We start from the raw sequence: 57032 nt of genomic DNA on the forward strand, positions 1-57032 counted from the left end.
ACGACGATGGGAGCGACCCAGCCCGCGAGGCCCAGAAGCGGGTTGGGGAAGCCGAACACGCTGCCCTGCCACGAGCCGAGATTCGCGCTGCACTGCACGAGGGGGCTGATGTCGCACGCGGCGCCCGCGTCGGGATCGACGAGGGCGTGGAGTTTCTCGATCGTGAGCGAGAACGCCGCCCACCAGCCGATCGCGCCGGCGATGATGAGCCACACCGCGAGGGCGGTCGGGCGGGTGTGCGTCTGCGGCAAGGCCATGCTCGGATTATCCCAGCGGACGCCTGGACGGATGCCTCGATCGGGCCGTGAAAGAACCCCGCGCGATCCGAGACGAGCAATCGACGGCCGAAAGTGCGATAATGCTCAAGATGCTTCGCGGCCGCGCCGCCATACGCATCACTGAAGACTTCAGGGCAACGAACGCCCTTCGCAGCACGAGCCGAAGAGCCGGCTGCAGACCGAGTGAGTTCGCGGCACCGCAGGTGCGGCGCCGCCGAGATTTCGCCGGGCGATGCGCGGTGTCGCCCCGCAAGGAGTACGCCAGCGATGGCCGATGACACAAACGAACAGCACGAGCCGCAGGTAGACGCGGCCGCCGAACCGACCACTGAATCCCCGGCGGAGTCCACGGACTCGTCGATGGCGTCCACGGATTCGTCGATGGATGCCGCGGCCGAGGGCGTGGCCGTGGTCGAGCACGAGTCCGAGGTCGCCCCCGCACCCGCGGTCGAGCCCGAGTCCGTCGACGGCCCCGACGCTCCCGCAGCGATCGATGCGGAGGTCGCATCCGACGCGTCCGAGCCGGCGACCGATGCTGCGGAGGCGCCGCAGGCGCCCGAGGACGTCGAGGCAGCGCCGGCAGTCGATCCGGAGCCCGTCGTCGAGCCCGAGGCGGACGCCCCCACGACGGAGCCCGAGCCCGAGAAGCCGGTCACGGCGGTCTCGCTCGGCCTGCTGCCCGAGACCTTCGTCTCGGCCGTCTCGACGTCGCTCATGTTCTACGCGCCCGAGTTCGTGCCGCTTCCGCCGCGCCCGGGCCAGGCGCAGCGCGATGACGCGGGCGACGAGCAGCCGACGGGCACGAGCGCGCGCCGCCGTGGTCGTCGTCGTAGCGGTGACAGCGCGTCCGAGGCATCCGAAGCTCCTTCACAGCCGGCCCATCGCCAGCGCGCCGTGGAGTTCATCACCGAGCCGCAGCGCATCAAGGGCTCGACCCGACTCGAGGCCAAGAAGCAGCGCCGCCGTGACGGACGCGAAGCCGGTCGCCGCCGCGCTGTCGTGACCGAGGCCGAGTTCCTCGCCCGCCGTGAAGCCGTCGATCGCGAGATGATCGTGCGGTCCAAGAACGGCCGCATCCAGATCGCCGTCCTCGAAGACAACGTGCTCGTCGAGCACTATGTCGCGCGCAACCAGGACGCATCGCTCATCGGCAACGTCTACCTCGGCCGCGTCCAGAACGTGCTGCCGAGCATGGAAGCCGCCTTCGTCGACATCGGTCGCGGCCGCAACGCCGTGCTGTACTCCGGCGAGGTGGATTGGGATGCCGTCGAGACGGGCAACCAGCCGCGTCGTATCGAACTGGCCCTCAAGAGCGGCGACCGCGTGCTCGTGCAGGTCACGAAGGACCCCGTGGGCCACAAGGGCGCACGCCTGACGAGCCAGATCTCGCTTCCGGGCCGCTACCTCGTCTACGTGCCGGGCGGGGCGATGAACGGCATCTCGCGCAAGCTCCCCGACACCGAGCGCGCGCGTCTGAAGAAGATCCTCAAAGAGGTCCTTCCCGAATCGGCGGGCGTCATCGTGCGCACCGCGGCCGAGGGCGCGACCGAGGAGCAGCTGACGCTCGATGTGCAGCGCCTCACGAGCCAGTGGGAGCACGTGTCGACCCAGGTCGAGTCGATCCAGGCGCCCGCGCTGCTGCACTCCGAGCCCGACCTTCTGGTCAAGATCGTGCGCGACGTCTTCAATGAGGACTTCACCAAGATGCTCATCCAGGGCGACGAGGCGCACAGCACGATCACGTCGTACCTCGCGAGCGTCGCACCCGATCTCCTCGAGCGCGTCGAACGCTATGAGGGCGACGTCGACCCGTTCGACGCGCACCGGGTGACGGAGCAGATCGAGAAGGCGCTCGACCGCAAGGTCTGGCTGCCCTCGGGCGGCTCGCTCGTCATCGACCGCACCGAGGCGATGACCGTCGTCGACGTCAACACCGGCAAGTTCGTGGGCTCGGGCGGCAACCTCGAAGAGACCGTCACCAAGAACAACCTCGAGGCGGCCGAGGAGATCGTGCGCCAGCTGAGGCTGCGCGACATCGGCGGCATCATCGTCGTGGACTTCATCGACATGGTGCTCGAGTCCAACCGCGATCTCGTGCTGCGCCGTCTCGTCGAGTGCTTGAGCCGCGACCGCACGAAGCACCAGGTCGCCGAGGTCACGTCGCTCGGTCTCGTGCAGATGACCCGTAAGAAGCTCGGCCTCGGACTCCTCGAGACCTTCAGCGAGGCGTGCGAGGTCTGCGCAGGGCGTGGCGTCATCGTGCACCACGACCCGGTCGTGAAGCACCGCGTCCCGCTCACGGGCAACGCGCAGGGCGGTCGCCGGCCGCGCGGCGGGGGCAGCTCGGCGCCCGCGGCGGGAGGAAACGGCGGGACGCACACGATCACCGAGGGTGCGAAGTCCGCGCTCGCGCAGATCGCGGCATCCACGATCCACCATCACGACGAGCACCCGCCGGTCGAAGCACCCGCCGAGCCCGTCGTCGAGGCACCTGCGGAGCGGCCAAAGAAGCCGCGCAAGAAGCGCGAGCCTGCTTCTCGCGCACCCAAGACCGAGAAGGACATCCTGCTCGACTCGGTGCTGAGTGCGCTTCCCGAGCCGAAGGCTCCGGGTCAGGGGCGGGGGCGTCGCCGCGTGACGACCGCCGCCCTCACCGGCACGCCGATCGCGCCTCCGACGGGGGAGTAGGCCTCACGGCGGCGCGCGGCGGGCTTTGCCCGTCACGCGCAGTCCCGAGGCGATGAGCCGGCGTACGAGCTCGCGGCCCTCGACGTGCTGTGCGCCGGCAGCGACGAGCCGTGCGTGCGCGTCGTCGGGCACGTCGTAGTGATCGAGATCGAAGCCGCGACGAGGGATGCCGTTGGCAGCCGCGAACGCGTGGAGCTCCGCCAGATCGCTGTCGCTCACCAGGTGCGCCCACAATCGCCCGTGCGCGGGCCAGCGTGCGTCGTCGATCAGGATCGCCATGGCGAGAGCCTAATGACTCGATGCCGCGACACGGCCGTCCCAGCTTTTGCGGGTTGGTCCGGCATCCGGTAAAGTAGTCCTTTGGTGCGTCCCATGCGCACGCCTCAGGGTGTGCGCTCGACAGTCCAGCAACCGGCTGGAGACAGTCCGCACCGCGATTTCCCGTCTTACAGACAATCCGGAGCCATGTGCTCCCAGACGAAACAGGTGTGAAGTGGTTTACGCAGTTGTGCGAGCCGGTGGCCGACAGGAGAAGGTGGAGGTCGGCACGATCGTCGTCCTCGACCGCCAGGCCGCCAAGATCGGCGACCAGATCGAGCTGCCCGCCGTGCTCCTCGTCGACGGCGACGCCGTGACCACCGATGCCGACAAGCTCGCGAAGGTCACCGTCACCGCCGAGGTGCTCGGTGAGGAGCGCGGTCCGAAGATCGTCATCCAGAAGTTCAAGAACAAGACCGGCTACAAGAAGCGCCAGGGCCACCGTCAGGACCTCACGCGCGTCAAGGTCACCGGCATCAAGTAAGCCCAGGAAGAGACTGAGATGGCACACAAAAAGGGCGCAAGCTCCACCCGCAACGGTCGTGACTCCAACGCACAGCGCCTCGGCGTGAAGCGTTTCGGCGGTCAGAAGGTCCTCGCCGGCGAGATCATCGTCCGCCAGCGCGGCACGCACTTCCACCCCGGCGCGAACGTCGGTCGCGGTGGCGACGACACGCTGTTCGCCCTCGAGGCCGGCGCGGTCGAGTTCGGCACGAAGGGCGGCCGCAAGGTCGTCAACATCGTCGCAGTCGCGGAGTAATCCGCGCACAGCGCATGACTTTCGCGGAGGGGGCGGGCTGATGCTCGCCCCCTCCGCCGTATTCCAGGAGGGGACCCCGTGGTCACGTTCGTCGACGAGGTGACGCTGCATCTGCGCGCCGGCAAGGGCGGCAACGGCTGCGTGTCCGTCAAGCGCGAGAAGTTCAAGCCGCTTGCCGGCCCCGACGGCGGCAACGGCGGACACGGCGGCGACATCGTGCTGGTCGCCGACCCTCAGGTGACGACGCTGCTGTCGTACCACCACGGGCCCCACCGCTCGGCGGGCAACGGCGGCTTCGGCATGGGCGACCACCGGTCCGGCGCGCTCGGCGAGACGCTCGTGCTGCCGGTGCCGGTCGGCACCGTGGTCAAAGACCCCGACGGCGACGTTCTCGTCGACATGATCGAGCCCGGCATGCGCTTCGTCGCGGCACCCGGCGGAATCGGCGGGCTCGGCAATGCCACGCTCGCGACGCCGAAGCGCAAGGCGCCCGGCTTCGCACTCCTCGGCACGCCGGGGTGGGAGGGCGATGTCCTCCTCGAGCTCAAGACGGTGGCAGACGTGGCCCTCGTCGGGTTCCCTTCGGCGGGCAAGTCGAGCCTGATCGCGGCGATGTCCGCCGCTCGGCCGAAGATCGCCGACTACCCGTTCACGACGCTGCATCCCAATCTCGGTGTCGTGCAGGCGGGTGACGTGCGCTACACGGTCGCCGACGTCCCGGGCCTCATCGAGGGCGCGAGCGAGGGCAAGGGCCTCGGGCTCGAGTTCCTGCGCCACGTCGAGCGCTGCACGGCGCTCGTGCACGTCCTGGACTGCGCGACGCTCGACCCCGGCCGTGACCCGATCTCGGACCTCGACGTCATCCTCGGCGAGCTCGGCGCCTACCCCGTCCCCGAGGGCCAGGTGCCGCTCCTCGAGCGCCCTCAGCTCATCGCGCTCAACAAGGTCGACGTGCCCGAGGCCAAGGACCTCGCGGATCTCGTGCGCCCCGAGCTCGAAGCGCGCGGCTTCCGCGTCTTCGAGATTTCGACGGTGAGCCACGAGGGACTGCGCCAGCTGAGCTTCGCGCTCGGTGACATCGTCGAGCGTCATCGCGCCGAGCAGCAGGCCGCACCGGCGCCCGAGCGCATCGTGATCCGCCCCAGGGGGTCCGAGAAGGAGTTCACGGTGCGCGTCGAAGGCGGCTCGTACGGCACCTTCTACCGGATCCTCGGCGTCAAGCCCGAGCGCTGGGTGCAGCAGACCGACTTCCAGAACGAAGAGGCCGTCGGCTTCCTCGCCGACCGCCTCGACAAGCTCGGGGTCGACCAGGAGCTCTTCCGCGCGGGTGCGATCCCGGGCGCGACCGTGGTCATCGGCGAGGGCGACGGGATCATCTTCGATTGGGATCCGTCGATCAACTCGGCCGCCGAGCTCATGACGGCGCCGCGTGGCCACGATCCGCGCATGTTCACCGACAATCGACGGACGACGTCCGAGCGACGCGAGCGGTACCACGAGCGGATGGATGCCAAAGCCGAGGCCCGTGCGGAGCTCGAGGCCGAACGACTCGCTCAGACCAGCTGGGACGAGGCCGAGGACGACGCATGACGGCCATCGACCGCAGCGCGATCCACGGGTCGCGACGCGTAGTGGTGAAGGTCGGCTCGTCGTCGATCAGCGGTGATGCCGCCCACCGGATCGACACAATCGTCGAGGCGATCGCGCGGGCGCACGAGCGCGGCACCGAGATCGTGCTGGTCTCGTCGGGTGCCATCGCGACCGCGATCCCGTTCCTCGATCTCGGGGGTCGACCGAACGACCTCGCGACGCAGCAGGCAGCCGCCGCCGTCGGGCAGAACGTGCTCATGTGGCGCTACCAGACGTCGCTCGACCGGTTCCGCATCCTCGCGGGTCAGGTCCTGCTGACAGCGGGCGATCTCGAGAACACGACGCACCGCTCCAACGCGCGGCGCGCGATGGAGCGTCTGCTCGGGCTGCGCATCCTGCCGATCGTCAACGAGAACGACACCGTCGCGACGCACGAGATCCGCTTCGGCGACAACGACCGGCTCGCCGCCCTGGTCGCCCAGCTCATCGGCGCCGACGCGCTCGTCCTGCTGAGCGACATCGACACGCTGTACACCAAGCCGCCGTCGGAACCCGGCGCGGAGCCCATCCGTCACGTCGCGTACGGCGACGACCTGGGGGGCTTCGAGTTCGGGTCCGTCGTGGTCAACAGTGTCGGCACCGGGGGAGCGGCGACGAAAGTCTCGGCCGCACGCCTGGCGACCGCCGCCGGCATCGGCGTCCTGGTGACGAGTGCAGATCTCGTGGACGCGGCGCTGTCGGGCGACGACATCGGCACATGGTTCGCCCCCAACCCCGAGCCCGCCGCGGCTCCCGTCACCGGCCCCGTCCGCACGGTCGGCGAAGCCGTGGCCGCCGATAGGCTGGGTGCGTGACGACGACTGCGACGACCGCGCGCGAGCGCATGCTCCTTGCGAAGGATGCCGCGCGCTCCATCGGTCTGCTGAGCGACGAACGCAAGCGCGCCGCACTGCTCGCGATCGCCGATGCGATCGTCGCCGCGGCGAGCGAGATCGAGGCGGCCAATGCCGATGACCTCGCCCGCGGCCGCGCGACCGGGATGGCGACCGGCCTGCAGGACCGTCTGCGCCTGGACGCCCCGCGCATCGCGGCTCTCGCCGCCGCCGTCCGCGACATCGCCGATCTGCCCGATCCGGTCGGGCGGGTGCTCGACACACGCACTCTGCCCAGCGGCGTCGAGCTCACGAAGGTCGCCGTGCCGTTCGGCGTCGTCGGCTCGATCTACGAGGCACGACCGAACGTCACCGTCGACATCGCGGCCCTCGCGCTGCGCTCCGGCAACGCGGTGGTCCTGCGCGGCGGAACCGCCGCCGAGAGCACCAACAGCGCCCTCGTGCGCGCGATGCGCGGCGCCCTCGCCGAGCAGGGTCTCGACCCCGAGGCGATCCAGACGGTCGACGAGTTCGGCCGCGAGGGTGCGAAGGACCTCATGCAGGCGCGCGGAATCGTCGACGTCCTCGTGCCGCGCGGGAGCGCGCAGCTCATCGAGACCGTCGTGACCGAGTCATCCGTCCCTGTCATCGAGACCGGAGCCGGCGTCGTGCACATCGTCCTCGACGCGACGGCTCCGCTCGACTGGGCTCGCGACATCGTGGTCAACGCCAAGGTGCAGCGACCCAGCGTGTGCAATGCGGTCGAGACGGTGCTGGTGGTTCGGGATGCCGCGCCCCGCGTCGTCGGCCCCGTCGTCGCCGCGCTGCAGGAGAAGGGCGTCGTGATCCACGGCGACCCCGAGATCGCCGCGCTCGCGAGCGACGTCGTCCCGGCGACCGACGAGGACTGGTCGACGGAGTACCTCGGCCTCGAGATCGCGATGCGAGTGGTGGACGACCTCGACGGTGCGCTCGACCACATCCGGCGGTACTCGACGCACCACACCGAGTCCATCGTGACCGAGGATGACGCGAACGCCGAGCGATTCCTCGCCGAGGTGGATTCCGCCGTCGTGATGGCGAACGCGTCGACGCGCTTCACGGACGGAGGCGAGTTCGGCTTCGGCGCCGAGGTCGGCATCTCGACGCAGAAGCTCCACGCGCGTGGGCCGATGGGGCTCAGCGAACTGACCAGCACGAAGTGGCTCGCGCGCGGCGCGGGGCAGGTGCGTGCCTGAGGCCGGAAGGTCTCGCGCGCTAGACTGTCCACTGCCGCTTTCCGCAGCAACCCGAACGGAGCTGGAATGACCCTCGCCACGCTGATCGCCTTCGCGGCCGAAGAGACCGAGCACCACGGCAACGTCGCGCTCGAGACCTTCTGGTACGGCCTCGTGGCGATCATCTGCTTCGGACTGCTCGCGCTGGTCACGCTCTCGTACCGCAACGTCGCCAACCGCCACTCGGCCAAGTCCGAGGCCTACGCGAAGGCGCACGCGAACGACATCCAGCAGGCAGGACACGGCCACTAAGGCCGCTCCTGCATGTCGGTGGAGCGCCGCCCGCGCATCGGGGTGATGGGCGGCACCTTCGACCCCATCCACCACGGGCACCTCGTGGCAGCGAGCGAGGTCGCGCAGTCCTTCGATCTCGACGAGGTCGTCTTCGTCCCCACGGGTGAGCCGTACCAGAAGGCGAAGGTCACGGCGAGCGAACACCGCTATCTGATGACGGTCATCGCGACGGCATCGAATCCCCGTTTCACCGTCAGCCGCGTCGACATCGACCGCGACGGACCCACCTACACGGTCGACACTCTGCGGGATCTGCGCGTCATCCACCCCGACGCCGACCTCTTCTTCATCACCGGCGCAGACGCCATAGCGCAGATTCTCAGTTGGAGGGACCATGATGAGATGTGGGACCTCGCCCACTTCGTCGCCGTCTCGCGTCCCGGCCACGTGCTCAGCACGGACGGACTGCCGACGGACGACGTGAGTCAGCTCGAGATCCCCGCCCTCGCGATCTCGTCGACCGACTGCCGTGATCGCGTACGTCACGGAAACCCCGTGTGGTACCTCGTTCCCGACGGGGTTGTCCAATACATTGCGAAGCATCACCTCTACCGGAGCAAGGAATGACTGAACCCGAGCAGCCGGATACACCTCCGCTCACGCGCAAGCAGCTGCGCGACCTTCGAAACACCGGAGCGACGCCCGTCGTGGGCTCCGAAAGCGCGCCCGAGGCGCCCACCGGTGAAGAGCCCGCCGCCGAGTCGCCCTTCGCGCCGCCGCCCGTCGTCACGGCACCGCCACTTCCGCGAGCCGCGACGCCCGCCGTCATCTCCGAGGCTCCCGTCCCCGATCTGGCCGTGGACCTCGGCGTCAGCCCGCTCACGCGACGACAGGCGCGGCAGCAGGAGCGGATCCGCACCGCCTCGGTGCCCGTGATCACGCCCGACGTCATCGCGGCGCACACCGCGGCATCCGTCCCCGCCGTCGTCCCCGCGCCGGTCGCCTCGCCCGATCCCGTCGACGAGCCGACTGAGGCACCGTCCGGGGGGAACGACGACACGGCCACGAGCGCGCTGCGCGGCCTCTTCGCCGACGACGAGCCCGAGGACGACCCGTATTCCGAGGTCGCTGTCGTCGTCGTGGACGAACCGTCGTTCGAGCCTGTCTCCGAGGAAGAGGACGAAGCGGAACAGGATGCCGCCGGTGCTCTGTTCACGAAGACCGACGAACCCGCGGCCGAGCCGGAGCCGGCCGAACGACCGGTCGTGAACCCCGCGTTCGGCTCGGCACTCTTCGCGGACGGCGCAGCCCAAGTCGATCTGCCACCGTCGTTCGACGACCTGCTGGCGCGAGGCTCGACCGGATCCGTCGGCACGTCGAGCGCGCTCATTCTCTCGCCGCCCACGGGCGAGTCGCCGATCATCGCCCCCGTCACCGCGACGGGAGAGGTGCTCGTCACGGGGACCTTCAACCTGCCCGAGGGGCTCGGATCGCTGGGCCACGCGCCGGGGACGGCGGACGGCCACGAGGCCGACGCCGTGCTCGTCGACGGCGAGCTGCCTGCGCACTCTTCGCCGACGCCGATCGCCGCGAGCGCCGCCATCAGCACGGTGAAGGTCGACGGTGACGTCATCAGGCCGCCCGCCCCCGAAAAGGGCAGCCGTCTGCAGATGTGGCTCGCGATCACCGCGGGAGTCCTCGGACTCGCGCTCGTCGGCGTGCTCGTGCTCGCACTCACGAACGGAACACTCTGATGGTGGCGAGCGCGCAGTCGCACGAGATGGTCGCGATCGCCGCGGCCGCTGCGGACGCGAAGGGCGGCGAGGATCTCGTCGCACTCGACGTGTCGGAGCCGCTTCCGCTCGTCGACGTGTTCTTGCTGGTCACGGGTCGCAGCGAGCGCAACGTCGCCGCGATCGCCGACGAGATCGAGGATCGACTGCTCGAGGCGGGTCACAAGCGCGTCAGGCGCGAAGGGCGCGCGGAGGCCCGCTGGGTGCTGCTCGACTTCGGCGATCTCGTCGTCCATGTCTTCCACGAGGAGGAGCGGACGTACTACGGCCTGGAGCGCCTGTGGAAGGACTGCCCCGTGGTTCCGATCGAGCTCCCGGAGCACACCGCGGCCGAGTGACCTGTGTTCAGGGCACCGCGCACGTTGTAGTAGGCTTGTCGGGTTGCCTCGAGCGATCGAGGGAGCGTCTGGGCCTGTGGCGCAGCTGGTAGCGCACCTGCATGGCATGCAGGGGGTCAGGGGTTCGAGTCCCCTCAGGTCCACCATTTCGAGAGCCGCGAGAGATCGCGGCTCTCGTCGTTTGCGGGCACACCTTGACGCTTCGACGGCGCCGGGTGAGGCTGGAGGCCCCGACATCAGGAGTCAGCCATGACCGAGGTCACCCCGTTCCTGTGGTTCGACAGCGACGCCGAAGAGGCGATCCGGTTCTATACGGCGCTCATCCCGGACTCGGGCGTCCTTTCGGTGTCGCACTATCCCGACGGCGTGCCGAACATGAGCGGCAAAGTCATGCACGCGACGTTCCGGCTCGCCGGGCGGGAGTACTTCGCGATGGATGCCGGACCCCAGTTCCCGTTCACCGAGGCGATCTCGCTGTACGTCTCGTGCGTCGACCAACAAGAGGTCGACCGCTATTGGGCGGCGCTCACCGATGGCGGGGAGGAGCAGCCGTGCGGCTGGCTCAAGGACCGGTGGGGGCTGTCGTGGCAGATCATCCCCGATCGGCTCATCGAGCTGATCCGCGACCCCGATCCGGAGCGCTCCCATCGCGCCGTGCAGGCCATGCTGCAGATGCGCAAGATCGACATCGCAGCCGTCGAGGCCGCTGCGGAGGGCGCGTGAAATCCGCTCGCGCGCTGGCCGCGGCATCCATCCTCCTGCTGGCGATGACGGGATGCAGCGCACAGCCTCCCGACGACCGCGTACCGCCTTCGGCGGCGCCGACGAGTGCGGTGCCTGATCCGTCGCCGACCGAGACCGAGGAACCGGTGCGCACGGGCACGTGGACCGTCGCGGGAGAACCGACGACGATCGCGCGGGCCCTCGCCGCGCCGTGGTCGGTCGTTCCGCTCGAGGGCGGGGGAGCCCTCATCTCGGAGCGCGACAGCGGCGTCATCCGCGAACTCTCTCCCGATGGCACGCTGCGCCAGGCGGGGGTCGTTCCGGGGGTGGTCGCCGGCAACGAGTCAGGCCTTCACGGGTTGGCACTGCGAGATGGATGGCTGTACGCCTATCACGGGGCAGCCGACGACAACCGTGTCGTGCGGATGCCGCTCACCGGCACGGCGGGGTCGCTGGCGCTCGGCGAGCCCGAGGTCGTCTTCACGGGCATCCCGCGCAACACGACGCATGACGGCGGCCGCATCGCCTTCGGCCCGGACGGCTTCCTCTACATCGCGACCGGCGACGCGCAGAACCGGGATGCCGCGCAGGATCCGGCATCCCTCAGCGGAAAGATCCTCCGTGTGACGGCGGACGGTGACCCCGCTCGCGGGAACCCCTTCGATTCGGCCGTCTACTCGCTCGGTCACCGCAACGTGCAGGGTCTCGCCTGGACGGCGGACGGCGCGCTGTGGGCGAGCGAGTTCGGCGGGGACCAGTGGGATGAGCTCAACCGCATCGAACCCGGCGGAAACTACGGCTGGCCGATCGTCGAGGGAGGGGCGGGTGACGCGCGCTTCGTCGATCCCGTCGCGCAGTGGGCCACGCGGGACGCGAGCCCGAGCGGCATCGCCGCCGTCGGCGACACGGTCTTCATGGCAGCGCTCCGTGGTGAGCGGCTGTGGGCAGTCGACACCACGACCGGTGCGACGGCCGTCGCCTTCGATGGGCAGGGACGATTGCGGGATGCCGTGGCCGCGCCCGATGGGAGCCTGTGGGTGCTGACGAACAACACCGACGGTCGCGGCGCCGCCCGCGACGGCGACGACGTGCTCCTGCGTCTGCCCCTCGCGCCCGGATGAGGACAGGACCGCTACGGTGAGATCGTGAGCTCTCAGCCCCGCTGCCCGCACTGTCGCGCGTTCGTCTATCTCGACGCGCTGGTCTGCTCGAACTGCACAGCAGAGCTCGGCTTCCACATCCTGACGCGTCAGTTCCACGGCATCCGCAACGGCCGCGTCGTCATCGACGGCCAGACCTGGTACACGTGCTCGAACCGGGAGTGGGACTGCAACTGGCTCGTGTGGGAGGACGCGCCGGCCGGCCGCTGCTTCTCGTGTCGGCTGACCCGCACGCGGCCCGCGTCGAACGACACCGTGGCGCTGGAGAAGCTGGTGAAGGTCGAGGAGGCGAAGCGCCGTCTGCTCCTGCAGCTCGCAGACCTCGGTCTGCCGATCGTCGGCTGGGACGTCAAGAAGGGCGGGCTCGGCTTCGACCTCATCTCGAGCCTGTCCGAGGGCAAGCCCGTCATGATCGGGCACGCGAACGGCATCATCACGATCGACCTCGCCGAAAGCCTCGACGATCGGCGTGAGGCGCTGCGGGTCAAGCTCGGCGAGCCGTATCGCACGATCCTCGGGCATCTGCGGCACGAAGTCGGCCACTACTTCCAGAACGTCCTGCTCACCGACGACGATCTGTGGGCACGCTGCCGCGAGATCTTCGGCGACGAGCGCGCGAGCTACAAGGACGCGATCGCGCGCCACTACAAGTTCGGCGCCCCCGACGGCTGGCACGAGAGCTTCATCTCGGAGTACGCGACGATGCACCCGTGGGAGGACTTCGCCGAGACGTTCGCGCATTACCTGCACCTCACCGGAACCTTGCAGACGGCTGCGGCGATCGGCATCCATCTCGACGCGGCGGTCACGAGCATGCGCGACACGGACGTCGTGCCGCTCGTCTCGTACGAAGACGAGCCGATCCAGCGGCTGCTGACCGATTGGGCGTGGATGTCGCAGGCCTTCAACCGCATCAACCGGGCGATGGGCTTCGGCGATCTGTATCCGTTCGACCTCGTCGAGCCCGTCCGGCGAAAGCTCGCCTTCATGCACGACATCGTCACGAAGGCGCCCCTGACCGTCGAGGAGCAGTACGCCCTCGCGCTGACGGTTCAGGAGGAGCCGACGTGATCGGCCGTGGCCAGCGCGTCATCGGCGCGGCGACGCACTACGTCGAGAACCAGCCGCCCTGGCGTCGTGATGTCGACGAGTTCGCGCTGAACACTCCTCTCGTCGGGGCGGTCGAGGCGCTCGGAGCGCCCTGGGCGCGAGACGAACTGCACGAGGTCGGCGCCCTGGTCGGGTCAGACGGCTTCCAGCGCGACGCGGTGCTCGCGAACACGCACGCGCCGGTGGCGTGGCCGCACGATCGGTGGGGCTTCCGCCTCGACGAGGTCGAGTACGACCCGTCGTACCACCGCATCCTCGGCGCGGCGGTCGCGCACGGTGCGCACACGTCGGCCTGGGCCGACCCGCGGCCGGGTGCGGGGGTCGCACGAGCGGCGACGTTCATGCTCTTCGCGCAGGTCGAGCCCGGTCACGCGTGCCCTGTCTCGATGACGCATGCGGCGGTGGCGTCGCTCCAGGAGGCGCCGTGGGTGGCCGACGAGTGGATGCCGCGGCTGCTGTCCCGCGAGTACGAGCCCCGGCTCCTGCCCAATGAAGAGAAGCGCAGCGCGCTCATCGGCATGGCGATGACCGAGAAGCAGGGCGGCTCCGACGTACGGGCAGGCACGACCGTTGGTGTGCACATGGGCGGGCACACGTACCAGATCACGGGCCATAAGTGGTTCTGCTCCGCGCCGATGTCGGACGGATTCCTCGTCCTCGCGCACACGCGCCGCGGCGGCGACGAGGAGGGCCTGACGTGCCTCTTCGTGCCGCGGCTGCTCCCGCGCGGCATGCGGAACGTCTTCCGCATCCAGAAACTGAAGGACAAGCTCGGCAATCGGTCGAACGCGTCGGCCGAGATCGAACTCGACGGCACGGTCGGCTTCCTCGTGGGCGAGCCCGGCCGAGGAGTGCCGGCGATCATCGAGATGGTGCAGCGCACGCGGCTGGACTGCGTGCTCGGCTCTGCCGCCGGGATGCGGCAATCCGTCGCGGAAGCCGTGTGGCACGCCCGCGGGCGCGCCGCGTTCGGCGCGAAGCTCGTCGATCAACCGGCCATGACCTCGGTGCTCGCGGATCTCGCGCTCGAGTCCGAGGCGGCGATGCTGACGGGCCTGCGCCTCGCGCAGCTCTTCGAGGATCAGGCGTCGGATCGCGATGTCGCGCTGCGCCGCCTCGCCACTCCGGTGTCGAAGTACTGGGTCACCAAGCGCGGCCCGCAACACGCCTACGAGGCGCTCGAGTGCCTCGGCGGCAACGGCTACACCGAGAGCTTCCCGCTTGCCCGGCGCTACCGCGAGCAGCCCGTCATGGCGATCTGGGAGGGCTCGGGCAACGTCATCGCCCTCGACGTTCTGCGGGCGCTGACGAAGGACGCAGACTCCGCCGACGCGTTCGCCGATGAACTCGCGACGACGTCCGGCGCTTCGGATGTGCTGGATCGCCATATCGAGCGCACGTTCGAACTGCTCGGATCGATGGCCGCGGCATCCGACCCGCAGTCTCAGGCCCGTCGGGTCAGTGAAGCTCTCGCGCTCGCGTTCCAGGCATCTCTCATGCTCCGTCACGCTCCATCGCTCGACGCCGAGACCTTCATCGCCGCGCGCCTCGGAGACGACCGCGGCGCGCAATACGGCGTGCTTCCGGTGGGGGCGGATGCGGCATCCATCGTCTCCCGCCATTGAGCCCAACGGATGACGTGCGTGCCATGCGCGGGTGACTCGGAGGGCGTGAGTGCGTGGGCGACTTCCGCGCGAGCCCGGCCGATGCTCAGTCGGGGAAGGCGCGTGACGTGACGGTGAGCACGGAGCTCGCGCCTCGGTCGAAGTCGAAGCGGAGAGCGCTGTCGCCGACGAGGTAGAGGTCGTATTCGTGCTCGGCGCGGTGCGGAGCGCCGAAACGGCCACAGAGCGCGTCTCGCCCGCTCGGCAGCGGCAGCCCGTCGATCAGCCGGGCGGTGTGCGGATAGGCGGCATCGCCGTCGCTCTCGACGAGTCGGATGACCGCGCGGGCCAGGATCTCCTCACGGAACTCGAGCCTGACGCCGGTGCGCGGCGAGGCCTCGACCTGCCACTCGACTCCGGCGCGCACGACATCGAACGACTCCGACGCATCGCCCGCGAGCCCGATCACGGCGAAGTGCTCGGGCGAGAACAGCGGGCGACCGACGGCGGTGACGAAGACGTCCAGCTCTCCGGGCACGCTCGGCGCGCCGTCGGCGCTCCGAGCCGGGACGTCGGCGGTCGGCACGACGACTTCGCGCATCACGACGAGCATCGACAGGCGTGCACCGTCGAAGTCGAACTGGACGAACCCCCCGTCCGCGGCGTAGCGCAGGAACGTGGGGGTGCGAGCCTGCGGAGCGCCCAGTGCCGCGACGATCTCGTCCGCCGAGAAACCGCGGTCGATCCCCTCGACCAGGGTCGGCCAGCGGCCGTAGGTGCGCTGATCGTCGCGGTCGGCCGCGTAGACGAACACGGTTGTCACGATGCCGTCCTCGAGGAGGAATTCGACGCCTCGTTCGACGGCCACGAGATACTTCTGCTCGGCGTCGGCGTCGTCGAACACGTCCACCTCGTACTCGCCCGCGACGACGGCGAGAGCCTGCTCGAGAAGCGGGTCCCCCTCGCGTGCGCCGAGTGCTTTCAAGAACGCCTCGACATCGCCCTGGATCATCCGGTCCCCGCTCCGTTCACGTCTCGCACCGCCTCCATCACCCTAGCGATCCGTGCCCGCACGGCGTCCGCGACTCGATGCGCGCACGGGCTCGTAAGCTGGTCAGGTGCGCGCGCTACGACGTCTGGGCGCCTGTGCGGTCGCGGGTGGCCTCTTCTGGGGGCTCGTGACGACCGCGCCGGCCGTCGCCGAAGAGAGCGCCGACCCCGACGCGGCCGGCGCCGTCGTCGTGACGGTGGCCGCCGACGACGCGTTCGCCGCCGAGGCCGCGGCGCGCGTCGCGACGATGTCGACGCGGGAGCGCGCGGCCACCGTCGTCATGGGCCACATCCCGACGACGGATCCCGCCGCCCTCGCCGGCTACATGCAGTCCACCGGCATCGGCGGGTTCATCCTCATGGGCGCCAATGTGCCGGGTTCCGAGGGCGAGCTGCGTGCACTGACGGCGGCCCTGACGGCCGACCCCGCGCTGCCCCCGCTCATCGCGATCGACCAGGAGGGCGGCGACGTCTCGCGCCTCCCGTGGGATTCCTTCCCGTCCGCCGTGACGCTCAAGAACGAGCCTCCGGCCGCCGCGCAGGACGCCTTCGCGGGGCGCGCGGCACTCCTGCAGCGTGCCGGGATCGGCGTGAACTTCGGGGTCGTCGCCGATACGACATCCGACCCCTCGATGTTCATCTATCGTCGTGCGCTCGGCACGACGCCCGACGCTGCGGCTGAACGCGTCGCCGCCGCGGTCACGGGCGAAGGCTCGGAGGCCGCCTCGACGCTCAAGCACTTCCCGGGGCACGGCTCGGCGCCGGGCGATTCGCACGCCGGCATTCCGGTCTCGGGGCTCACCCTCGATGCGTGGTCGTCGACGGATGCCGCGCCCTTCGCCGCCGGCATCGACGCCGGCGCACCACTGCTGATGTTCGGGCACCTGTCGTTCCCCGCCGTCGACGCCGCACCGGCGACGCTCTCGGCCGAGTGGCATCGGATCGCCCGCGAAGAGCTCGGGTTCACGGGGGTCAGCATCACGGACGACCTCGGCATGCTCCAGGCGTCCGGGAACCCCGCCTATGCGGATTCGACCGCGAACGCCGTCGCCGCGATCGCCGCGGGAAGCGACATGGTGCTCGCGATCGTCTACTCGAGCGCCGAGACGGCACCGCGGATGGTCGACGGCATCGCGGCCGCGGTGGATGCCGGCACCATCGCGCCCGCGCGACTGGAAGAAGCCGCGACGAGGGTCATCGCCCTGCGGCTGCAGCTCGGCGCCGACGGGCGGGGCCTGATGCCGTGTGCGGACTGCGCACCCGTCGGCTGAATCACCCCGCGGGCTCGATGAGCTCGGGGGAGTTGTTGCGCACGTTGCCGACCGCCTTCGAGACGACGTGATCGTCGAGGGTCTCGGCGACCAGAGGAGCCGCGTCGATCGCGGCATCCAGCACGTCCCGCACGTTCTCGGTCGTCGGGTCGAGCCACGCGTCGGCGTGATCGGCGTCGACGAACAACGGCATGCGGTCGTGGATCGAGCCGAGCCGCCCGATCGAGTCGCGGGTGAGGATCGTGAAGCTCAGCAGCCACCTGTCGTCGGCGTCCTCGGCCTTGGAGGGATCCTTCCACCACTCGTACAGCCCCGCGAAGAAGAGCGGCGAATCGTCGGCGGAGTGGATGTAGTGCGGGATCTTGCCGTCATCCGTCGTCTTCCACTCGTAGTAGCCGGATGCCGGTACCACCGCGCGACGCTTCTGCAGAGCACCGCGGAACATCGGTTTGTCCTCGAGCTCTTCGGAGCGGGCGTTGAACGCCCGGACGCCGATCTTGGGGTCTTTCGCCCAAGAGGGGACGAGGCCCCAGCGAGCGGGCTCGAGGCGACGCGTCGGCGGTTCTGTCTTGGCGGAATCGAGCACGATCGCGACCCGGCTCGTGGGCGCGATGTTGTACGACGGCTCGGGCAGATCATCGCCCTCGACATCGACCCGGAGGGCGCCGACGAGTTCGGATCCGGCACTGGCCACGACGAAGCGTCCGCACATGCGGCCAGCCTACGCGCGGCCCCCGACGTCCGCGGCGATGACGCCGACCTCCTCGAGGCGCTCGAGGAGTGCAGCGCCGTCGTCGCCCGCGACCCAGGGGATCTCGGCGGCGGAGTGGTCGTTGACGGCCGTTCGGCCACCCGCGAGCACGGCCTCGGCGGGGGAGAGACGGCGGATCGCGACCCCGACGACCTTGTCGGGGTGGTCGCTCGTGAAGGTCGTGTACAGATCGTCGTCGTGCTGGCCGTCATCGCCGATGAGGAGCCACTTCACGTCCGGGAACTCCCGCGCGAGGCGCTCGAGGTTCGTGGACTTGTGCTCCGGGCCGCTGCGGAACCAGCGGTCGTGTGTCGGGCCCCAGTCGGTGAGCAGCATCGCTCCCGGGGGGAAGAGGTGGCGGCGGAGGAAGCGGATGAGCGTGGGAGCGACGTTCCAGGCGCCCGTCGAGAGGTAAACAAGCGGTGATCCGGGGTTGTCCCGGATGAGTCGCTCGGTCAGCACCGCCATGCCGGGCACGGGCTGACGCGCGTGCTCGTCCACGACGAAGGAGTTCCAGGCCGCGATGAGCGGGCGGGGGAGGGCTGTCACCATGACGGTGTCGTCGACGTCAGAGACGACGCCGAACCGGATGTCGGGCCCGACGACGAAGACGCGGGACTCGATCGGGTCGCTCTGCTCTACCGCCATCGTGAAGGTCTGCCAACCCGGCGCGAGCGTCGCCGGGATCACGGCGTCGATGACGCCGCCGCGGTCCGAGACGACCTCGTGCGTGACGTCGCCGATCGTGATCCGCACCTGCGCATACCCGACGGGCACCGACGCGAAGCTGCGCCATCCGCGCACCGAGGCGTACTCGCCCGTGCCCCGCGGCTTGACCGGCGGCACGATCATCACGCGACCGAGCACGCGCACCCAGTCCGTTCCGGCGTAGCCGGGGAACGGGGTGACGGTGGGCTTCAGACCGCGGGCACGGGCGCGCCGCTCGCGCCACGTGTGGAAGCGGTACTCGAGTCGCGCGAGCCACAGCACTTTCGTGCGTGCGGGCGCAGCGGTGTTCTCGGGCATCGTTCAAGTCTTACACGTCGGACGACGTCGTACCGGGTGCGTCATGCTCCGCGGCGTCGAGGTGTTTGCGCTCCGACCGCTCGATGAGCTTCTTGGCCACGAAGACGCCGACGAGGAACAGGACGATGATGCCGACGAAGATGTAGGCCGCGTAGTGCAGCTGGTCGGCGAGTTCGCGGTAGGTGCCCGCGGCGAGCGCGGAGACGCTGATGTACAGGGCGGCCCACAGGATGCAGGCGGGGGTCGTCCACGCGAGGAAGCGCCGGTAGGAGTAGTGGCTCATTCCGACCGTGAGAGGCACGAGCGAGTGCAGGACGGGCAGGAAGCGCGACAGGAAGATGGCGGGGCCCCCGCGGCGCTGCAGATACCGCTCGGCGCGGTCCCAGTTCGGGCGCCCGAGCTTGCGGCCGAGCCGTGAATCGCGGATGCGTGGCCCGAGCACCCGGCCGAGCCAGAACCCGATGCTCTCGCCGATGAGGGCGCCGATCACGACCGCGACCCCGAGGAGGATGCCCTCGAGCGGGGACGCGACGGCCGTGCCGGCGACGATGACGACGGTGTCGCCGGGGACGATCAGACCGACCAGGACGCTGGTCTCGAGCATCATCGCGAGCCCCGCGACGAGCGTGCGCACGACCGGGTCGACGCTCTGGACGGTGTCCAGGAGCCACGACAGGATCTCGTTCACGTTCCGAGCCTAGAGGGGCTTCCTCCGCTCTAGCCTGGAACCATGCCAGAGCCTCTCGTCTGCGTCGTCCTCGACGCGTGGCGGGATCCGGCATCCGTCCACGACCTCTTCGCGGCACGCGGCGGCGAGACCTTCTGGCTCGACGCCGGGCCCGCAGCGGCCGACGGGTGGAGCTGGGTCGGCGAGGGGAGCATCGAACGCGACCCGGCCCGCGTGCGAGCGGTTCCCTGTGCCGCGGCACCGACTCATCTCGAGGGCGGGCGGTTCCGCGGTGGTTGGGTCGGGTGGCTTGGATACGAGGATGCCGCGGCCCGCGCCGGTGCGCCGGCCGCTGTTCCCGAGCCGGCGATTGCGCAGACCGTCTGGCTGCGCGTCGAGCGCTTCGTGGCCTTCGATCATGCGGCCGAGGTCGCGTGGGCGTTCGCGCCGGCGCACGAGATCGAGGACTTCGCCGTCGCCGCGACCGGAACGGCGACCGCGCTCAGGGCGGAGCCTGCGCAGCCGCTCGGTGAGGCCCTCGCCCGGCATGACCCGCGTGAGTACGCGACGCTCATCGAGCGCTGCCGGGACGCGATCCGCGAGGGCGACGCGTACCAGCTCTGTCTCACGACCCGGTTCGACGTGCGCGCGCCGGTCGACGCCGTCGGCGCGTATCGACGCCTGCGCGCGACGACCCCCGCGCACCACGGGGGGATCGTCCGCGCCCGAGGACTCGCGCTCGCGAGCGCGAGTCCGGAGCGCTTCCTCGAGGTCGACGGCACCGTCGTCCGCACGCGACCGATCAAGGGCACGCGCCCGCGCGGACGGGATGCGGCGGAGGACGCGGTGCTCGCGGGGGAGCTCCTCGAGAGCGAGAAGGAGCGCGCAGAGAACGTCATGATCGTCGATCTCATGCGCAACGATCTGTCGCGCGTGAGCGTGCCGGGGTCGGTGGGGGTCGACGCCCTCCTGCAGGTCGAGTCGTACCCCGCCGTACACCAGCTCGTCTCGACGGTCTCGGGAACCCTCGTGCCCGGCACGACGGTCGGGGACCTGCTCGACGCGACGTTCCCCGCGGGCAGCATGACGGGTGCCCCCAAACTGTCGGCCATGACGATCCTGCACGGGCTCGAGCGCGGCCCCCGCGGGGTGTTCGCGGGATGCTTCGGCTGGGTCGGCGACGACGGGGCACTGGATCTCGCGATGGTCATCCGATCCGTCGTCGTGCATCCCAGCGGCGCGTATGTCGGTGCGGGCGGCGGGATCACCTGGCGATCGGATGCCGCGGCCGAAGTCGCCGAGGTCGGCGTCAAGGCGCGCGGACCGCTCGCGGCGTTGGGAGCGACCCTGCCCGACGGCTGGTGAGACGGCGATTCCGGTAACCTGGAAGACGGTGCCTTCGTGCATCCATCGGCTTCCCACGATTGGTTCTCCCCGTGAGTCAGACTTCTTCGCCCGACACCGCTGTGCCCGCTGACGGCTACGACGCGTACGCCATCCAGCAGAAGTGGCAGGCGCGCTGGGCCGAGGAAGACCCGTTCCGCGCGGGCGGCGCCGACGATACGCGTCCGCGCAAGTACGTGCTCGGAATGTTCCCGTACCCCTCCGGCGACCTGCACATGGGGCACGCCGAGAACTACGCCTACGTCGACATCGTGGCGCGCTTCTGGCGGCACCGCGGTTACAACGTCCTCAACCCGATCGGTTGGGACTCGTTCGGCCTGCCGGCCGAGAACGCCGCGATCCAGCGCGGTGCCGACCCGCGCGAGTGGACCTACGCCAACATCGAGAAGCACAAGAAGAGCTTCCGCGAGTACGGCTCGTCGTACGACTGGTCGCGCATCCTGCACACGAGCGACCCCGAGTACTACCGCTGGAACCAGTGGCTGTTCCAGCGCCTGCTCGAGCGCGGGCTGGCCTATCGCAAGGCGAGCCCCGTCAACTGGTGCCCGAACGACCAGACCGTGCTCGCGAACGAGCAGGTCGTCGACGGCCACTGCGAGCGCTGCGGCGCCGAGGTGACGAAGAAGAACCTGACGCAGTGGTACTTCAAGATCACGGCGTACGCCGACCGCCTGCTCGACGACCTGAACCAGCTCGAGGGCTTCTGGCCGCAGAAGGTCATCCGGATGCAGCGCAACTGGATCGGCCGCTCGGTCGGAGCCGACATCGACTTCGAGATCGAAGGGCGTGACGAGAAGGTCACGGTCTTCTCGACGCGTCCCGACACCCTGCACGGCGCGACCTTCTTCGTCGTCGCACCCGACAGCGACCTCGCGGCGGAGCTCGTCTCGGGCGCCGACGCCGAGGTGCGCATGCGGTTCCAGGCCTACCTCGAGCAGGTGCGCAAGGAATCCGACATCGAGCGTCAGAGCACCGACCGCCCCAAGACGGGCGTCTTCCTCGGGCGCTACGCGATCAACCCGGTCAACGGCGATCGCCTGCCGATCTGGGCGGCCGACTACGTGCTGGCGGACTACGGCCACGGCGCGGTCATGGCCGTTCCCGCGCACGACCAGCGCGACCTCGACTTCGCGCGCGCCTTCGATCTGCCCGTCAAGGTGGTCGTCGACACGACCGCCCCGATCACGGGTGCGATCCCCGTCATCGAGCTCGACGAGCAGGGCGTGCCCATCGATCCGGGCGCGGACGAGGCATCCCTCGTCGATCTCGACCCGGCGAAGACGGGCGTCGCCCTCACGGGCGAGGGCCGCATGATCAACTCCGGCCCGCTCGACGGACTCTCCAAGCGCAACGCGATCGCCCGCATGATCGAGCAGCTCGAAGCCGCCGGCACGGGCCGGGCGGCGAAGTCGTTCCGCCTGCGCGATTGGCTCATCTCGCGTCAGCGGTTCTGGGGCACGCCGATCCCGGTCGTCCACACCGAGGACGGCCGCATCGTGCCCGTGCCAGATGATCAGCTGCCGCTCGAGCTCCCCAACGCTGTGGGACTCGACCTGAAGCCCAAGGGCACGTCGCCGCTCGGCGGCGCGACGGAGTGGATGCAGACGATCGACCCCGAGACGGGTGAGCCGGCTCTGCGGGACCCCGACACGATGGACACGTTCGTCGACAGCTCGTGGTACTTCCTTCGCTTCCTCAACCCGGGCGACAAGACCGAGGCGTTCTCGACACGTGAGGCCGACCGCTGGGCGCCCGTCGACTCGTACATCGGCGGCGTCGAGCACGCGATCCTGCACCTGCTGTACGCGCGCTTCATCACGAAGGTCCTCTTCGACATGGGCCTGATCGAGTTCACCGAGCCGTTCTCGAGCCTCATCAATCAGGGCATGGTGCTGCTGGGCGGCTCCAAGATGTCCAAGAGCAAGGGCAACCTCGTCGAGTTCGAGGCGAGCATGAAGGATCCGGGGGCGGATGCCGCGCGCGTCGCGATCACGTTCGCCGGACCCGTCGAGGACGACATCAACTGGGAGGACGTCTCGACGACGGGTGCCCAGAAGTTCCTCGCGCGCGCCTGGCGCGTCGCGAGCGACGTGACGAGCGACCCGGATGTCATCTGGGCCGAGGGCGACATCGCCCTGCGTCGCGTGACGCACCGCCTGCTGGCCGATGCCTCGGGCCTCATCGAGCAGAACAAGTTCAATGTCGTCGTCGCGCGGCTCATGGAGCTCGTCAACGCGACGCGCAAGGTCATCGACACGGGCGCGGGCCCCGCGGATCCCGCCGTCCGCGAAGCCGCCGAAGTCACCGCTATGGTGCTCGACCTCTTCGCGCCGCACACTGCTGAGGAGATGTGGGAGGTGCTGGGCTACGACGGCTTCGTCGGGCTCGTGCCGTGGCGTCAGGCCGACTCGATGCTTCTCGTCGAGGAGACCGTCACGGCAGTCGTGCAGATCGACGGCAAGGTGCGCGCGACCCTCGACGTGCCGGCCCGCATCGATTCCGCCGAGCTCGAGCGCCTCGCACGTGAGGACGCCCGCATCGTGCGCTCGCTCGGCGACCGCGAGATCGTGCGTGCGATCGTCCGTGCTCCGAAGGTCGTGAGCTTCAGCACCCGCTGAGGCTCCTCCCCAGCGGCGCACAGCGGCGCGTCATCCACGGGGTCGCCGGTACGCAGCATCGCGCATCTCCCGCGCTCATAGCGTGGGCGGGTGACATCGGACGACCCTGCGGAGCGGCCTGCGCCGCCGCGGCGGCGCCTCGGTCTGGGCGCCGCTGTCGTGGCGGTGCTCGTCGTCCTGGCCGTCACGGTCGGGATCGGAGTGCTGCGCGGCGCGACGACCCCCGTCGAGGCTGTGACGGTCGACATCGGGTCCGCGGGGCCTTCGAACCCCGGGCTCCAGGTGCACGTGGCCGGCGCGGTGGCGGCACCCGGGCTGTACGTGCTCCGCGCCGACGCGCGAGTCGTCGACGCCGTCGCCGCGGCGGGCGGGTTCCTGGACGGAGCGGCGCGGGATGCCGTCAATCTCGCGCGACCGCTGAGCGACGGCGAGCAGCTGCTCGTGCCCGCCGCCGGCGAGTCGCCGTCCGCAGGGCCGCCCGCGGTCGCCGACGGACGCGTGAACCTCAACACCGCCGATGCCGCGGTGCTCGACACGCTGCCTCGCATCGGTCCCGCCCTCGCGCAGCGCATCATCGACTGGCGCGACGAGAACGGCCGCTTCACGAGCGTCGAGGATCTCCTCGCCGTCCCCGGCATCGGCGACAAGATGCTCGACTTTCTGCGTGAGCTCGTGACGATCTGATGTTCCGGCGCGGCCTGCACCTCGTGCCCGTCGTCGCGGCGGGATGGGCGACGGCGTACGCCGCGATCCAGATTCCGGATGCTGCGCCCGGCCTCGCCGTCGGCGGCTGGGCCATCGCACTGTGCGCGCTGGCGGCGACGGCGGTGGTGCGTCGTCGCCGCGCGCCCGTTCTGCGAGCGATCGTCGTCCTGACGCTCGCGGCCGCGGCCAGCGGGGCCGCGGCATCCCACGTCGCCTACGCGCAGCCGGCGCGCGTGCAGGCGACGTCCCTCGGCCTCGACGGTGGGCGCGCGATAGACGCGAAGGCGACCGTCGTCGGCAAGATCGAGCGGCGCGCGGACGGTTCCGTCGGGTTCGATGCGGTCGCGTCGCAGATCACGACCGGATCGCACACGACACCCGTCCGGGTCGAGGTCTCGGTCGTCGTCGACCCGGCAGGTGTCGAGGGGTCTCCGGGCGCGCTCGATGTCGGGTCGACGGTCGTGGTCCGCGGGACCGCTGAACCGGGGTGGCCGGGCGACCGCGCCGTGCTCATGCTGCGGGCATCGCGCGGCGTCACGGTCGTCTCGCCGCCCGACGGCGCGCTGGCGATCACGGCGGGTCTGCGACAGGGGCTCGTGGCCGCCGTCGCGGGTCTTCCCGGACCGGGTGCGGGTCTCGTGCCGGGGCTCGCGGTGGGCGACACCTCGGCCGTCGAGCCCGCGCTGGATGCCGCGATGAAGCGCTCGTCGCTGTCTCACCTCACGGCGGTCTCGGGCGCCAACTGCGCGCTGGTCGTCGGACTCGCGTTCGCGGGTGCCGCTGCCCTCGGGGCCGGTCGGCGTCTGCGTGTCGTCGTCGGGCTCGCCGCGCTCGCGGGGTTCGTGCTGCTCGTGACCCCGGAGCCGAGCGTCGTGCGGGCGGGCGCGATGGCCGCGATCGCTATGATCGGGCTCCTGCTCGGCCGCACCGGTATCGGCGTCGCGGTGCTCTCGCTCGCGATCGTGGTTCTCCTGATCACCGACCCGTGGCTCGCAGGATCGCTCGGCTTCGCGCTCTCGGCCGCGGCGACGGCATCCCTCCTCCTCTTCGCGCGTCCGCTCGCAACGGGGCTCGAGCGGTGGCTTCCGCGTTCGCTGGCGCTGGGGCTGTCGATACCGCTCGCCGCCCAGCTCGCGTGCGGGCCGCTGCTCGTGCTCATCGAGCCGTCCGTCCCGCTGTACGGCGTCGTCGCGAACCTGCTCGCGGCGCCCGCGGCTCCGGTCGCGACCGTCGTGGGGCTCGCGGCGTGCCTCGCGTCGCCGATCCCGCTGCTGCAGGCGGGCCTGGCCGGGATCGCCTGGATCCCGGCATCCTGGATCGCCGTGACGGCGACCACCGTGACGCACCTGCCCGGCGACCTCGTGCCCTGGACCCCGGGCTGGCCGGGATTCGCGCTGCTCGCCGTCGTCGGTCTCGCGATCGGTCTGGTGGTCGCCGTCCCACGACGACGGGCGAGGACGCGGGTCGTCGCGGGACTCGTCGTGGCCCTCACGATCGGTGTCGTCGGTGGCGGGGCCGCGCTGGCCGGCGTCGCGGGGCGCCTGACGATCCCCGGCGACTGGAGCGTCATCGCGTGCGACGTCGGGCAGGGGGATGCCGTGCTCCTGCGCTCTGCGGGCGCCGTCGCGCTCGTCGACACGGGGCCCGAGGCAGGGCCGCTGCGCGCGTGCCTCGACCGCGTCGGAGTGGACCGCATCCAGCTGCTCGTCCTGACGCACTTCGACCTCGACCACGTCGGCGGGCTCGACGCCGTCCGGGGCCGGGTCGACGTCGTGCTGCACGGACCCACCGCGTCGCCGAGCGATGCGCAGCTGCTCGCCGCGCTCTCGGCAGGCGGCGCACGCATGGTTTCGGCAGAGGAGGGGATGCAGGGCGCGCTCGGCGCGGCGCAGTGGCGCGTGCTGTGGCCGCGCGCGCAGAGCCGGGCGTTCCCGAGCGGCAACGACGCGAGCGTCGTCCTCGACGTCCGAGGCGGCGGCGTCCCGACGACACTGCTCCTCGGCGATCTCTCGGCGTCGCCGCAAGCGGTGCTGACGGCATCCCTCGTCCCGCCGTACGCACTCGTCAAGGTGGCTCACCACGGGAGCGCGGATCAGGATGCCGGGTTGTACGCGGCCGCGTCCCCGGCGATCGCGCTCGTCACGGTCGGCGCGGACAACGACTACGGGCATCCGCGCGGCGAGATCCTCGACGTGCTCACGGCGGTCGGCGCCCGGATCGCACGAACGGACGTCGACGGTCTCGTCGCGATCTCGACCGCACCCGAGGGGATGACGCTCTGGAGGGAGCATGGCCGGCCCGTCGGTGCCGCTCGGTAGGCTGAGAGCATGGCATCGGCAGCGCGACGACCCGCTCGAGGATCGTCCGGGGGTTCGGCCCGCACGGTCATCCCGCAGCTGTCATGGCGTGATCCGCAGCCCGCGCCCGTGGTTCTCGTCTCGGGTCCGGAAGAGGTCTGCGCGGAGCGCGCGATCGCCGGCCTGCGCGACTACCTGCGGGCCGAGGACGCGAGTCTCGAGGTGTCCGACATCCGCGCGGATGACTACGCCGCCGGCACGCTCCTGGCCGTCACCTCGCCGTCGCTCTTCGGCGAGCCGCGGCTCGTGCGCGTCTCGGGCGTCGAGAAGTGCTCCGATGCGTTCCTGACCGAGGCGCTGGCATATCTCGAGAATCCGCAGGACGGCGCGACGGTCGTGCTTCGGCACACCGGCGCGACCGTGCGCGGCAAGAAGCTGCTCGACGCGGTCCGGGCCGGCACGGGCGGCGGGGTCGAGGTGCCGTGCGCGGCGATCAAGCGCGACTCCGACAAGTTCGACTTCGCCGCGGGGGAGTTCCGCGCAGCGCAGAAGCGCATCGCCCCGACCGCCTTGCGCGCGCTCGTCTCGGCGTTCTCCGACGACGTGACCGAGCTCGCGGCCGCGTGCCAGCAGCTCATCGCCGACGTGCCGGGCGATGTGACCGATCAGGTCGTCGAACGGTACTACGGCGGGCGGGTCGAGACGTCGGCCTTCACCGTCGCCGACACCGCGATCGCGGGTCGCTACGGCGATGCGCTCATCGCGCTGCGGCATGCGCTCGCATCGGGCACCGACCCGGTCCCGCTCGTGGCGGCGATCGCGATGAAGCTGCGCACGATGGCGCGGGTCGCGGGCAGCCGCGAGTCCCGCACCGCCCTCGCTGCGCGCCTCGGACTCAAGGATTGGCAGGTCGACATCGCGCGCCGCGATCTCTCGGGCTGGAACGAGACATCGCTGGGCATGGCGATCCAGGCGGCGGCGCAGGCCGACGTCGACGTCAAGGGCGGCTCCCGCGACGCGGTCTTCGCGCTCGAGCGTCTCATCACCGTCATCGCGACGCGCGCGCCCTACGGCGCCTGACCCGCGGACGGGCACGGCGCCCTGTCTCGTTGAGGACCCACGCGTCCGATCCTCGCGACAGACGAAAGACGTCCGACCTCGCACCCTGACGAAAATCGGTCAACCGCGCCAAGTTCGGACTCGGCGCGCGGAATTCTCCGAAGTTCGCGCGGTTGACCGAAGTTCGTCAGCCGCTCCACGACGAAAGCGGAAGCCCGCCCCCTCGGAAGGGACGGGCTTCAGCGGAAAGCGATGCGGCTCAGAGAGCGGCGACCTGCTTCGCGATGGCCGACTTGCGGTTCGCAGCCTGGTTCTCGTGGATGACGCCCTTGCTCACGGCCTTGTCGAGCTTCTTCGTCGCGGTCGCGAGCGCCTTCTCGGCAGCGGCCTTGTCGCCGGCGGCGACGGCCTCGCGGGTGCGGCGGATCTCGGTCTTGAGCTGGCTCTTGACGGCCTTGTTGCGCTCGTGCGCCTTCTCGTTGGTCTTGTTGCGCTTGATCTGCGACTTGATGTTGGCCACGGTGAATGGTCCTTCGTAATGAGTTGGATGTGGGATGTGTCGCGTTACGGGTAGAGGGGCCGCTCGCGACGTCGTGTGGAGGTGGGACCCCACACGCAAGCCAAACACCGAGTCTATCAGCTACCTGCAGTCGCCCGAGAATCGAGCGTCGCGATCGCGAGGTCGAGCAGCGCGTTGAACACGCGCGGACGCATCGCCGTCACGAGGTGCGACGTGCGCGGCACGACGATCAGCTCGGCGTGCTGCGCGACCTTCACGAACAGCCGCTCGTTGACCCGCAACTGGTCGTATTGGCCGTTGACGAACCACAGCGGCTCGTCGATCCGGCGCAGCGCCGCGAGCAGATCGAGCACCGAGAGGCTCTTGAGCGCGGCATCCTGCGTATCGAAGGCGTAGCCGCCCGCGCCGAAGTCGGACCGCGTCTCGGGAGGGAGCGTCGCGTCCAGCACGCGATTCGTGAGCCACATCCCGCGGTCGGGCAGGGCGTCGAACCGGCGCGCGAGCGCGCGGTAGGTCGCGAGCCCGAGTCCTCGCGGAATGGCGGTGCAGGATGCCGCGATGAAACCCGCGACGGGCGGCGGATCAGGCGCGCCGACGTAGTCGATGCAGACGAGGCCGCCCATCGAATGACCGGCGAGCAGCACGGGTCCTCGGGCCGCGGCATCCCGCACCGCCGCGTCTATCGTCGCCAACGCGCCGTCGAGGGTGAACTCCTCCTGCATCCGCGAACCGTGGCCGGGCAGATCGACCGCGGTCACGCCGTGGCCGCGCGCCTCGAGATGCGCGACCTGTGCGCGCCACATCGTCGCGGATGTGCGGATGCCGTGCACGAGCACGACCTGCACGACCATGCCCTCCAACCTACCGACGCCGAGGAAGCGTTGCCTGCGGCCTGGCCAAGTAGACTCGAGAGGATATGTCACCGCGCGCCCTGAAGCCTCTCGAGCCGTCGGCCACCCCGCCCGAGCTGATCCGCAACTTCTGCATCATCGCCCACATCGACCACGGCAAGTCGACGTTGGCCGACCGCATGCTCCAGATCACGGGCGTCGTGAGCGACCGCGACATGCGCGCGCAGTACCTCGACCGCATGGACATCGAGCGCGAGCGCGGCATCACGATCAAGTCGCAGGCCGTGCGCATGCCGTGGGCGACGGATGCCGGCACCTTCGCGCTCAACATGATCGACACCCCCGGGCACGTCGACTTCACCTACGAGGTATCGCGCTCGCTGGCAGCCTGCGAGGGGGCGATCCTGCTGGTGGACGCCGCGCAGGGCATCGAGGCGCAGACTCTCGCGAACCTCTATCTAGCGCTCGAGAACGACCTGCACATCATCCCGGTTCTCAACAAGATCGACCTGCCCGCGGCCGACCCCGAGCGCTTCGCCAAGGAGCTCGCGAACCTCATCGGCGGCGATCCCGACGACGTGCTCCGCGTGAGCGGCAAGACGGGCGCCGGGGTCGAGGAGCTGCTGGAGCGGATCGTCGAGCAGATCCCCGCTCCGAAGGGCGACGCGGACGCTCCGGCCCGCGCCATGATCTTCGACTCGGTGTACGACGCGTACCGCGGCGTCGTGACGTACGTCCGAATGGTCGACGGCAAGCTCGAGCCGCGCGAGCGCATCCAGATGATGTCCACCAAGGCGACCCACGAGCTGCTCGAGATCGGTGTCTCGAGCCCCGAGCCCGTTCCCACGAAGGGACTCGGGGTGGGCGAGGTGGGCTATCTCATCACCGGTGTGAAGGACGTGCGCCAGTCCAAGGTCGGCGACACCATCACGAACGCGCGCAAGCCGGCATCCGACGCTCTCGCGGGCTACACCGATCCCAAGCCGATGGTCTTCTCGGGCGTCTATCCGATCGACGGCAGCGATTTCAGCGTGCTGCGCGAGGCGCTCGACAAGCTGAAGCTGTCGGATGCCTCGCTGCAGTACGAGCCCGAGACCTCCGTCGCCCTCGGGTTCGGCTTCCGCTGCGGGTTCCTGGGCCTGTTGCACCTCGAGATCATCACGGAGCGACTGGCCCGTGAGTTCGATCTCGACCTCATCACGACGGCGCCCTCGGTCATCTACGAGGTGCTGACCGACACGGGGCAGCAGATCACCGTCACCAACCCGAGCGAGTACCCCGACGGCCGCGTCGCGAGTGTGACCGAGCCCATGGTGAAGGCGGCGATCCTGCTGCCGAAGGACTACGTCGGCACGGTCATGGAACTCTGCCAGGGCCGCCGCGGACAGCTTCTGGGCATGGAGTACTTCAGCGAAGAGCGCGTGGAGCTGCGCTACAACATGCCGCTCGGTGAGATCGTCTTCGACTTCTTCGACCAGTTGAAGTCGCGCACGCAGGGCTACGCGAGCCTCGACTACGAGCCCAGCGGGCACCAGGAGGCCGACCTCGTGAAGGTCGACATCCTCCTGCAGGGCGACAAGGTGGATGCCTTCAGCTCGATCGTCCACCGCGACAAGGCGTACGCGTACGGGCAGATGATGACCGAGCGTCTGCGCAAGCTCATCCCTCGCCAGCAGTTCGAGGTGCCCATCCAGGCCGCGATCGGTGCGCGGATCATCGCGCGCGAGTCGATCCGCGCGATGCGCAAGGACGTCCTCGCCAAGTGCTACGGCGGTGACATCACGCGTAAGCGCAAGCTGCTCGAGAAGCAGAAGGAGGGCAAGAAGCGCATGAAGATGGTCGGTCGCGTCGAAGTCCCTCAAGAAGCGTTCATCGCGGCGCTCTCGGGCGACGTCGAGACCAAGAAGTAGGCTGGACGCCATGCGGCGTGGAACCTTCCGGGACGGCACGGTCGACTACGCCGCCGTCGGCGCGACGCAGGCGCCCGATCTGATGCAGTACCCGCCGGAGCGCAGCGCGCCGGCCGAGGAGTCGTGGCGAATCGGCAGTGGCGAGGCCCGTTTCGCGGGGGCGGGCGAGGCGCTGCTGTCGTGGGCCGCGCAGCGGGGTGCGGGTCTCACGCTGAAGGACGTGCGTCCGGCATCCGGCCCCATGTACTCGGGCGTGAGCTTCGACGCCGAAGGCAACCCCACAGCCCCCAGTCGCACCGAGGCCGACCAGCGATTCGACGCGGACGGCACGCCGTTCGTCGCGGGCGGCACGACGATCCGTGTCGAAGGACGCGTCAGCGGACTGAACGCGGGCGGTGAGCTGCGCGTGATCTTCGCCATCGAAGAACCGCGCCGCATCGGCTTCGCGCTCGGAACGATGGGCGGCTCGGTCGTCAGCGGCGAGGAGTCCTTCGTGCTCGACTGGCACGAGAACGACGAAGTGTGGTTCACCGTGCGCGCCTTCGACGCGCCGGTCGCGATGATGTACCGGATGCTGCCGGCACTCGTGCGGCGTCGCCGCCGCGAACTGTTCACGCGGTACCTGCGCGCGATCTCGCCGCTGTACACGACACCGGCGTAGCGGATGGGTTCCGCACTGCCGATCGGCGAGGCCGTCCCGGCCGACGGCTCGCTGCCCGCGGGCACCGAGATCGACCCCGGGACCGATTTCGGCGTCTACCTGCACGTGCCGTTCTGCCGTGTGCGGTGCGGCTACTGCGACTTCAACACGTACACGTCGTCCGAGCTCCGCGGCGCGCGCCAGGACGAGTACGCCGACACTCTGCTGCGCGAAGTCGCCCTGGCCGGAGGCGTGCTGGGCGGCCTCGCGCCACTGCGGCCCGCCAGCACGGTGTTCTTCGGCGGCGGGACGCCGACGCTCCTCCCTCCCGGTGATCTCGCGCGCATGCTCGACGGCGTGCGCGACACGTTCGGGCTCGTGCCGGGCGCGGAGATCACGGTCGAGGCCAACCCCGACACGGTGACGGATGCGGTTGCGGCGGAGCTCGCGGCATCCGGAGTCACGCGCCTGTCCATCGGCATGCAGTCGGCCGTCCCGCATGTGCTCGCCGCACTCGACCGCACGCACGCCCCCGAGAACGTCGCCACCGCCGTGGCGGCGGCCCGCACGGCCGGGCTCGACGTCAGCGTCGACCTCATCTACGGCGCGCCGGGGGAGTCGCTGGATGACTGGCGCGCGTCGCTCGAACAGGCGATCGCGCTGGACTCCGACCACGTGAGCGCCTACGCCCTCATCATCGAGGACGGCACGAAGCTCGCGCGGCAGATCCGCCGGGGTGATGTGCCCGCGCCCGACGACGACCTGCAGGCGGACATGTACGAGCTCGCCGACGACCTGCTCGGCGCGGCGGGTCTCGACTGGTACGAGGTCTCGAACTGGTCGCGCGGCGAGGAGCACCGCTCGCGCCACAATCTCGCGTATTGGACCGGCACCGACTGGTGGGGTTTCGGGCCGGGCGCGCACAGCCACATCGCGGGCACGCGATTCTGGAACGTCAAACACCCTGCGGCGTATGCGCAGCGACTTGCGGCGGGTGAGACACCGGCGGCGGCGCGTGAGATTCCGGATGCCGCGGCCCGCGCGCTCGAGAGCGTGCTGCTGCGTACGCGCATCCGCGAGGGGCTTCCCGTCGCCGAACTGCTCGGCGAGGGGCGGCACGCCGTTGCGGCGCTCATCGCCGACGGGCTCGTCGAAGGCGGTGCGGCCGTGCGCGGGCGCATCGTCCTGACGCGCCGGGGGCGGCTGCTGGCGGATGCCGTCGTGCGCGCGCTCACGGAGTGAATCCGGATCCCGGGGGTCGGCATCGGATAGAATTGGCACTCCGGTCCGACGAGTGCCAGAGGCGGGTGACATGGTCAGCGAACGAGGTCTGCAGGTGCTGCGGGCGATCGTGCAGGACTACGTCGACACGCGCGAGCCCGTCGGCAGCAAGACGATCGTCGAACGACACGCGTTCGGCGTCTCGGCCGCGACGATCCGCAACGACATGGCGCTGCTCGAAGACGAGGAGCTCATCGCGGCTCCGCACACGTCGTCGGGCCGCGTCCCGACCGACAAGGGCTACCGCGTCTTCGTCGACCATCTCGCCGAGCTCCGCCCGCTGAGCGTCGCGCAGCGTTCGGCGATCTCCTCGTTCCTCGACGGCCCCGGCGACCTCGACGACACGCTCGTGCGCACCGTCCGCGCGCTGACCCAGCTCACGGGTCAGGTCGCGATCGTGCAGTACCCCTCGTTCGCCCGGGCGAACGTCACGCACGTCGAGCTCGTGCAGCTCGGCGGCGGACGCATGCTCGTCATCGTCGTGACCGACACCGGCCGGGTCTCGCAGCGCATGACGTGGGTGGGCGCCGAGTTCGACGACGCCGACCTCGCGCGCATGCGTGCGGCACTCGCGGCTCTCCTCGTCGGGCGCTCGGTGCGCGACGGCCTGCAGCGGATCGCCGACCACCTCGCGACCGTCGAAGCGACGGCGTCGACGGATGCCGCGACCGCCGCGATCGTGCGGGTGATCGCCGAGGAGCTCGAGGAATTCCGTCAGGATCGGCTCGTCATGGCGGGCACGGCGAACCTCGCGCGCAGCGAGGCCGACTTCCGTGGCAGCATCTACCCGCTCCTCGAGGCGATCGAGGAGCAGGTGACGCTGCTGCGGCTCATGAGTGAGATGGCGAGCGACGAGCAAGGCCTCGCCGCGAGCATCGGGCGCGAGAACGAGCAGTTCGGGCTGGCCGAGGCATCCATCGTCGCCAGCGAGTACGACGCGACGGGCGCTCGCGCACGCGTGGGCGTGATGGGGCCCATGCGGATGGACTACGCGACGAACCTCGGGGCCGTGCGCGCCGTCGCACGGTACCTCACACGACTGCTCGACGAAGACGACGCGGGCCGCGTACGAGGCGTGCAGGACGACGCGAGCCCGGCGCAGGATGAGGCGGGTCGCTCGCGCGGCACGCAGGATGAGGCTGCGCGCTGACGCGGCCGACGAGACGGAGCGGGGCGCCTCGGCGCCCCGGAGGGATGACGGTCATCGCGAAGGCGATGACGGCAGAGGAAGATCCCCGTGCAGGGTACGGGCGGAAAGGCGATTGTGGCTGACCACTACGAGGTCCTCGGGGTCTCGCGCGACGCGAGCGTCGACGAGATCAAGAAGGCGTACCGGCGGCTGGCGCGGGAGCTCCACCCCGACGTGAACCCGGGCGAAGAGGCATCGGAGCGCTTCAAAGAGGTCACGCACGCGTACGACGTGCTGAGCGACCCGAAACAGCGCGAGCGCTACGACCTCGGCGATTCGCCCTTCGGTGGCGGGGGAGCAGCCGGCGGCTTCGGCGGGTTCGGCGACATCTTCGAGACGTTCTTCGGGGCGGCCGGCGGCGGCCGCGGAGGCAGGCCGCGATCGCGGCGCGAGCGCGGGCAGGACGCCCTCGTGCGCGTCACCCTCGATCTCGGCGACGTGGTCTTCGGAGTGCACCGCGACCTCGAGGTCGACACGGCTGTCCTGTGCGAGACCTGTCAGGGCTCCTGCTGCCAGCCCGGGACCTCTCCCGTCACCTGCGAGATCTGCCACGGCTCGGGTCAGATCCAGCGCCAGGTGCGGAGCCTGCTCGGCAACGTCATGACGAACGTCCCGTGCAACGTGTGCCAGGGCTACGGCACGACGATCCCCTATCCGTGTGCGACGTGCCAGGGCCAGGGGCGCGTCCGTGCGCGCCGCACCGTCTCGCTCGACATGCCCGCGGGCGTCGAGACGGGCCTGCGGCTCCAGATGCCCGGTTCGGGGGAGGTGGGTCCCGGCGGCGGCGCCAACGGCGACCTCTACATCGAGGTGAACGTCAATCCGCATCCGATCTTCAGCCGCGACGGCGACGACCTGCTCGCGACGATCGACGTGTCGATGCCCGACGCGATCCTGGGCACGACGACGACGATCGAGTCCCTCGACGGCCCCGTCGAGCTCGAACTGCGCCCGGGTGTGCAGGCCGGCGACATCCTCACGATCAAGGGTCGCGGCATCACGCCGCTGCGCGGTTCGCAGCGCGGAGACCTCAAGGTCGGCGTGCACGTCGTGACGCCCACGCGCCTCGACGGCAAGGAGCGCGCGATGATCGAGGAGTTCGCGAAGCGCACGAAGGCCCCCGAGCCCAAGCTCGCGGAGTTCCACCAGGGGCTCTTCTCGAAGCTGCGCGACAGATTCCGCAACGGTTGACGCGTGGCGCTGCACTTCCTCCTCGATGAGCCGGTCGCAGCCGGTGTGGGCGACGACGTCATCCTGACCGGCGCCGAGGCCCACCACGCCGCGACCGTGCGCCGCGTCCGCGTCGGCGAGGAGGTCACGATCGGCGACGGTCGTGGGGCTTGGCTCACCGGAGAGTGCGTCGCGGTCGCACCGCGCGAGGTGGTCGTGCGGGTGACCTCTCGGGAGGACACCCCCGCACCGTCGCCGCGGCTCGTCCTCGTGCAGGCGCTGGCGAAGGGCGACCGCGACGAGCTCGCGGTGCAGGCGGCGACCGAACTCGGCGTCGACGAGATCGTGCCCTGGCAGGCGGCGCGGAGCGTCTCGCGCTGGGATGCCGCGAAGGCGGCGAAGGGCCGGGCGCGCTGGGAGTCGATCGTGCGCGAGGCCGCGAAGCAGGCGCACCGCGCCTGGGTGCCCCAGGTCTCAGGCCTGGCGACCACGAAGGACCTCGTCGCGCGGGCCGCGGCATCCACTGTCCTCGTTCTCGAGCCCACCGCGCCGCTTCCGCTTTCAAGGGTCGCGCTCGAGGGTGATGTCGTGCTCGTCGTGGGGCCCGAAGGGGGCATCGCGCCGGAGGAGCTCGCCGCACTCGATGCCGCCGCAGCCACGCTCGTGCGCCTCGGCGACACCGTCCTGCGCACCTCGACGGCCGGCCCCGCCGCGCTCTCGGTGGTCTCGGTCGCGCTCGGCCGCTGGTGAAGACCCGTCCCCGCGGGAACACCGCTGGATAGACTGGATGCATGAGCGAGAAGTCGATCTTCACCCGGATCTACGAGGGCGAGATCCCCAGCGAGATCATCGCCGAGACCGACAACGCCTTCGCCATCCGTGACATCGCCCCCAAGGCGCCCGTGCATCTGCTCGTGATCCCCAAGACGGGCGAGTACCGCAACGTCGTCGAGCTCGCGGCGGGCGATCCCGCGCTCCTCGCCGAGATGATCGGCTTGGCGAACTCACTGGCCGCCGAGCACGCCGACGGCGATTTCCGCCTCGTGTTCAACACGGGCGAAGGAGCGGGCCAGACCGTCTTCCACGTGCACGCGCACGTCCTCGCCGGAACATTGACAGAAGAGAGCCTCGGTGCCTGACGATACGAACGACGGCGTCACCGTCGACCGCGTGTACGCGGACGGTGTGGCCATGGTGCAGCTCCTCGGTCCGCAGGATCGCCTGCTGCGGGTCGTCGAGAAGGAGCACCCGGGCGTAGACGTGCACGTGCGCGGCAACGAGATCACCCTGACGGGTGAGGCGGATGCCGTGGCCGCGGCGCGTTCGCTCGTCGACGAGCTTCTGGTGATGGCGCGCGCGGGGCAGGGTCTGGATCCTGCGGACGTCTCGTCGTCGAACCGCATCCTGCGCTCGGAGGGCGGCCCGCGGCCGTCCGAAGTGCTGGGCGAGGCGATCCTGCAGTCGCGGGGCAAGATCATCCGCCCGAAGACCCTGGGTCAGAAGGCGTACGTCGACGCGATCGAAGAGAACACGATCGTGTTCGGCATCGGTCCCGCCGGAACGGGCAAGACCTACCTCGCGATGGCGAAGGCCGTGCAAGCGCTGCAGCGCAAAGAGGTCGATCGCATCATCCTGACGCGTCCCGCGGTCGAGGCGGGGGAGCGGCTCGGATTCCTGCCGGGCACGCTGACCGACAAGATCGACCCCTACCTGCGGCCGCTGTACGACGCGCTCAACGAGATGATGGACCCCGAGATCGTGCCGAAGCTCATGGCATCGGGCACGATCGAGGTCGCCCCGCTCGCGTACATGCGCGGCCGGACGCTCAACAACTCGTTCATCGTGCTCGACGAGGCGCAGAACACGACGCCCGAGCAGATGAAGATGTTCCTCACGCGTCTGGGTTTCGGTACGCAAATGGTCGTCACGGGCGACATCACGCAGGTCGATCTTCCGCAGGGCACGTCGGGCCTGCGGCTGGTCACGCGCGTGCTGAAGGACATCGACGACATCCACTTCGCCTACCTCACGAGCGCCGACGTCGTACGCCACACGCTCGTGGGCCGGATCGTCGATGCGTACACCGAGTACGACGAGCACAGGCTCGCAGCCCGTCGCGAGCGGGACGAGGCATCCGAGTTCGCCAATCGTGCCGAGCGTCGCGCCGGCATGCGCCGGCCCGGACCCCGCGACAATCTCCCCAAGCGAGGACGCTCATGACCATCGAGATCGGCAACGAATCCGGGTTCCCCATCGACGAGACCGTGCTCCTGCGGCTCATGGAGCACAACCTCGGGCAGCTGCACGTGAGCCCCGACGCCGACGTCGCGATCCTGCTCGTCGACGAGGGCGCCATGGAGACGCTGCATCTGCAGTGGATGGACGAGCCCGGCCCGACGGACGTGCTGAGCTTCCCGATGGACGAGCTGCGGCCCGGCACCGAGGACCAGCCCACCCCCGCCGGGCTCCTCGGCGACATCGTGCTGTGCCCACAGGTCGCAGAGGCCCAGGCCGTCACGGCCAAGCACTCGACGATGGACGAGCTCATCATGCTGACGACGCACGGGCTCCTGCACCTGCTGGGCTTCGACCACGCCGAGCCCGAGGACGAACGCGAGATGTTCGGCCTGCAGAAGGAGCTCATCCTGAGCTTCCAGACGGCTGAACGCCGTCGCCGCGCATGACCGCAGCGCTGCTCCTTCTCGCGGCGGTCCTCCTCGTCGCCTTCGGCGGTCTCATGGCCGCGGTGGATGCCGCGCTCGGCGTCACGTCACGGGCCGACCTCGCCGAGCTCGGGGCGTCAGGGCGCAACGCGAACTCGCTGCAGAGGATCGCGGCCGATCCCGAGGCGCACGCGACGGCGGTCGTGTTCATCCGCGTGCTGGCCGAGACATCCGCCGCCGTTCTCGTCACCGTCGCCTTCGTCGACCTCTTCAACAGCATCTGGTGGGCGATGCTCGCCGCCGCCGTCCTCATGACGGGTATCTCGTTCGTCGTCGTCGGGGCGAGTCCGCGCACGTGGGGGCGTCAGCACTCGACCCGACTGCTGCGCGGTTTCGCGCCCGTCGTCCGCGGTGTGCGGCTGATCCTCGGCCCGCTCGCGCACGGACTCGTGGCTTTCGGCATGCGGGTCACGCCCGGCGTGAGTCGCAACTCCTCGTTCGCATCCGAGGAGCAGTTGCTCAGCATCATCGACGAGGCCGCCGAGAACGAGCTGATCGAAGAGGACGATCGCGAGCTCATCCACTCGGTGTTCGAGTTCACCGACACGTTCGTGCGCGCCGTCATGGTGCCCCGCAACGACATGGTGACGGTGGATGCCACGGCCTCCACGCGTGAGGCGATGACGATCTTCCTCGAGAAGGGCGTCTCGCGCATCCCGATCGTCGATGACGACGCCGACGACGTCGTCGGGGTGCTCTACCTCAAGGACCTCGTGCAGTTCGGCTTCCGCGACGAGGCGGGATGGCGGGATGCCCCGATCAGCCGCATCGCGCGCGCCGCGGTCTTCGTGCCCGAGTCGATGAAGGCCGAGACCCTCCTGCAGCAGATGAAGCGGGACGCCGTGCACGTCTGCCTCGTCATCGACGAGTACGGCGGAGTCTCGGGGCTCGTGACCCTCGAGGACCTCATCGAGGAGCTCGTGGGAGAGATCGCCGACGAGTACGACCCGCGCGGCGACGAAGTGACCGAGCTGGAACCGGGTCGCTATCGCGTGAGCGCGCGTCTCGGGCTCGACGAGGTCGGAGACCTCTTCGGCATCGAGCTCGAGGACGAGGACGTCGATTCGATCGGGGGCCTCTTGGGCAAGGCGCTCGGACGCGTTCCGCAGCCGGGCTCGACGGCCGAGCTCGACGGCCTCGTCATGACGGGTGGCGCCTCGCGCGGCCGGGGTCGTGGCATCTCGACCGTCTTCGTCGAGCGCAGCGAGTCGCTCGAGGCCGCCGACGAGGCGTTCGGCGGACGCCACCCGCGCACGGGTGAGATCCGCCTGCCCAAGACCGGCGAGGTCAAGGTCGTCAAGGACGGCCGGGCATCGTCGAAGAGCGGCACGAAGAAGGGCGCGAAAGCATGACTCCCTCGGTTCCTGAGCATGTCGAAGGACGCTCCGGGTTCGTCACGTTCGTGGGCCGGCCGAACGTCGGCAAGTCGACGCTCACCAACGCGCTCGTGGGCGAGAAGGTCGCGATCACGAGCGACAAGCCGCAGACGACCAGGCGCGCGATCCGCGGCATCCTGAACCGCCCCGCAGGGCAGCTCGTGATCGTCGACACCCCCGGCATCCACAAGCCCCGCACGCTCCTCGGCGAGCGGCTCAACAGCCTCGTCGAGCAGGTGCTGGGCGATGTCGACGTCATCGGGTTCTGTGTTCCCGCGACCGAGAAGGTCGGTCCGGGCGACCGACGGATCGCCGAATCGCTCGACGGGTATCCGCGCGCCAAGAAGGTCGCGATCGTGACGAAGACGGATGCCGCGTCGCGCGACCAGATCACCGAGCGACTCATGGAGGTCGATGCGCTCCGCGAGGACTGGGCCGCCGTCATCCCGCTGTCGGCGCTCACCCGCCAGCAGCTCGACGTGCTCACGGACGAGCTGCTCGCCCTCATGCCGGTGGGGCCGCAGCTGTATCCCGATGACGTCGTGACCGACGAGTCCGTCGAGGATCGCGTCGCCGAGATCATCCGCGAAGCCGCTCTCGAGGGTGTGCGCGACGAGCTGCCGCACTCGATCGCGGTCACGATCGAGGACATGGCGCCGCGCGAGGACTCCGACCTCACCGACATCTACGCCAACATCATCGTCGAGCGCGACAGCCAGAAGGCGATCATCATCGGGCACAAGGGCTCGCGCCTGGCGGATGTCGGCAAGCGGGCGCGCGCGCAGATCGAGCCGCTCGTCGGCACGCGGGTGTTCCTCTCGCTCCGCGTGCGCGTCGCGAAGGAGTGGCAGCGCGACCCCAAGCAGCTCGGCCGCCTGGGCTTCTAGGCTTTCGCGGTCGAGAGGGCTGCACTCCACGCGAGCCACACGAGTTCGTCGTGCGCGAGGTCGTTGTGCGCGCCGGCGGCGCCCTGCAGTTCGTCGATGATCTTGCGCGCGTCGACGTTGTAGAGCGTGCCGGGGAGGAAGTCGATGTCGTTCGACCGTGAGTCCGGAGCGAGGGCCTCGAGCTCGATCGCGCCCGGAACCCCCTGGGCGCCGAACGTGCCGATCCCGCCGAACTTCGGGTAGTCGTCGAGCAGGTACTGGCTCGCGAGCTTGACCGCGAGAGGGTAGAACTTGCCGACGGCGTAGTCCCACTTCGAGCGGGTGACGACGATCGGGCCCGATACGAAGGCGGGTGTCGCGACGTCCGCGAAGTAGCCTCGCCCTCCGCCGAAGCGGTGCGGCGCGACCGGGGCGAACGCCCATAGCGACACCGCGCCCTGCACGAGGAAGAGCGATGACACCGGACGCGGCGGGGGTGTCGGGGTCTTCCCGGGGCCGCGCACGGCTGCCGCGACGACGATCGTTCCGAAGCTGTGGCCGATGAGGTGCACGCGCGCGGGGCTCGCCGTCATGATCGCGCGCACGAGCTGCGCGCCGCCGCGTTCGCCGAACTCGCGCGCCTGGTTCTTGCCGTGCCAGAACGTCAGCTGTCGCAGCGGGGTGAGCACGGCTTCCCGCAGCTTGCGGAACCACCCTTCGCCCAGGAGCCCGCCGCTGCCCTCGTCCGTGGTCGAGGCGGCGAAGACCGCGTCGGGGTTCCATCCGCCGCCGAGGAGCGCCTCATCGCCGTCGCCCGCCGCGCCGACGCGCTCCGCGATGACGCGGTAGGCGTCGGCGACCTCGGACGGCAGTTCGTCGCCCTCCTCGGCGTCCTGGTCCGCATCGACGCGGGCCGCGTACGAAAGGATCGTGGTCAGCGCCGCGCGCGACTCGGTTGAGTCGTCGGCGAGCTGCGTCGCGTACTCGTCGACGGCTTCGTCGACGGTGATCGCGTCGGACGCGGCATCCGTCCCTCCGCTCAGCAGACCCGACGGTCCGCTCTTCAGCTCGCGATCGCTCCAGGCCTTGCTCGGCCAGTGCACGCCGATGATGAAGGGACGGATGCCGTCGCCCGCGCCATCGGGGTCGGCGGCGCCGATCCAGCGGTCGTACTGGCTGATCGCGTCGTCGTAGTCGCCCTGCCAGCCGTGGCTGATGATGAAGACGTCCGTCACGTCGGCGCCGGGCGCGGTGAGATCGGCGAGAGCGGTTTCGGTCGCCGACGTGCCGTCGGCATCGCGAACCTCGTCGCCCTTCTTGTCGTACGTGATGAGGTGGTATTGCTGGTTCCTGCCGGGGATGCGGCGCAGCGACATGGCGACTCTCCTTCGAGGTTCAGGCCAGAGCGGGGGCGACGACCGTGTCGACGTCGCAGTGGACGCCGTACAGCAGGCCGTAGGGATTGCGGTGCTGCTCGAGGAACCGGCGACGCAGTTCGAGCACGACCGTGCCCAGAGTCTTGCCGGCGAAGAGCTCGTCGAAGAACGCCTTCGCCCACTCGCTCGCGAACAGACCGGGTGTCTTGCACTCCGTGCCGATGACGCCGCGGGCGCCCTTCGCGAGGAAGTAGGGCACGAAGCCGGCGTAGAAGTTCGCCGACAGCTCTCCGGACTCGCACGCGTTGAGGAAGACGAGCGGATGACTCGGCAGGCGGTCCTGCGGCGAGGCGAAGACCCGCAGCTGCCCGAGCGTGATCGACTGCTCGCCGCTCAGGATGAGGTGCGAATCGAGCGGGTCCTTCTTCGCGACGGCGTGGCAGTACAGGTACAGCACTTTGTCGGTCGAGGTCGGAGCGAGGGCGGCGCTCTTGAGCTCGTCGACCGTCGTGCCCTCGGTGAGCGCGACGCCCCTGCCCTCCCAGTAGGTGCGCTGGGCGGCAACGGGATGCGACGGCATCTGCGCATCGATGCCGTCGTTGTAGAGGGCGCGCACGGCGAGATCGGGTGCCGACTCGATCGTGGGCGCGGGCGGCGCCTGATCGAACCACTCGAGGGGGATCTGCTCGACGACGTGCCGCATGCCGATGAAGTTGTCCCACGAAAGGGGAGCGGCGTCGAACCGCTCCGCGAGGTACATGAGCGGCCACGGCACGGGGAACCCCTTCGACACGACCTGGAGGGTCGCGACATCCGCGCTGAGCTCGTCGCGCAGCCACGCCGCGACGAGCGCGAGCTCGGGCGAAGGCGTCGACCCCACGAAGATCGCTTCGTAGAGCAGGAACCCTTCGAACGCGAGTTCCTTGAGCAGCGCATCGCGCTCGGCCTCGGCGAGGTCGAGGTTGAAGGCGTTCTCCTCTTTCGAGACCGAGGCGAGCAGCACCGCCCGTACGCCCTCGATGCGCGCTTCGAGCTCGTCGGGTGTGATCCAGATCATGATGGGCTCGTTCGTGACCTGCGGGGCGAAGAGCAGGTAGCCGCCGGCGACGGGCTTGAACTGCAGTGTCGCGTCGCGTCTCTCGAGTACCTCCGCGGCCCCCGCGGGCCGGCCGAACTGCTCGACGGCGGGCTCGGCGACGGCTCCGACGTCGAAGGTCATGTCGAGCCGCTGCAGGAAGTTCCCCGTGACGTTCACCACGACGCTGAGCAGCGATGACCCTTCGTGCAGCGGTGTGATCTCGAAGATCGCGCGGTTGAGAGAGGTGCCGTCGCGAGCGAGGCGCAGGATCTGGGGCACGGGCGGAACGGAGAAGTCCGCGCTCAGCAGCTGCACCTCGAGGTCGATCGTCTGCTGCGACGCCGCGATGGGCACGCCGACGCCGATCGATGCGACCGCCGCCTGGCTCGCGGTGTCGTCGAAGAACACGGTGAGCTGGCGCTTCTCACCGGTGGTCAGACGCGTGCGGTCGCCGTCGAGTTCTGCGTTCAGGACGGTGGCGATCGTGTCGCCGGGAGGTAGTGGGCTCGCAGCATCCGGAAGCGGAACGCCCGGAGTGGGCGGTGCGATGACTGGTGGCGGTGGCGGTGGACCTGCTTCGCCTCCGACCGCGGGGGGCAATTGGGGCTCCCACGGCCTGACCGGCTCATCACCGCCCAGCAGGCCGTCGCCCGGCCCGGCTGACTCGGTGATGTCCTGCGTGGGCAGGTCGATGTGTCGGGTGGGTCGGTCGCCGAGCACGCGGATGACCTCGGCCATCGCGGCATCCATCTCGGCGTCTTCGCCGTCGCCGTAGCCCATCTCTCCCGCGTCGACCGAGGCCTGATAGGCCGCCGCGAGGTCGGCGCGTTCGCGCAGCACGGCGTCGACGACGAGGGCCTGGGCTGTCAGAGTCGTCGCGGCTGCCCAGCGCGGATCTGCGACCACCACGTCATAGAGGGCGAGGATCGATCCCGGAAAGTATTCCTGGATGCTCGCCCGCGCGTTCGGCTGCCGAAAGGTCCCCGCCAGCACGACGACTTCGAATGCCCGCTCTTCCGTGCTCATCGCACCCCTTCGACGACAACTCCGCTCACCGTACCGAGAGGGCGGATGCGTCCGCCAGATACAGGTGTTCCGTTGCGAGCTCTGACGCCCGGAGTGCGGGCGGCCGGCATCCGGCCCCCAGCGGCCGAGGCATCCTCCTCAGGTGCCCCGCGCCGACCGCCCGCGGTCTCAGGAACTCACCGCGTCAGTAGCCGACGGCGGCGAGCGCGTGGTTCGTCTGCTCGGGCGTGAACTGGCTGCCGTACTGGCTCGTCAGCTGGTCGTAGAGACCCTGGCGCGAGAACGACGAGTAGTCGAGGTACGACTGCGCAGCTTCGACCGCTTCCGCGTTCCAGTCGGCCCCGACCGTGTCGGCCGCCCATGTCGAGACCTCGACCGGGAAGCCGGAACCGTACTCGCTCGACATCTGGTCGATGAGTCCCTGGCGCGAGAAGGAGCTGTAGTCGAGGTACGACTGCGCCTGCTCGAGCGCGTTCTGCTGCTCGAGCGTGTACACCGGCTTCGGCGCCTCGCTCGTGACGCTGAGCTCGAGTCCGTCGAGGGGGTGTTCGCCAGCCGACGGCTGCTGCGCCGTGATGACCCAGTCGTCGCCGGCCTCGGAGTCCGCGAGCACGAGCCCGAGGGCATCGAGCTCGGCGCGCGCGTCGGCGATCGTCAACCCGACGAGGTCGGGCACCTCCACCGTCTCGACGACATCTTCGACCTCGTCCACGGGCGCCGAGACGGTCGTGTCCTCGGCGGAGTCGGCGATGTCGGTCGAGCCGCGGCCGCCGCCCAGCGCACCGATGAGGATGCTGAGGACCACGAGCGCCCCGACGGCGATGAGCGCCCACTGCCACCACGTGAGCCGGCGCTTGCGTGCCGTTCCGGCGGCTTCGGCCGGAGCATCCGGACCGGGCGATGCGGTCGCAGGGAGCGGCGCACCGACCCACGCGGTGCCGTCCCAGTACCGCTGGACGGAGGCGTTGACGGGATCGGGGTACCAGCCCGCGGGCGGCAGCGGAAGCGCGCCCGCAGGAGCAATGCCCTCGGTGTTGCTGTCGATGTTGCTGTTGTCGATGGACATGACGAACCTTCTGGTCGTTCGAGGCATCCCGCCCCCAGGCGAGTGCCACCGGCCGACGGCCAGTCGAACAGGACATCATGGGCCTCCGACATTGGACGTCGGGCAGACTCGATCAGGTCTTCAGAACGGCGTTGAGGAGTCGTGTCTTCGAGGTCGTCACGGGCCTCCACCGCAGTGACGAGTCGTGCCAGAGTGGCGCGCGCACTTCGGGGACGCCGCGGTTCATACGGAGCATCCACCCGCTGCTATCGAGGAAGCGGTGGTGGTGCCAGCAGAGCAGCACGCCGTTGTCGGTGTGGGTCGGTCCGCCGCGGGCGTGCTCGGTGACGTGGTGCACTTCGCACCAGCCGGCGGGGACTCCGCAGCCGGGGATGACGCAGCCGCCGTCGCGGGCGGCGATCGCGCGCCGCTGGCGGCGGTTGAACACCCGCTCCTCGGTGCCGAGCGCGACGATGCGTCCCGCGTTATCGAACACGATCCGCTGCACCGCACCGCTGCAGGCGACGTGCTGCGCCGAGGCGATCGCGACGGGCTCGGTGGTGCCTTCGACGTGCGCGGAGCCCTTGCCGCTCGCGAGGTCTTCTTCGCGCACAGTCACGACGAGGGTGGGTGCTGCGCCGCCGATGGTCGGGAGCAGTTCGCTGGATGCCGCGACCCCGAGTGCCATGGCCAGCACGTCATGCTGCTTCTGGCCCTGCGTGCGCGGGTCGACCGGGACCTCGGCATCGAGCGATTCGGAGTCGAGGAACTGCACGCCCTCGACGCGCGGGCTGAGCGTCGCGTCGCAGATGCGCTGGAACTGCGCGGCGACCTCAGGCATGAGCATGCCGCGCACCGGCACGCCGTGATCGGTCGCCGCACCCAGTTGGAACGCGCGCTTGTGGATCGCCGCGCGCTCGCGCGGCTCGGCGCCGTCGGGGTCGAGCGCCGCCGCCCACACCTGGGACTGCACGCGCAGCAGATCGGCACACGCCGGGGGAGCGGCATCCACCCCCTCACCGCGCGCCCCTGCCGCGAGCTCGGCGTCCGCGATGAGCACGGCGTCGCGAGAAGCCCGTGCTCCCATCGCCATGAGGGGAGCTGCGATCGCGAGTGCGCCGTCGAGACCGACGACGCCGTCGCCGAGTGCGTCACGCAGCGCCGGGAGTCGTGCCTCGAGCAGCTCGCCGCCGGTGAAGGACACACCACGACGCACGGCTTTGGCGGCTTTCTCGAAGCGGGCGGCGGTGACGGGCGAGACGAGGGTCGCGCGCTGTACGAGCTCGCTCACGTTGCGGCAGCCGAAGCGGTGCGTCATCCGCCCCTCGGTGACCGGCTCGTCAGTGCGTTCGACGACTTCGCCGACGGCCTCGATCACGACCGCGTCGAGCAGGCGTTGCACGTGCGCGGCCGAGGCCAGCACCGCGACCACCTCGTGCTCGTCGAGCACCCGCATCTCGTGACGATGGATGCTGCTCGCAGCCACCTCGGCGGCGAGCTCTTTGAGCGTCGCGAGGCGGGCCAGCAGTTCGTTCATACGTTCTATTGTGGCGAGGCCCTCCGACATTCCTCTCGAGGTCTAAACCCCAGGTTGAGGTGTGAAACGGCGGTCGGCGAGAACGTGCAGGTGATCGACCTCGTGTCGCGGCTCACGCACGTCAACCGTGCCGCGAGCCCCGTCTCGGCGTGACTCAGCGGTCGACGGGGCGCAGCGCCGACCGTACGACGACGACGTCCGGGCCGTAGACGGCGTCCGCCGTGTCGGCGAGAACCCCGTCATCCCACACGACGTCGATCCACAGCCAGCCGTCCTGCACGGACGAGCCGAGGAGTTCTTCGCCGAGCAGGTCGGGCAGGTCGTCCTGGATCGCAGCGAGTTCGTCTTCGGAGCCCTGACCGGGCTTGCCGTCCGTCGGGTCGGGACTCATCATCGGGTCGTAGAGCGCGAGCATGATCGGTGGCTGTGTGATCGTGAAGGTCTCTCCGTCGTACGTGCCCTGCACGGCATACGCCCCCCACGTGACGCCGCTCGCGGTCTCGGAGCCTTCGAGCCCGTCCCACGACCAGCCCTCGAGCGGGATACCCGAGCACTGCGGCGGGTACGACTCCGCGATCGCGCCGAGGCACAGTTCGACGGTGCCGCCGGCATCCATCACCGTCCCCTGCGCGACGACCTCGCCGTCGGGCGGGCTCGGCCACGCGTCGCCGAGTCCCACGGTGTCGGCGGGCGGCGTGGCGTCGCCGCCGGCGCCGGTCGCGCAGGCGGTGAGCAGGAGGACGGATGCCGTCAGCAACACGGCGGCGGTGCGGTGTCTGATCTTCATGCCCTGCGAGTGTCGTGGGTGAGCGGATCGTCTCACCGGGCTCTTTGCGCCCTCGAGGCTGCGACCGCCTGCTACGATCACGGTATGCGCGTCGGCACGCTCCTTCTTCTTAGTCGCCGCGGCGAGTCCTCGATCTAGGGCCTTCCTCGCCGCGGAGCTTCGTCGTCGGCCCGCCTCATTCCGCGAGAGCCTTCGCCCGCGATTACACGAAGAAGCGACAAGATCATGGACAACACCCAGAAGCCTTCGGGCATGCCGACCCACAAGTACCGGCCCTACCACGAGCAGTTCGGCGTCCGTCTGCCCGATCGCACGTGGCCCGACGCCGTCATCACGAAGGCCCCGCGCTGGTGCGCGGTGGACCTGCGCGACGGCAACCAGGCGCTCATCGACCCGATGAGCCCCGAGCGCAAGCGCATCATGTTCGACCTGCTCCTGAAGATGGGCTACAAGGAGATCGAGGTCGGGTTCCCGTCGGCGAGCCAGACCGACTTCGACTTCGTGCGGCACCTCATCGAAGAAGGCGCCATCCCCGACGATGTCACGATCCAGGTGCTGACGCAGGCGCGCGAGCACCTCATCGAGCGCACCTACGAATCGATCGCGGGTGCCAAGCAGGCGATCGTGCACCTCTACAACTCCACGAGCACGCTGCAGCGCGACGTCGTGTTCCGCACCGACCAGCAGGGCATCATCGACATCGCCCTCGAGGGCGCGCGCCTGTGCCGCGAGTTCGAGAAGCGCATCCCCGAGACGAAGGTCTTCTACGAGTACTCGCCCGAGAGCTACACGGGCACCGAGCTCGAGTTCGCCGTCGACATCTGCAACCAGGTGATCGAGATCTTCGAGCCGACGCCCGAGCGCAAGGTCATCATCAACCTGCCCGCGACGGTCGAGATGGCGACGCCGAACGTCTACGCCGATTCGATCGAGTGGATGTCGCGCCACCTCGCACACCGCGAGAACGTCATCCTGTCCCTGCACCCGCACAACGACCGCGGCACCGCGATCGCGGCGGCAGAGCTCGGCTACATGGCCGGCGCCGACCGCATCGAGGGCTGCCTCTTCGGCAACGGCGAGCGCACCGGCAATGTCGACATCGTCGCCCTGGGCATCAACCTGCTGACGCAGGGGATCGACCCCCAGATCGACTTCAGCGACATCGACGACGTCAAGCGCACGGCCGAGTACTGCAACCAGCTGCCTGTGCACGAGCGCAGCCCGTGGGCCGGCGATCTGGTGTTCACCGCGTTCAGCGGATCGCACCAGGACGCCATCAAGAAGGGCTTCGAGGCGATGGATGCCCGGGCCACGGCATCCGGAGTCACCGTCGACGAGATCGAATGGGCGGTCCCGTACCTGCCGATCGATCCCAAGGACCTCGGGCGCTCGTACGAAGCCGTCATCCGGGTCAACTCGCAGTCCGGAAAGGGTGGCGTCGCGTACCTGCTCAAGACCGACCACGCGCTCGACCTGCCGCGCCGCCTGCAGATTGAGTTCTCGGGCGTCGTGCAGACCAAGACCGACGCCGAGGGCGGCGAGGTCACGAGCGACCAGATCTGGTCGATCTTCACCGACGAGTATCTGCCGTCTGTCGTCGTCGACGACAAGTGGGGGCGCTTCGAGCTGCTGGGCACCCGCACGGCGAGCGACATGACCGGCGATGTCGAGCTGCACGTGCGGTTGCGCGACGGAGAGACGGCGCAGGATGCCACGGGCCACGGCAACGGGCCGATCGCGGCATTCCTCGAGGTCGTGCGTGCCCACGGGTTCGACATCTCGCTTTACGACTACGTCGAGCACACGCTCAGCGCGGGCGGCGACGCCCAGGCCGCGGCGTACGTCGAGCTGCAGGTCGACGGCGAGCGCCTGTGGGGCGTCGGAATCGACGGCGACATCTCGACGGCATCCCTCAAGGCGATCGTGTCGGGTGTGAACCGCGCGATCCGCACGCGCGAGCGCTCCGCCACCCTCGCTTCGGTCTAGGCGCCACCGGCCTCCTCAGCCGTCACCTCGCGACGACTGAGGAGTGCCGCCGCGAGGAAGCAGAGCGCGCCGAGGAACGTGCCGAGATTCGCCCACAGCTGGCTCACGAGGTCCGAAGTCGACGGGATGACGAAGGCGCCGACCGCTGAGATCCCGAAGAACACCGAGCCGGCCATGTTGAGCCAGGTGCACCGCCACGTCCGCGCCTGCGGGTCCCACAGACCGTCCCGCTGAGTCGTGGCCACGACGGCGAGGGCGCTCGCGACGAGGAAGGCGAGCGAGCCCCAGGCATCCGGTCGCCACCCGTCGCCGACGCGCGCGTCCGTGTTCACCACGGTGATCAGTGCAGCCACGGTGCTCGCGTTGAACAGGAGCGTGCCGGCGAACTGGACGGCGGCGGACCACCAGTCGGCGCGGTCGGCGCGATTGGTCCGCTGTCGAGGGGGCCGCCGCCCGCTGAGGGCCAGTTGGATGAGCGCCGCCAGGGTGAAGAACACGGCTCCGATGACGAAGGTGAGGTTCGTGATGGTCGGACCGACCGCGTCGGCGTAGAACGGGACCGCGCCCAGCGCGAACAGGAACGAGCCGATCGCGAAGCCGCCGGCCTCTCGTCGCAGGCGCGTCGGCCGGTCGCGGGTCATGGCGCCACCTTATGGCGGTCCCGGATCTCGCGACATCACCTGCCCGGGGTGACGTCGCGCGGCCCTGGTCCTCGCTAGCGTGTGGGGCATGACGAACAGCAGCGATACCTCCACGCCCGCCGACGTCCCTGCCGCATCCACCGGCGTCAGCGATCGCAATCAGCTCAATCCGCTCTTCGCCCGCTCGGGCGAGGCGACGGACTTCCCCCTCAACCGCCTGCCCGGCTCCGAATCGTTGCCCGAGACGGCGTATCAGATCGTCCACGACGAGGCGATGCTGGACGGCAATTCGCGACTCAATCTCGCGACCTTCGTGGGCACGTGGATGGATCCGCACGCCGATCGGCTCTATTCCGAGAGCGCCGACAAGAACATGATCGACAAGGACGAGTACCCGCAGACGGCCGCGATCGAGACCCGATGCTGGAAGATGATCGCGTCGCTGTGGAACGCGCCCGACGCCGAGCGCGCGATCGGGACGTCCACGATCGGCTCGTCCGAAGCGTGCATGCTCGGCGGCCTGGCCCTCAAGCGCCGCTGGCAGCAGGCCCGTCGTGCGGCGGGGAAGCCGACCGACAAGCCGAACCTCGTCCTCTCGAGCGCCGTCCAGGTGTGTTGGGAGAAATTCTGCAACTACTGGGATGTCGAGCCGCGGTTCGTGCCCATCACCGACGAGCACCGTTGCCTCGACGGCTCCGACCTCGACAAGTACGTCGACGAGAACACGATCGGCGTGGTCGCGATCATGGGCGTCACCTACACGGGCGTCTACGAGCCCGTCGCGAAGATCGCCGCCGCGCTCGACCGCATCCAGGAGTCGACGGGACTCGACATCCCGATCCACGTCGACGGGGCCTCGGGCGGCATGATCGCACCGTTCCTCCAGCCCGACCTGTCGTGGGACTTCCGGGTTCCGCGGGTCGCATCCATCAGCACCTCCGCCCACAAGTACGGGCTGGTGTACCCGGGCCTCGGCTGGGTCGTGTGGCGCACGGTCGACGATCTGCCGAGCGATCTCGTCTTCGACGTCACGTACCTCGGCGGGCACATGCCGAGCTTCGCGCTCAACTTCTCGCGGCCCGGCGCGCAGGTGCTGCTGCAGTACTACCTCTTCCTGCGGCTCGGCTTCGACGGTTACTACCGCGTGCAGAAGGCGTCACAGGATGTCGCGGTGTACCTCGCGGGCGAGATCGCCAAGATGCCGGCGTTCGATCTGTGGAACGACGGAACCGACATCCCCGTGTTCGCGTGGCAGTTGACGAAGGGACACACCGACAAGTGGAACCTCTACCACCTGTCGGAGCGCCTCAGACTGAAGGGATGGCTGATCCCGGCCTATCCGATGCCAGACGATCTGACCGACATCGTCGTGCAGCGCATCGTCGTGCGCAACGGACTCAGCCGCAGTCTCGCCGAGTCACTCGTCCAGGACATCGCGGACGCCGTCGCGTACCTCGATGCGCTCGAAGCACCCATGCCGACCGAGGGGCTCACGTCAGGCTTCACCCACTGACCCGTCAGGGCTTGATGATCGGGATCGCAGACGTCTCGACCGCGACCTTGCGGCGGTAGAGCGCCCGCTGCTCGGGCAGCGAGATGTCGAACATCACCGCGAGCAGGCGGATGACCGCCGTCACGACGATGCACGCGATGGATGCCGCGACCAGCGGCGCACCGAGGGCGTGCGCGCCCGCGAGGACGAGGCATCCGACCCCCGCAGCGACCGCGTAGAGCGACCCGACGTGCATGATCGCGACGGGCAGGCCCATGATCATGTCGCGCAGGATGCCGCCGCCGACCGCAGAGCACACGCCGACGAAGATCGCGGGCACCATCGGCAGACCGAGAGTGAGCGCCTTGCCCGTGCCGAAGGCGCCGAACAGCCCGATGACGACGGCGTCGAGCCCGACGATGACGGCGTTCATGCGCCGGAACACGCCCGCCAGCAGCATGCCGACCAGGGCCGCGAGCGTCGCCGTCAGCAGGTACCAGTTGCTCTGCAGCGTCACCGGGGTGACGTTGAGAAGCAGATCGCGGATGAGACCGCCGCCCATCCCCATGACGATGCCGATGATCGCGACGCCGAGGAGGTCGAGGCGACGCTCGCCCCGGAAGCCCGAGGCGAACAGCGCACCCTGCACGCCACCGAGCCCGACGGCCGTGAGATCGGCCCAGAGGGGGATGACGAGGGTCGCTTCGGGCACGGCATCCATTCTCCGACGGATGTCAGGGGATGTGCGTGCGCACCGCCGCGAGAAAGCCGTCGAGGTCGTCCGTCCCGCGTGCAGAATTGCGGGGGGATGCTGCGACACGCCGCTCAGCCGGACCCGGCCCACGGCGTGTCGCCGACGACGCCCGCTGATCTGCACGCGAGACAGCAGGGCGCGCCGGGCCGCGGCATCCGTCCGTCCGTCGCACCCGGCCGCGATAATGGAATCGTGCCCACCTTCCGCGACGAGGTCGTGATCCTGCGCACCCACAAGCTGGGTGAGGCGGACCGCATCCTCACGATGCTGAGCCGCCGCAACGGCAAGCTCCGCGCCGTCGCGAAAGGGGTCCGGCGCACGTCGTCGCGTTTCGGGTCGCGGCTCGAGCCGTTCATGGTGGCCGATGTCCTGCTCTACCAGGGCCGAACGCTCGACATCGTGCAGCAGGCCGAGTCGCTCGGCTCGTACGGTGCCGACATCGCGATCCACTACGACCGCTACACCTCGGCACACGCCATGGTCGAGGCGGCTGACCGCCTCAACGAGGCCGAGGCCACGCCGCAGCAGTACCTGCTCCTGGTCGGCGGACTCCGCGCGCTCGCGCAGGGCGAGCACTCCTCGCGCAGCGTGCTCGACAGCTATCTCCTGCGCGCGATGGCGCTGAGCGGCTGGGCGCCCGGTCTCGCCGAATGCGCGCGCTGCGGCAAGCCCGGTCCGCACGACAGCTTCGTCGCGCAGCTCGGCGGCATGATCTGCGCCGATTGCGCCCCGACCGGTGCCCCGCGGGTCGCCCCGCCGACGGTCTCGCTCCTGCAGTCGCTGATGGCGGGGGAGTGGGATGACGTGGATGCCGCGGCTCCGGCCTCCAGCGCCGCCGCTTCCGGACTCATCGCGGCCTACGCCCAGTGGCACCTCGAGCGCGGCATCCGCTCGCTCGCCCATGTCTCCACAGGGGATCCCCGATGACGCCCAAGCCGTTCACGCACAAAGACGCCGTCGCGTACAAGCCCATCGACTGGACGGGGCTGTACCCGCCCGCCTTCCCCAAGGGCTCGGTGCCGAGCCACGTCGCGATCGTCATGGACGGCAACGGCCGCTGGGCCAACCGTCGCGGCGAGACCCGCATCGAGGGCCACAAGGCCGGCGAGGCGGCGCTGCTGGATGTCGTCGCGGGAGCGATCCAGGCGGGAGTCAAGCACCTCTCGGTCTACGCGTTCTCGACCGAGAACTGGAGCAGATCGCCCGACGAGGTGCGCTTCCTGATGGGATTCAATCGCGATGTGCTGCACCGTCGCCGTGACCAGCTCAACGAGTGGGGCGTGCGCGTGCGGTGGGCGGGTCGCAAGCCGCGGCTCTGGGGCTCGGTCATCAAGGAGCTGCAGTACGCCGAGCAGCTGACACGCGGCAACGACGTGCTCACCCTCACGATGTGCGTGAACTACGGCGGCCGGGTCGAGCTGGTCGACGCCATGCGATCGATCGGCGACGACATCGCCGCGGGGCGCCTGCGTTCGTCGGCGATCACCGAGAAGCTGATCGCGCGCAGGCTCTACCAGCCCGACATGCCGGATGTGGATCTGTTCATCCGCTCGAGCGGCGAGCAGCGCACCTCGAACTTCCTCCTGTGGGAGTCCGCGTATGCCGAGTTCGTCTTCCTCGATCAGCTGTGGCCCGACTTCAGCCGCACCGACCTCTGGCAGGCGATCGGGCTCTACCTCGACCGCGACCGGCGCTTCGGCGGAGCCGTCGATGCGCCCGCGATCTGATTCGTCGGAATACATCCCGGCGCTCCCGCGGTTGTGCCTGACATGACGGATGCCATCAAGATCGACGTGTGGAGTGACATCGCTTGCCCCTGGTGCTACATCGGCAAGCGCAACCTCGAGAACGGACTGGCCGCGGCATCCGCCGACGCCGACGCTCCTCTCGTCGAGGTGACGTATCACTCGTTCGAACTCTCGCCCGACACACCGGTCGACTTCGAGGGATCGAGCGCCGACTTCCTGGCGAAGCACAAGGGCATCCCTCTCGCTCAGGTGAACGAGATGCAGGACCGCGTCACGGGTATCGCCGCGGCCGCAGGCCTCGAGTACCACCTCGACGACGTCCACCAGACGAACACCGTCAAGGCCCACGAGCTCCTGCACTTCGCGAAGGAGCAGGGCCGTCAGCTCGAGCTCGCCGAGCGACTCATGTCGGCCTACTTCACCGAAGGCCGTCACCTCGGCCGGATCGATGAGCTCGTGGCGCTGGCTGTGGATGCCGGACTCGACGCCGACGCGGCGCGCGAAGCCCTCGAGTCCAGCCGCTTCCTCGCCGCGGTCCGCGAAGACCAGGCCCAGGCATCCGCTTATGGCATCAACGGCGTGCCGTTCTTCGTGATCAACGGCAAGTACGGCGTCTCGGGCGCCCAGCCCGCTGAGGCGTTCACGCAGATCGTGCGCCAGGTGTGGGACGAGCAGCGCGAGCCGGCTGCCGAACCCGCCTGAGTCAGCCCGGGAGGTTCGCCTCGATGACCGACACGATCGACGGGTCGTCGGGCTTCGTCTTCGGCGAGAAGCGGCGCACGGTGCCATCGGGCAGCACGACGAACTTCTCGAAGTTCCACGTGACCCGGCCGGTCTCGTCCGCGGAGTCCTTGAGCTCCTTGTAGAGGGGAGCGGCGTTGCGTCCGTTGACCTTCACCTTGTCGAAGACGGGGAACGAGACGCCCCACGTCGTCGCGCAGTAGTCGAGGATCTCTTCGGTGGAACCGGGCTCCTGGAGGAACTGGTTGCTCGGGAATCCGACGACGCTGAATCCGCGCTCGGCGTACGCCTTCTGCAGCTGCTCGAGCTGCTCGTACTGGGGGGTGAGTCCGCATTTCGAGGCGAGGTTCACGACGAGGAACACTTTGTCGCCCAGATCGGAGAGCGTCGTCGTGCCGCCGTCGGCGGTCTGGAAGGGGATTTCGCGGACATCTGTGGTCGTCGCCTCGGTCATATTCCCAGGGTAAGACCTGGCGTTCGGCGTAGGGGCAGAAAGCAATGGAAGAATGAAGTCGTGACCACTGCCATCGCTCCCGCGCGCGCTCTGCGCATCGGGCCCATCGAGCTCGACGCCCCCGTCGTGCTCGCGCCGATGGCCGGCATCACGAACACGGCGTTCCGGCGCCTGTGCCGCGAGTACGGCGCGGGTCTGTACGTGAGCGAGATGATCACGACGCGGGCGCTGGTCGAACGCAATGCCACGACGATGCGGCTCATCACGCACCACGAGTCCGAGAAGCCGCGGTCGATCCAGCTCTACGGCGTCGACCCTGCGACTACCGAAGCCGCCGTGCGGATGCTCGTCGAAGAGGATCGCGCCGACCACATCGACCTCAACTTCGGGTGCCCCGTGCCCAAGGTCACCCGCAAGGGGGGCGGCGCCGCGCTGCCGTGGAAGACCGAGCTCTTCCGCGAGATCGTGACGCGCGCCGCGCGCGCGGCCGGCGACATCCCGCTGACGGTCAAGATGCGCAAAGGCATCGATTCCGATCACCTGACCTACCTCGATGCGGGTCGCATCGCCGAGGACGCCGGCGTCGCGGCGGTCGCGCTGCACGCCCGCACGGCCGCCGAGTTCTACTCCGGCCAGGCCGACTGGTCGGCGATCGCGGCCCTGAAAGAGGCGGTGACGAGTGTGCCCGTGCTCGGCAACGGCGACATCTGGTCGGCCGACGACGCCGTGCGCATGATGGCCGAGACGGGGTGCGACGGCGTCGTCGTCGGACGCGGATGCCTCGGCCGCCCGTGGCTGTTCGGCGACCTCGCCCGTGCTCTCGGCGGCCCGCACGCCGCGACGGGTGCTCCGGTCGACGCGACCCTCGGATTCGTCGCGCAGGCGTTCCGCCGGCACGCGGAGCTGCTCGTCGAGTTCTTCGAGGACGAGGATCGCGGATGCCGCGACATCCGCAAGCACGTCGCCTGGTACTTCAAGGGCTATCCCGTGGGCGGCGACACGCGCGCCGCGCTCGCGACGGTCGAAAGCCTCGCGCAGATCGACGACCTTCTGGCGACGCTCGACCTCGCCGCTCCCTACCCGGGCGCCGCCGCCGAGGGCCAGCGCGGCAGGGCCGGCACGCCCAAGCGTCCTGCGCTGCCCGACGGATGGCTCGCCTCGCGCGACCTCGGGGCCGAAGCATCCCGCACCCTCGCCGAAGCGGAACTCGACCACAGTGGCGGGTGACCCGCTGACGGCCGACGCGCTCGAGCGCCCGGCGGGCTACGACGAGCAGGACGGCGAGCGATTCCTGCGCGAGCGCCACCGCTCCCAGCGCGACGACTTCGCCCGTGACCGCGCGCGCGTGCTGCACTCCGCAGCTCTGCGTCGCCTCGCGGCCAAGACCCAGGTGCTGAGCCCCGCGAGCCCCGCGGACTTCGCCCGCAATCGCCTCACGCACTCGCTCGAAGTCGCGCAGGTCGGTCGCGAGCTCGCGACGGCCCTGCGCCTCTCGCCCGACGTCGTCGACACGGCGTGCTTGAGCCACGACCTCGGGCACCCGCCGTTCGGACACAACGGCGAACGCGCCCTCAACGAGTGGGCCGAGGACATCGGCGGGTTCGAGGGCAATGCGCAGTCGCTCCGCATCCTGAGCCGCCTCGAGCCCAAGATCGTCGACGCCGAAGGCCGCACGTTCGGGCTCAACCTCACGCGTGCGAGCCTCGACGCGACGTGCAAGTACCCGTGGACGGCCGATCATCCGCTGCCCGATCCCGGCGGACGCCTGAAGTTCGGCGTGTACCCCGACGACGAGCCGGTCTTCAGATGGATGCGAGAGGGCGCGCCCGGTCGGGTGCGCTGCATCGAGGCCGAGGTCATGGACCTTTCGGACGACATCGCGTACTCGGTCCACGACTTCGAGGACGCGATCGTCAACGGCTATCTCGACCCCGCATGGCTCGCCGCGCCCGCGGGCCACGAAGCGCTGCTGACCGCCATCCAGTCGTGGGTCGGCTTCGACTTCGCACGTGATGAGCTCGCCGACGCGCTCTACCGCCTCATGCGGATGCCCGAGTGGATCGTGTCGTTCGACGGAACCCGGGGCGATCTCGCGCGGCTCAAGAACCTGACGTCCGATCTCATCGGCCGCTTCGCGCGCGCCGCCGTGACCGCGACGCGCGACGCGTACTCGGGCGCCGTGCTCACGCGCTACCGCGCACACGTCGTCGTGCCGCGCGTCATCGAGGCCGAGATGGCGGTGCTCAAG

General features: G+C 69.7%; 54 protein-coding genes and 1 tRNA gene (2 of these 55 only partly in view). 39 read left to right on the plus strand and 16 right to left on the minus strand.

Annotated features, from left to right (window positions below; all coding sequences use genetic code 11):
• On the minus strand, positions 1-257 hold the start of the coding sequence (locus MA876_RS12395) for a vitamin K epoxide reductase family protein (RefSeq protein WP_248149492.1). Its footprint begins 361 nt before the window's first position; the window shows 257 of its 618 coding nt (coding positions 1-257); the start codon lies at positions 255-257; the stop codon falls past the left edge of the window.
• A 288-nt stretch (positions 258-545) separates the two neighbouring features.
• On the opposite strand from MA876_RS12395, the gene MA876_RS12400 reads away from it, so the two are divergent.
• Positions 546-2966 (plus strand): Rne/Rng family ribonuclease, encoded by a 2421-nt coding sequence (locus MA876_RS12400; protein ID WP_248149494.1) that lies wholly within the window; start codon positions 546-548, stop codon positions 2964-2966.
• A gap of 3 nt (positions 2967-2969) precedes the next feature.
• Here the strand turns inward: MA876_RS12400 and MA876_RS12405 are convergent, their stop codons facing one another.
• Positions 2970-3245 carry a DUF4031 domain-containing protein gene (locus tag MA876_RS12405; protein ID WP_248149496.1) on the minus strand — a complete coding sequence of 92 codons (276 nt, stop codon included), beginning with the start codon at positions 3243-3245 and terminating at the stop codon, positions 2970-2972.
• Positions 3246-3459: 214 nt separating this feature from the next.
• Here MA876_RS12405 and rplU point away from each other — a divergent pair, with 214 nt between their 5' ends.
• The 14 genes from rplU to MA876_RS12475 all read left to right on the plus strand — a co-directional run bounded on the left by rplU (position 3460) and on the right by MA876_RS12475 (position 14766).
• The gene (gene rplU, locus MA876_RS12410; protein WP_248149509.1) at positions 3460-3768 is read left to right on the plus strand and encodes a 50S ribosomal protein L21; all 309 of its coding nucleotides are present in this window, start codon (positions 3460-3462) and stop codon (positions 3766-3768) included.
• Between the two features lie 18 nt (positions 3769-3786).
• Positions 3787-4044: a 50S ribosomal protein L27 gene (rpmA, locus tag MA876_RS12415; protein WP_248149513.1), complete on the plus strand. Its 258-nt coding sequence runs from the start codon at positions 3787-3789 to the stop codon at positions 4042-4044.
• 78 nt (positions 4045-4122) lie between these two features.
• Positions 4123-5634, plus strand: a complete 1512-nt coding sequence (gene obgE / locus MA876_RS12420; RefSeq protein WP_248149517.1) for a GTPase ObgE — start codon at positions 4123-4125, stop codon at positions 5632-5634.
• A complete protein-coding gene (gene proB / locus MA876_RS12425; protein ID WP_248149520.1) occupies positions 5631-6488 on the plus strand; it encodes a glutamate 5-kinase in 858 nt (285 codons plus the stop codon). Before obgE ends, proB begins: the two co-directional genes overlap by 4 nt.
• Entirely contained in the window at positions 6485-7744 is a 1260-nt protein-coding gene (locus MA876_RS12430; protein ID WP_248149522.1) for a glutamate-5-semialdehyde dehydrogenase, read from the plus strand. Before proB ends, MA876_RS12430 begins: the two co-directional genes overlap by 4 nt.
• Before the next feature lie 66 nt (positions 7745-7810).
• Positions 7811-8035, plus strand: coding sequence for a hypothetical protein (locus MA876_RS12435; RefSeq protein WP_248149524.1), 225 nt, complete (start codon positions 7811-7813; stop codon positions 8033-8035).
• A gap of 12 nt (positions 8036-8047) precedes the next feature.
• Complete coding sequence (gene nadD, locus MA876_RS12440) at positions 8048-8644, plus strand: nicotinate-nucleotide adenylyltransferase (protein ID WP_248149525.1); 597 nt, start codon at positions 8048-8050, stop codon at positions 8642-8644.
• On the plus strand, positions 8641-9771 hold the full coding sequence (locus tag MA876_RS12445; RefSeq protein WP_248149527.1) for a hypothetical protein: 1131 nt from the start codon (positions 8641-8643) through the stop codon (positions 9769-9771). The genes nadD and MA876_RS12445 overlap by 4 nt, the downstream gene beginning before the upstream one ends.
• Positions 9771-10148 carry a ribosome silencing factor gene (rsfS, locus tag MA876_RS12450; protein ID WP_248149529.1) on the plus strand — a complete coding sequence of 126 codons (378 nt, stop codon included), beginning with the start codon at positions 9771-9773 and terminating at the stop codon, positions 10146-10148. The genes MA876_RS12445 and rsfS overlap by 1 nt, the downstream gene beginning before the upstream one ends.
• A 70-nt stretch (positions 10149-10218) precedes the next feature.
• Positions 10219-10294 (plus strand) — tRNA-Ala (locus MA876_RS12455).
• 103 nt (positions 10295-10397) lie between these two features.
• Positions 10398-10871, plus strand: coding sequence for a VOC family protein (locus MA876_RS12460; protein WP_248149531.1), 474 nt, complete (start codon positions 10398-10400; stop codon positions 10869-10871).
• Positions 10868-11992, plus strand: coding sequence for a PQQ-dependent sugar dehydrogenase (locus MA876_RS12465; RefSeq protein WP_248149533.1), 1125 nt, complete (start codon positions 10868-10870; stop codon positions 11990-11992). Before MA876_RS12460 ends, MA876_RS12465 begins: the two co-directional genes overlap by 4 nt.
• Before the next feature lie 24 nt (positions 11993-12016).
• Positions 12017-13102, plus strand: a complete 1086-nt coding sequence (locus tag MA876_RS12470) for a zinc-binding metallopeptidase family protein (protein WP_248149536.1) — start codon at positions 12017-12019, stop codon at positions 13100-13102.
• Entirely contained in the window at positions 13099-14766 is a 1668-nt protein-coding gene (locus tag MA876_RS12475) for an acyl-CoA dehydrogenase family protein (RefSeq protein ID WP_248149539.1), read from the plus strand. The genes MA876_RS12470 and MA876_RS12475 overlap by 4 nt, the downstream gene beginning before the upstream one ends.
• Before the next feature lie 85 nt (positions 14767-14851).
• Here the strand turns inward: MA876_RS12475 and MA876_RS12480 are convergent, their stop codons facing one another.
• Positions 14852-15757, minus strand: a complete 906-nt coding sequence (locus tag MA876_RS12480) for a hypothetical protein (RefSeq protein ID WP_248149542.1) — start codon at positions 15755-15757, stop codon at positions 14852-14854.
• A gap of 106 nt (positions 15758-15863) precedes the next feature.
• Here MA876_RS12480 and MA876_RS12485 point away from each other — a divergent pair, with 106 nt between their 5' ends.
• A complete protein-coding gene (locus MA876_RS12485) occupies positions 15864-17066 on the plus strand; it encodes a glycoside hydrolase family 3 N-terminal domain-containing protein (RefSeq protein ID WP_248149545.1) in 1203 nt (400 codons plus the stop codon).
• Position 17067: 1 nt separating this feature from the next.
• Here the strand turns inward: MA876_RS12485 and MA876_RS12490 are convergent, their stop codons facing one another.
• From MA876_RS12490 to MA876_RS12500, 3 genes are read right to left on the minus strand one after another with little or no spacing between them, the layout of a single operon-like run.
• Entirely contained in the window at positions 17068-17778 is a 711-nt protein-coding gene (locus MA876_RS12490; RefSeq protein WP_248149548.1) for an SOS response-associated peptidase, read from the minus strand.
• A 9-nt stretch (positions 17779-17787) separates the two neighbouring features.
• Positions 17788-18843, minus strand: coding sequence for an App1 family protein phosphatidate phosphatase (locus MA876_RS12495; protein ID WP_248149551.1), 1056 nt, complete (start codon positions 18841-18843; stop codon positions 17788-17790).
• A gap of 10 nt (positions 18844-18853) precedes the next feature.
• Complete coding sequence (locus MA876_RS12500; RefSeq protein ID WP_248149553.1) at positions 18854-19531, minus strand: DedA family protein; 678 nt, start codon at positions 19529-19531, stop codon at positions 18854-18856.
• A gap of 42 nt (positions 19532-19573) precedes the next feature.
• Here MA876_RS12500 and MA876_RS12505 point away from each other — a divergent pair, with 42 nt between their 5' ends.
• From MA876_RS12505 to holA, 5 genes are all read left to right on the plus strand, one after another.
• Positions 19574-20875, plus strand: a complete 1302-nt coding sequence (locus MA876_RS12505) for an anthranilate synthase component I family protein (RefSeq protein ID WP_248149557.1) — start codon at positions 19574-19576, stop codon at positions 20873-20875.
• Between the two features lie 71 nt (positions 20876-20946).
• A complete protein-coding gene (gene leuS / locus MA876_RS12510; protein WP_248149572.1) occupies positions 20947-23532 on the plus strand; it encodes a leucine--tRNA ligase in 2586 nt (861 codons plus the stop codon).
• 90 nt (positions 23533-23622) lie between these two features.
• Complete coding sequence (locus tag MA876_RS12515; protein ID WP_248149576.1) at positions 23623-24216, plus strand: ComEA family DNA-binding protein; 594 nt, start codon at positions 23623-23625, stop codon at positions 24214-24216.
• Entirely contained in the window at positions 24216-26555 is a 2340-nt protein-coding gene (locus MA876_RS12520) for a ComEC/Rec2 family competence protein (RefSeq protein ID WP_248149580.1), read from the plus strand. Before MA876_RS12515 ends, MA876_RS12520 begins: the two co-directional genes overlap by 1 nt.
• Before the next feature lie 9 nt (positions 26556-26564).
• A complete protein-coding gene (gene holA / locus MA876_RS12525; protein ID WP_248149584.1) occupies positions 26565-27614 on the plus strand; it encodes a DNA polymerase III subunit delta in 1050 nt (349 codons plus the stop codon).
• A 238-nt stretch (positions 27615-27852) separates the two neighbouring features.
• On the opposite strand, the gene rpsT is transcribed toward holA, so the two are convergent.
• On the minus strand, positions 27853-28113 hold the full coding sequence (rpsT, locus tag MA876_RS12530; RefSeq protein WP_248149587.1) for a 30S ribosomal protein S20: 261 nt from the start codon (positions 28111-28113) through the stop codon (positions 27853-27855).
• Between the two features lie 116 nt (positions 28114-28229).
• Positions 28230-28964 carry an alpha/beta fold hydrolase gene (locus MA876_RS12535; protein WP_248149590.1) on the minus strand — a complete coding sequence of 245 codons (735 nt, stop codon included), beginning with the start codon at positions 28962-28964 and terminating at the stop codon, positions 28230-28232.
• Between the two features lie 65 nt (positions 28965-29029).
• Between MA876_RS12535 and lepA the strand changes: the two genes are divergently transcribed.
• The 11 genes from lepA (at position 29030) to era (ending at position 40140) form a co-directional block, all read left to right on the plus strand.
• Positions 29030-30874, plus strand: coding sequence for a translation elongation factor 4 (lepA, locus tag MA876_RS12540; RefSeq protein ID WP_248149603.1), 1845 nt, complete (start codon positions 29030-29032; stop codon positions 30872-30874).
• A 10-nt stretch (positions 30875-30884) separates the two neighbouring features.
• Positions 30885-31535, plus strand: a complete 651-nt coding sequence (locus MA876_RS12545; RefSeq protein ID WP_248149606.1) for a DUF1990 domain-containing protein — start codon at positions 30885-30887, stop codon at positions 31533-31535.
• Between the two features lie 3 nt (positions 31536-31538).
• The gene (hemW, locus tag MA876_RS12550; RefSeq protein WP_248149609.1) at positions 31539-32756 is read left to right on the plus strand and encodes a radical SAM family heme chaperone HemW; all 1218 of its coding nucleotides are present in this window, start codon (positions 31539-31541) and stop codon (positions 32754-32756) included.
• A 70-nt stretch (positions 32757-32826) separates the two neighbouring features.
• The gene (gene hrcA, locus MA876_RS12555) at positions 32827-33945 is read left to right on the plus strand and encodes a heat-inducible transcriptional repressor HrcA (protein WP_248149613.1); all 1119 of its coding nucleotides are present in this window, start codon (positions 32827-32829) and stop codon (positions 33943-33945) included.
• Between the two features lie 114 nt (positions 33946-34059).
• Complete coding sequence (gene dnaJ / locus MA876_RS12560) at positions 34060-35175, plus strand: molecular chaperone DnaJ (RefSeq protein WP_248149616.1); 1116 nt, start codon at positions 34060-34062, stop codon at positions 35173-35175.
• Positions 35176-35178: 3 nt separating this feature from the next.
• Positions 35179-35904, plus strand: coding sequence for a 16S rRNA (uracil(1498)-N(3))-methyltransferase (locus MA876_RS12565; protein ID WP_248149619.1), 726 nt, complete (start codon positions 35179-35181; stop codon positions 35902-35904).
• Positions 35905-35945: 41 nt separating this feature from the next.
• Positions 35946-36293, plus strand: coding sequence for an HIT domain-containing protein (locus MA876_RS12570; RefSeq protein ID WP_248149622.1), 348 nt, complete (start codon positions 35946-35948; stop codon positions 36291-36293).
• A 52-nt stretch (positions 36294-36345) separates the two neighbouring features.
• On the plus strand, positions 36346-37374 hold the full coding sequence (locus MA876_RS12575) for a PhoH family protein (protein ID WP_248150149.1): 1029 nt from the start codon (positions 36346-36348) through the stop codon (positions 37372-37374).
• Positions 37371-37838 carry an rRNA maturation RNase YbeY gene (gene ybeY / locus MA876_RS12580; protein ID WP_248149638.1) on the plus strand — a complete coding sequence of 156 codons (468 nt, stop codon included), beginning with the start codon at positions 37371-37373 and terminating at the stop codon, positions 37836-37838. The genes MA876_RS12575 and ybeY overlap by 4 nt, the downstream gene beginning before the upstream one ends.
• Positions 37835-39229, plus strand: a complete 1395-nt coding sequence (locus MA876_RS12585; RefSeq protein WP_248149640.1) for a hemolysin family protein — start codon at positions 37835-37837, stop codon at positions 39227-39229. The genes ybeY and MA876_RS12585 overlap by 4 nt, the downstream gene beginning before the upstream one ends.
• Positions 39226-40140, plus strand: coding sequence for a GTPase Era (era, locus tag MA876_RS12590; RefSeq protein ID WP_248149642.1), 915 nt, complete (start codon positions 39226-39228; stop codon positions 40138-40140). The genes MA876_RS12585 and era overlap by 4 nt, the downstream gene beginning before the upstream one ends.
• Here era and MA876_RS12595 read toward each other — a convergent pair.
• From MA876_RS12595 to MA876_RS12615, 5 genes are all read right to left on the minus strand, one after another.
• Complete coding sequence (locus MA876_RS12595; RefSeq protein WP_248149644.1) at positions 40137-41495, minus strand: hypothetical protein; 1359 nt, start codon at positions 41493-41495, stop codon at positions 40137-40139. The genes era and MA876_RS12595 overlap by 4 nt on opposite strands.
• 19 nt (positions 41496-41514) lie before the next feature.
• Positions 41515-43599, minus strand: a complete 2085-nt coding sequence (locus tag MA876_RS12600; RefSeq protein ID WP_248149645.1) for a CHAT domain-containing protein — start codon at positions 43597-43599, stop codon at positions 41515-41517.
• A gap of 184 nt (positions 43600-43783) precedes the next feature.
• Complete coding sequence (locus MA876_RS12605) at positions 43784-44665, minus strand: Ltp family lipoprotein (RefSeq protein ID WP_248149647.1); 882 nt, start codon at positions 44663-44665, stop codon at positions 43784-43786.
• A 112-nt stretch (positions 44666-44777) separates the two neighbouring features.
• A complete protein-coding gene (locus MA876_RS12610) occupies positions 44778-46181 on the minus strand; it encodes an HNH endonuclease signature motif containing protein (protein ID WP_248149650.1) in 1404 nt (467 codons plus the stop codon).
• A gap of 154 nt (positions 46182-46335) precedes the next feature.
• The gene (locus MA876_RS12615; protein ID WP_248149653.1) at positions 46336-46968 is read right to left on the minus strand and encodes a hypothetical protein; all 633 of its coding nucleotides are present in this window, start codon (positions 46966-46968) and stop codon (positions 46336-46338) included.
• A 225-nt stretch (positions 46969-47193) separates the two neighbouring features.
• On the opposite strand from MA876_RS12615, the gene leuA reads away from it, so the two are divergent.
• The gene (leuA, locus tag MA876_RS12620; protein WP_248149656.1) at positions 47194-48954 is read left to right on the plus strand and encodes a 2-isopropylmalate synthase; all 1761 of its coding nucleotides are present in this window, start codon (positions 47194-47196) and stop codon (positions 48952-48954) included.
• Here leuA and MA876_RS12625 read toward each other — a convergent pair.
• The gene (locus tag MA876_RS12625; RefSeq protein WP_248149658.1) at positions 48951-49595 is read right to left on the minus strand and encodes a YrhK family protein; all 645 of its coding nucleotides are present in this window, start codon (positions 49593-49595) and stop codon (positions 48951-48953) included. The two genes, leuA and MA876_RS12625, sit on opposite strands and share 4 nt — an antisense overlap.
• Before the next feature lie 88 nt (positions 49596-49683).
• Between MA876_RS12625 and gad the strand changes: the two genes are divergently transcribed.
• Positions 49684-51108, plus strand: coding sequence for a glutamate decarboxylase (gene gad / locus MA876_RS12630; RefSeq protein WP_248149661.1), 1425 nt, complete (start codon positions 49684-49686; stop codon positions 51106-51108).
• Between the two features lie 4 nt (positions 51109-51112).
• Here gad and MA876_RS12635 read toward each other — a convergent pair whose 3' ends face one another.
• Complete coding sequence (locus MA876_RS12635) at positions 51113-51808, minus strand: trimeric intracellular cation channel family protein (RefSeq protein WP_248149676.1); 696 nt, start codon at positions 51806-51808, stop codon at positions 51113-51115.
• Between the two features lie 225 nt (positions 51809-52033).
• Here MA876_RS12635 and recO point away from each other — a divergent pair, with 225 nt between their 5' ends.
• The 3 genes from recO to MA876_RS12650 are packed head-to-tail and all read left to right on the plus strand — an operon-like array spanning position 52034 to position 54291.
• Complete coding sequence (recO, locus tag MA876_RS12640; protein WP_248149680.1) at positions 52034-52768, plus strand: DNA repair protein RecO; 735 nt, start codon at positions 52034-52036, stop codon at positions 52766-52768.
• On the plus strand, positions 52765-53568 hold the full coding sequence (locus MA876_RS12645) for an isoprenyl transferase (protein WP_248149684.1): 804 nt from the start codon (positions 52765-52767) through the stop codon (positions 53566-53568). Before recO ends, MA876_RS12645 begins: the two co-directional genes overlap by 4 nt.
• 42 nt (positions 53569-53610) lie before the next feature.
• On the plus strand, positions 53611-54291 hold the full coding sequence (locus MA876_RS12650; RefSeq protein ID WP_248149687.1) for a DsbA family oxidoreductase: 681 nt from the start codon (positions 53611-53613) through the stop codon (positions 54289-54291).
• A gap of 1 nt (position 54292) precedes the next feature.
• On the opposite strand, the gene MA876_RS12655 is transcribed toward MA876_RS12650, so the two are convergent.
• The gene (locus MA876_RS12655) at positions 54293-54784 is read right to left on the minus strand and encodes a glutathione peroxidase (RefSeq protein WP_248149689.1); all 492 of its coding nucleotides are present in this window, start codon (positions 54782-54784) and stop codon (positions 54293-54295) included.
• A 60-nt stretch (positions 54785-54844) separates the two neighbouring features.
• Here MA876_RS12655 and dusB point away from each other — a divergent pair, with 60 nt between their 5' ends.
• Together dusB and MA876_RS12665 are read left to right on the plus strand one after the other, a co-directional pair.
• Complete coding sequence (gene dusB, locus MA876_RS12660) at positions 54845-56011, plus strand: tRNA dihydrouridine synthase DusB (protein WP_248149692.1); 1167 nt, start codon at positions 54845-54847, stop codon at positions 56009-56011.
• A protein-coding gene (locus tag MA876_RS12665) for a deoxyguanosinetriphosphate triphosphohydrolase (protein ID WP_248149695.1) crosses the window boundary here: on the plus strand, positions 56001-57032 show its 5' portion. Its footprint extends 330 nt past the window's final position; only the first 1032 of its 1362 coding nucleotides appear in the window; its start codon is at positions 56001-56003; its stop codon lies off the right edge, out of view. The genes dusB and MA876_RS12665 overlap by 11 nt, the downstream gene beginning before the upstream one ends.

It is taken from the genome of Microbacterium aoyamense (genome assembly GCF_023155855.1).
Classification (GTDB): domain Bacteria; phylum Actinomycetota; class Actinomycetes; order Actinomycetales; family Microbacteriaceae; genus Microbacterium; species Microbacterium aoyamense.

What these genes read in the sequence shown, in the direction of transcription:
- MA876_RS12400 (WP_248149494.1), top strand. Translation starts at nt 546, where the DNA reads ATGGCCGATGACACAAACGAACAGCACGAGCCGCAGGTAGACGCGGCC.
- MA876_RS12405 (WP_248149496.1), bottom strand. Translation starts at nt 3,245, where the DNA reads ATGGCGATCCTGATCGACGACGCACGCTGGCCCGCGCACGGGCGATTG.
- rpmA (WP_248149513.1), top strand. Translation starts at nt 3,787, where the DNA reads ATGGCACACAAAAAGGGCGCAAGCTCCACCCGCAACGGTCGTGACTCC.
- proB (WP_248149520.1), top strand. Translation starts at nt 5,631, where the DNA reads ATGACGGCCATCGACCGCAGCGCGATCCACGGGTCGCGACGCGTAGTG.
- MA876_RS12435 (WP_248149524.1), top strand. Translation starts at nt 7,811, where the DNA reads ATGACCCTCGCCACGCTGATCGCCTTCGCGGCCGAAGAGACCGAGCAC.
- nadD (WP_248149525.1), top strand. Translation starts at nt 8,048, where the DNA reads ATGTCGGTGGAGCGCCGCCCGCGCATCGGGGTGATGGGCGGCACCTTC.
- MA876_RS12445 (WP_248149527.1), top strand. Translation starts at nt 8,641, where the DNA reads ATGACTGAACCCGAGCAGCCGGATACACCTCCGCTCACGCGCAAGCAG.
- rsfS (WP_248149529.1), top strand. Translation starts at nt 9,771, where the DNA reads ATGGTGGCGAGCGCGCAGTCGCACGAGATGGTCGCGATCGCCGCGGCC.
- MA876_RS12460 (WP_248149531.1), top strand. Translation starts at nt 10,398, where the DNA reads ATGACCGAGGTCACCCCGTTCCTGTGGTTCGACAGCGACGCCGAAGAG.
- MA876_RS12480 (WP_248149542.1), bottom strand. Translation starts at nt 15,757, where the DNA reads ATGATCCAGGGCGATGTCGAGGCGTTCTTGAAAGCACTCGGCGCACGC.
- MA876_RS12490 (WP_248149548.1), bottom strand. Translation starts at nt 17,778, where the DNA reads ATGTGCGGACGCTTCGTCGTGGCCAGTGCCGGATCCGAACTCGTCGGC.
- MA876_RS12495 (WP_248149551.1), bottom strand. Translation starts at nt 18,843, where the DNA reads ATGCCCGAGAACACCGCTGCGCCCGCACGCACGAAAGTGCTGTGGCTC.
- MA876_RS12505 (WP_248149557.1), top strand. Translation starts at nt 19,574, where the DNA reads ATGCCAGAGCCTCTCGTCTGCGTCGTCCTCGACGCGTGGCGGGATCCG.
- MA876_RS12520 (WP_248149580.1), top strand. Translation starts at nt 24,216, where the DNA reads ATGTTCCGGCGCGGCCTGCACCTCGTGCCCGTCGTCGCGGCGGGATGG.
- holA (WP_248149584.1), top strand. Translation starts at nt 26,565, where the DNA reads ATGGCATCGGCAGCGCGACGACCCGCTCGAGGATCGTCCGGGGGTTCG.
- MA876_RS12535 (WP_248149590.1), bottom strand. Translation starts at nt 28,964, where the DNA reads ATGGTCGTGCAGGTCGTGCTCGTGCACGGCATCCGCACATCCGCGACG.
- lepA (WP_248149603.1), top strand. Translation starts at nt 29,030, where the DNA reads ATGTCACCGCGCGCCCTGAAGCCTCTCGAGCCGTCGGCCACCCCGCCC.
- MA876_RS12545 (WP_248149606.1), top strand. Translation starts at nt 30,885, where the DNA reads ATGCGGCGTGGAACCTTCCGGGACGGCACGGTCGACTACGCCGCCGTC.
- hemW (WP_248149609.1), top strand. Translation starts at nt 31,539, where the DNA reads ATGGGTTCCGCACTGCCGATCGGCGAGGCCGTCCCGGCCGACGGCTCG.
- hrcA (WP_248149613.1), top strand. Translation starts at nt 32,827, where the DNA reads ATGGTCAGCGAACGAGGTCTGCAGGTGCTGCGGGCGATCGTGCAGGAC.
- MA876_RS12570 (WP_248149622.1), top strand. Translation starts at nt 35,946, where the DNA reads ATGAGCGAGAAGTCGATCTTCACCCGGATCTACGAGGGCGAGATCCCC.
- MA876_RS12575 (WP_248150149.1), top strand. Translation starts at nt 36,346, where the DNA reads ATGGTGCAGCTCCTCGGTCCGCAGGATCGCCTGCTGCGGGTCGTCGAG.
- ybeY (WP_248149638.1), top strand. Translation starts at nt 37,371, where the DNA reads ATGACCATCGAGATCGGCAACGAATCCGGGTTCCCCATCGACGAGACC.
- MA876_RS12585 (WP_248149640.1), top strand. Translation starts at nt 37,835, where the DNA reads ATGACCGCAGCGCTGCTCCTTCTCGCGGCGGTCCTCCTCGTCGCCTTC.
- era (WP_248149642.1), top strand. Translation starts at nt 39,226, where the DNA reads ATGACTCCCTCGGTTCCTGAGCATGTCGAAGGACGCTCCGGGTTCGTC.
- MA876_RS12595 (WP_248149644.1), bottom strand. Translation starts at nt 41,495, where the DNA reads ATGTCGCTGCGCCGCATCCCCGGCAGGAACCAGCAATACCACCTCATC.
- MA876_RS12600 (WP_248149645.1), bottom strand. Translation starts at nt 43,599, where the DNA reads ATGAGCACGGAAGAGCGGGCATTCGAAGTCGTCGTGCTGGCGGGGACC.
- MA876_RS12605 (WP_248149647.1), bottom strand. Translation starts at nt 44,665, where the DNA reads ATGTCCATCGACAACAGCAACATCGACAGCAACACCGAGGGCATTGCT.
- MA876_RS12610 (WP_248149650.1), bottom strand. Translation starts at nt 46,181, where the DNA reads ATGAACGAACTGCTGGCCCGCCTCGCGACGCTCAAAGAGCTCGCCGCC.
- MA876_RS12615 (WP_248149653.1), bottom strand. Translation starts at nt 46,968, where the DNA reads ATGAAGATCAGACACCGCACCGCCGCCGTGTTGCTGACGGCATCCGTC.
- leuA (WP_248149656.1), top strand. Translation starts at nt 47,194, where the DNA reads ATGGACAACACCCAGAAGCCTTCGGGCATGCCGACCCACAAGTACCGG.
- MA876_RS12625 (WP_248149658.1), bottom strand. Translation starts at nt 49,595, where the DNA reads ATGACCCGCGACCGGCCGACGCGCCTGCGACGAGAGGCCGGCGGCTTC.
- gad (WP_248149661.1), top strand. Translation starts at nt 49,684, where the DNA reads ATGACGAACAGCAGCGATACCTCCACGCCCGCCGACGTCCCTGCCGCA.
- MA876_RS12635 (WP_248149676.1), bottom strand. Translation starts at nt 51,808, where the DNA reads ATGGATGCCGTGCCCGAAGCGACCCTCGTCATCCCCCTCTGGGCCGAT.
- MA876_RS12645 (WP_248149684.1), top strand. Translation starts at nt 52,765, where the DNA reads ATGACGCCCAAGCCGTTCACGCACAAAGACGCCGTCGCGTACAAGCCC.
- MA876_RS12650 (WP_248149687.1), top strand. Translation starts at nt 53,611, where the DNA reads ATGACGGATGCCATCAAGATCGACGTGTGGAGTGACATCGCTTGCCCC.
- MA876_RS12655 (WP_248149689.1), bottom strand. Translation starts at nt 54,784, where the DNA reads ATGACCGAGGCGACGACCACAGATGTCCGCGAAATCCCCTTCCAGACC.